This window comes from Hyphomicrobium sp. 2TAF46 (genome assembly GCF_052114865.1).
Classification (GTDB): Bacteria; Pseudomonadota; Alphaproteobacteria; order Rhizobiales; family Hyphomicrobiaceae; genus Hyphomicrobium_B.
Map to the genome: position 1 here is coordinate 1 of NZ_JBFRFO010000012.1, position 56,029 is coordinate 56,029.

53 protein-coding genes and 1 tRNA gene (1 of these 54 cut by a window edge) are annotated in these 56,029 nt (G+C 61.4%); 22 read left to right on the forward strand and 32 right to left on the reverse strand.

All coding sequences use genetic code 11. The features are described from left to right. The coding region (locus AB4Z24_RS20630; protein WP_441711234.1) for an NAD(P)H-dependent oxidoreductase at positions 1 to 384 on the forward strand (384 nt) is incomplete at its 5' end. 664 nt (positions 385 to 1,048) lie between these two features. On the opposite strand, the gene AB4Z24_RS20635 is transcribed toward AB4Z24_RS20630, so the two are convergent. Together AB4Z24_RS20635 and AB4Z24_RS20640 are read right to left on the reverse strand one after the other, a co-directional pair. Further along, positions 1,049 to 1,124: transfer RNA gene (locus AB4Z24_RS20635), tRNA-Glu, on the reverse strand. Between the two features lie 117 nt (positions 1,125 to 1,241). Further along, complete coding sequence (locus tag AB4Z24_RS20640; RefSeq protein WP_441711236.1) at positions 1,242 to 1,772, reverse strand: hypothetical protein; 531 nt, start codon at positions 1,770 to 1,772, stop codon at positions 1,242 to 1,244. Here AB4Z24_RS20640 and AB4Z24_RS20645 point away from each other — a divergent pair. The 3 genes from AB4Z24_RS20645 to AB4Z24_RS20655 all read left to right on the forward strand — a co-directional run bounded on the left by AB4Z24_RS20645 (position 1,752) and on the right by AB4Z24_RS20655 (position 4,848). Continuing rightward, a complete protein-coding gene (locus AB4Z24_RS20645; RefSeq protein WP_441711238.1) occupies positions 1,752 to 2,702 on the forward strand; it encodes an RluA family pseudouridine synthase in 951 nt (316 codons plus the stop codon). The two genes, AB4Z24_RS20640 and AB4Z24_RS20645, sit on opposite strands and share 21 nt — an antisense overlap. 179 nt (positions 2,703 to 2,881) lie before the next feature. Continuing rightward, complete coding sequence (gene rpoH, locus AB4Z24_RS20650; protein WP_441711240.1) at positions 2,882 to 3,787, forward strand: RNA polymerase sigma factor RpoH; 906 nt, start codon at positions 2,882 to 2,884, stop codon at positions 3,785 to 3,787. Between the two features lie 74 nt (positions 3,788 to 3,861). Further along, the gene (locus tag AB4Z24_RS20655; protein WP_441711242.1) at positions 3,862 to 4,848 is read left to right on the forward strand and encodes a diacylglycerol/lipid kinase family protein; all 987 of its coding nucleotides are present in this window, start codon (positions 3,862 to 3,864) and stop codon (positions 4,846 to 4,848) included. A gap of 581 nt (positions 4,849 to 5,429) precedes the next feature. On the opposite strand, the gene AB4Z24_RS20660 is transcribed toward AB4Z24_RS20655, so the two are convergent. The 6 genes from AB4Z24_RS20660 to uvrC form a co-directional block, all read right to left on the reverse strand. Further along, positions 5,430 to 6,719, reverse strand: coding sequence for an N-acetylmuramoyl-L-alanine amidase (locus tag AB4Z24_RS20660; RefSeq protein ID WP_441711244.1), 1,290 nt, complete (start codon positions 6,717 to 6,719; stop codon positions 5,430 to 5,432). A gap of 179 nt (positions 6,720 to 6,898) precedes the next feature. Continuing rightward, a complete protein-coding gene (locus tag AB4Z24_RS20665) occupies positions 6,899 to 7,363 on the reverse strand; it encodes a molybdenum cofactor biosynthesis protein MoaE (RefSeq protein ID WP_441711245.1) in 465 nt (154 codons plus the stop codon). A gap of 1 nt (position 7,364) precedes the next feature. Then, on the reverse strand, positions 7,365 to 7,658 hold the full coding sequence (gene moaD, locus AB4Z24_RS20670; protein WP_441711247.1) for a molybdopterin converting factor subunit 1: 294 nt from the start codon (positions 7,656 to 7,658) through the stop codon (positions 7,365 to 7,367). A 7-nt stretch (positions 7,659 to 7,665) separates the two neighbouring features. Then, the gene (gene pgsA / locus AB4Z24_RS20675; RefSeq protein ID WP_441711467.1) at positions 7,666 to 8,253 is read right to left on the reverse strand and encodes a CDP-diacylglycerol--glycerol-3-phosphate 3-phosphatidyltransferase; all 588 of its coding nucleotides are present in this window, start codon (positions 8,251 to 8,253) and stop codon (positions 7,666 to 7,668) included. Positions 8,254 to 8,351: 98 nt separating this feature from the next. Further along, entirely contained in the window at positions 8,352 to 11,012 is a 2,661-nt protein-coding gene (locus AB4Z24_RS20680; protein WP_441711249.1) for a DUF3772 domain-containing protein, read from the reverse strand. A gap of 127 nt (positions 11,013 to 11,139) precedes the next feature. Beyond that, entirely contained in the window at positions 11,140 to 13,131 is a 1,992-nt protein-coding gene (gene uvrC, locus AB4Z24_RS20685) for an excinuclease ABC subunit UvrC (RefSeq protein ID WP_441711251.1), read from the reverse strand. A gap of 132 nt (positions 13,132 to 13,263) precedes the next feature. On the opposite strand from uvrC, the gene AB4Z24_RS20690 reads away from it, so the two are divergent. Further along, complete coding sequence (locus tag AB4Z24_RS20690) at positions 13,264 to 14,235, forward strand: hypothetical protein (RefSeq protein ID WP_441711253.1); 972 nt, start codon at positions 13,264 to 13,266, stop codon at positions 14,233 to 14,235. Between the two features lie 50 nt (positions 14,236 to 14,285). On the opposite strand, the gene AB4Z24_RS20695 is transcribed toward AB4Z24_RS20690, so the two are convergent. The 3 genes from AB4Z24_RS20695 to AB4Z24_RS20705 all read right to left on the reverse strand — a co-directional run bounded on the left by AB4Z24_RS20695 (position 14,286) and on the right by AB4Z24_RS20705 (position 18,090). Next, positions 14,286 to 15,728 carry a hypothetical protein gene (locus tag AB4Z24_RS20695; protein WP_441711255.1) on the reverse strand — a complete coding sequence of 481 codons (1,443 nt, stop codon included), beginning with the start codon at positions 15,726 to 15,728 and terminating at the stop codon, positions 14,286 to 14,288. A 30-nt stretch (positions 15,729 to 15,758) separates the two neighbouring features. Continuing rightward, positions 15,759 to 17,156: a glucosaminidase domain-containing protein gene (locus AB4Z24_RS20700; protein WP_441711257.1), complete on the reverse strand. Its 1,398-nt coding sequence runs from the start codon at positions 17,154 to 17,156 to the stop codon at positions 15,759 to 15,761. A 193-nt stretch (positions 17,157 to 17,349) separates the two neighbouring features. Beyond that, on the reverse strand, positions 17,350 to 18,090 hold the full coding sequence (locus AB4Z24_RS20705) for an SDR family oxidoreductase (RefSeq protein WP_441711259.1): 741 nt from the start codon (positions 18,088 to 18,090) through the stop codon (positions 17,350 to 17,352). Between the two features lie 386 nt (positions 18,091 to 18,476). Between AB4Z24_RS20705 and AB4Z24_RS20710 the strand changes: the two genes are divergently transcribed. Further along, entirely contained in the window at positions 18,477 to 19,298 is an 822-nt protein-coding gene (locus tag AB4Z24_RS20710) for a TorF family putative porin (protein ID WP_441711261.1), read from the forward strand. Between the two features lie 250 nt (positions 19,299 to 19,548). Further along, a complete protein-coding gene (locus AB4Z24_RS20715) occupies positions 19,549 to 20,304 on the forward strand; it encodes a hypothetical protein (RefSeq protein WP_441711262.1) in 756 nt (251 codons plus the stop codon). Between the two features lie 58 nt (positions 20,305 to 20,362). Here the strand turns inward: AB4Z24_RS20715 and AB4Z24_RS20720 are convergent, their stop codons facing one another. Both AB4Z24_RS20720 and AB4Z24_RS20725 read right to left on the reverse strand, forming a co-directional pair. Beyond that, positions 20,363 to 21,295, reverse strand: a complete 933-nt coding sequence (locus AB4Z24_RS20720; RefSeq protein WP_441711264.1) for a ribonuclease T2 family protein — start codon at positions 21,293 to 21,295, stop codon at positions 20,363 to 20,365. A gap of 58 nt (positions 21,296 to 21,353) precedes the next feature. Next, the gene (locus AB4Z24_RS20725; protein WP_441711266.1) at positions 21,354 to 22,757 is read right to left on the reverse strand and encodes a M20/M25/M40 family metallo-hydrolase; all 1,404 of its coding nucleotides are present in this window, start codon (positions 22,755 to 22,757) and stop codon (positions 21,354 to 21,356) included. A gap of 151 nt (positions 22,758 to 22,908) precedes the next feature. Here AB4Z24_RS20725 and ppdK point away from each other — a divergent pair, with 151 nt between their 5' ends. Continuing rightward, positions 22,909 to 25,620: a pyruvate, phosphate dikinase gene (gene ppdK / locus AB4Z24_RS20730; protein ID WP_441711268.1), complete on the forward strand. Its 2,712-nt coding sequence runs from the start codon at positions 22,909 to 22,911 to the stop codon at positions 25,618 to 25,620. Between the two features lie 97 nt (positions 25,621 to 25,717). On the opposite strand, the gene AB4Z24_RS20735 is transcribed toward ppdK, so the two are convergent. The 8 genes from AB4Z24_RS20735 to ygfZ all read right to left on the reverse strand — a co-directional run bounded on the left by AB4Z24_RS20735 (position 25,718) and on the right by ygfZ (position 33,149). After that, positions 25,718 to 25,975 carry a hypothetical protein gene (locus AB4Z24_RS20735; protein WP_441711270.1) on the reverse strand — a complete coding sequence of 86 codons (258 nt, stop codon included), beginning with the start codon at positions 25,973 to 25,975 and terminating at the stop codon, positions 25,718 to 25,720. 57 nt (positions 25,976 to 26,032) lie between these two features. Beyond that, complete coding sequence (gene nadC, locus AB4Z24_RS20740) at positions 26,033 to 26,926, reverse strand: carboxylating nicotinate-nucleotide diphosphorylase (RefSeq protein WP_441711272.1); 894 nt, start codon at positions 26,924 to 26,926, stop codon at positions 26,033 to 26,035. Next, the gene (locus AB4Z24_RS20745; RefSeq protein WP_441711273.1) at positions 26,923 to 28,584 is read right to left on the reverse strand and encodes an L-aspartate oxidase; all 1,662 of its coding nucleotides are present in this window, start codon (positions 28,582 to 28,584) and stop codon (positions 26,923 to 26,925) included. Before AB4Z24_RS20745 ends, nadC begins: the two co-directional genes overlap by 4 nt. A gap of 40 nt (positions 28,585 to 28,624) precedes the next feature. After that, positions 28,625 to 29,683, reverse strand: coding sequence for a quinolinate synthase NadA (gene nadA, locus AB4Z24_RS20750; protein WP_441711275.1), 1,059 nt, complete (start codon positions 29,681 to 29,683; stop codon positions 28,625 to 28,627). Between the two features lie 185 nt (positions 29,684 to 29,868). Beyond that, positions 29,869 to 30,924, reverse strand: a complete 1,056-nt coding sequence (locus AB4Z24_RS20755; RefSeq protein ID WP_290990527.1) for an NUDIX hydrolase — start codon at positions 30,922 to 30,924, stop codon at positions 29,869 to 29,871. A 109-nt stretch (positions 30,925 to 31,033) separates the two neighbouring features. Continuing rightward, positions 31,034 to 31,642, reverse strand: coding sequence for a hydrolase (locus AB4Z24_RS20760; RefSeq protein WP_441711277.1), 609 nt, complete (start codon positions 31,640 to 31,642; stop codon positions 31,034 to 31,036). Then, positions 31,639 to 32,247: a DNA-3-methyladenine glycosylase I gene (locus tag AB4Z24_RS20765; protein ID WP_441711279.1), complete on the reverse strand. Its 609-nt coding sequence runs from the start codon at positions 32,245 to 32,247 to the stop codon at positions 31,639 to 31,641. The genes AB4Z24_RS20760 and AB4Z24_RS20765 overlap by 4 nt, the downstream gene beginning before the upstream one ends. Beyond that, positions 32,244 to 33,149, reverse strand: coding sequence for a CAF17-like 4Fe-4S cluster assembly/insertion protein YgfZ (gene ygfZ / locus AB4Z24_RS20770; protein ID WP_441711280.1), 906 nt, complete (start codon positions 33,147 to 33,149; stop codon positions 32,244 to 32,246). Before ygfZ ends, AB4Z24_RS20765 begins: the two co-directional genes overlap by 4 nt. A gap of 83 nt (positions 33,150 to 33,232) precedes the next feature. Between ygfZ and AB4Z24_RS20775 the strand changes: the two genes are divergently transcribed. Next, positions 33,233 to 34,567, forward strand: a complete 1,335-nt coding sequence (locus AB4Z24_RS20775) for a dihydroorotase (RefSeq protein ID WP_441711282.1) — start codon at positions 33,233 to 33,235, stop codon at positions 34,565 to 34,567. Positions 34,568 to 34,585: 18 nt separating this feature from the next. On the opposite strand, the gene AB4Z24_RS20780 is transcribed toward AB4Z24_RS20775, so the two are convergent. Both AB4Z24_RS20780 and AB4Z24_RS20785 read right to left on the reverse strand, forming a co-directional pair. Next, positions 34,586 to 35,356, reverse strand: a complete 771-nt coding sequence (locus AB4Z24_RS20780; RefSeq protein ID WP_441711284.1) for a L,D-transpeptidase — start codon at positions 35,354 to 35,356, stop codon at positions 34,586 to 34,588. Between the two features lie 123 nt (positions 35,357 to 35,479). Then, positions 35,480 to 36,016, reverse strand: coding sequence for a hypothetical protein (locus AB4Z24_RS20785; protein ID WP_441711285.1), 537 nt, complete (start codon positions 36,014 to 36,016; stop codon positions 35,480 to 35,482). 181 nt (positions 36,017 to 36,197) lie between these two features. Between AB4Z24_RS20785 and AB4Z24_RS20790 the strand changes: the two genes are divergently transcribed. After that, on the forward strand, positions 36,198 to 36,863 hold the full coding sequence (locus tag AB4Z24_RS20790; protein ID WP_441711287.1) for a LysE family translocator: 666 nt from the start codon (positions 36,198 to 36,200) through the stop codon (positions 36,861 to 36,863). Positions 36,864 to 36,897: 34 nt separating this feature from the next. Here AB4Z24_RS20790 and AB4Z24_RS20795 read toward each other — a convergent pair whose 3' ends face one another. Both AB4Z24_RS20795 and AB4Z24_RS20800 read right to left on the reverse strand, forming a co-directional pair. Continuing rightward, positions 36,898 to 37,143 (reverse strand): hypothetical protein, encoded by a 246-nt coding sequence (locus AB4Z24_RS20795; RefSeq protein WP_013215949.1) that lies wholly within the window; start codon positions 37,141 to 37,143, stop codon positions 36,898 to 36,900. Positions 37,144 to 37,306: 163 nt separating this feature from the next. After that, a complete protein-coding gene (locus tag AB4Z24_RS20800; protein WP_441711290.1) occupies positions 37,307 to 37,726 on the reverse strand; it encodes a TIGR02301 family protein in 420 nt (139 codons plus the stop codon). A 104-nt stretch (positions 37,727 to 37,830) separates the two neighbouring features. On the opposite strand from AB4Z24_RS20800, the gene AB4Z24_RS20805 reads away from it, so the two are divergent. The 3 genes from AB4Z24_RS20805 (at position 37,831) to AB4Z24_RS20815 (ending at position 40,656) form a co-directional block, all read left to right on the forward strand. Next, the gene (locus tag AB4Z24_RS20805; RefSeq protein ID WP_441711469.1) at positions 37,831 to 38,496 is read left to right on the forward strand and encodes an SOS response-associated peptidase; all 666 of its coding nucleotides are present in this window, start codon (positions 37,831 to 37,833) and stop codon (positions 38,494 to 38,496) included. Between the two features lie 173 nt (positions 38,497 to 38,669). Continuing rightward, entirely contained in the window at positions 38,670 to 40,352 is a 1,683-nt protein-coding gene (locus AB4Z24_RS20810; protein WP_441711292.1) for a Clp protease N-terminal domain-containing protein, read from the forward strand. Positions 40,353 to 40,452: 100 nt separating this feature from the next. After that, a complete protein-coding gene (locus AB4Z24_RS20815) occupies positions 40,453 to 40,656 on the forward strand; it encodes a hypothetical protein (protein WP_441711293.1) in 204 nt (67 codons plus the stop codon). Between the two features lie 75 nt (positions 40,657 to 40,731). On the opposite strand, the gene AB4Z24_RS20820 is transcribed toward AB4Z24_RS20815, so the two are convergent. Further along, a complete protein-coding gene (locus AB4Z24_RS20820) occupies positions 40,732 to 41,736 on the reverse strand; it encodes an L-threonylcarbamoyladenylate synthase (protein ID WP_441711295.1) in 1,005 nt (334 codons plus the stop codon). A 42-nt stretch (positions 41,737 to 41,778) separates the two neighbouring features. On the opposite strand from AB4Z24_RS20820, the gene AB4Z24_RS20825 reads away from it, so the two are divergent. The 7 genes from AB4Z24_RS20825 (at position 41,779) to AB4Z24_RS20855 (ending at position 49,130) form a co-directional block, all read left to right on the forward strand. After that, positions 41,779 to 43,548, forward strand: coding sequence for an acyl-CoA dehydrogenase (locus AB4Z24_RS20825; RefSeq protein WP_441711297.1), 1,770 nt, complete (start codon positions 41,779 to 41,781; stop codon positions 43,546 to 43,548). Then, the gene (locus tag AB4Z24_RS20830; protein WP_441711299.1) at positions 43,545 to 44,327 is read left to right on the forward strand and encodes a crotonase/enoyl-CoA hydratase family protein; all 783 of its coding nucleotides are present in this window, start codon (positions 43,545 to 43,547) and stop codon (positions 44,325 to 44,327) included. The genes AB4Z24_RS20825 and AB4Z24_RS20830 overlap by 4 nt, the downstream gene beginning before the upstream one ends. A gap of 102 nt (positions 44,328 to 44,429) precedes the next feature. After that, positions 44,430 to 45,311, forward strand: coding sequence for an SDR family oxidoreductase (locus tag AB4Z24_RS20835; protein ID WP_441711301.1), 882 nt, complete (start codon positions 44,430 to 44,432; stop codon positions 45,309 to 45,311). A 28-nt stretch (positions 45,312 to 45,339) separates the two neighbouring features. Continuing rightward, complete coding sequence (locus AB4Z24_RS20840) at positions 45,340 to 46,284, forward strand: histone deacetylase family protein (protein ID WP_441711303.1); 945 nt, start codon at positions 45,340 to 45,342, stop codon at positions 46,282 to 46,284. A 37-nt stretch (positions 46,285 to 46,321) separates the two neighbouring features. Then, complete coding sequence (locus tag AB4Z24_RS20845; RefSeq protein ID WP_441711304.1) at positions 46,322 to 46,600, forward strand: exodeoxyribonuclease VII small subunit; 279 nt, start codon at positions 46,322 to 46,324, stop codon at positions 46,598 to 46,600. 208 nt (positions 46,601 to 46,808) lie between these two features. Continuing rightward, the gene (gene dxs, locus AB4Z24_RS20850) at positions 46,809 to 48,716 is read left to right on the forward strand and encodes a 1-deoxy-D-xylulose-5-phosphate synthase (RefSeq protein ID WP_441711306.1); all 1,908 of its coding nucleotides are present in this window, start codon (positions 46,809 to 46,811) and stop codon (positions 48,714 to 48,716) included. A gap of 45 nt (positions 48,717 to 48,761) precedes the next feature. Next, complete coding sequence (locus AB4Z24_RS20855) at positions 48,762 to 49,130, forward strand: DoxX family protein (protein WP_441711308.1); 369 nt, start codon at positions 48,762 to 48,764, stop codon at positions 49,128 to 49,130. Between the two features lie 22 nt (positions 49,131 to 49,152). Here the strand turns inward: AB4Z24_RS20855 and AB4Z24_RS20860 are convergent, their stop codons facing one another. After that, complete coding sequence (locus AB4Z24_RS20860) at positions 49,153 to 49,578, reverse strand: DUF4399 domain-containing protein (protein WP_441711310.1); 426 nt, start codon at positions 49,576 to 49,578, stop codon at positions 49,153 to 49,155. A 76-nt stretch (positions 49,579 to 49,654) separates the two neighbouring features. Between AB4Z24_RS20860 and AB4Z24_RS20865 the strand changes: the two genes are divergently transcribed. Next, the gene (locus AB4Z24_RS20865; RefSeq protein WP_441711312.1) at positions 49,655 to 50,386 is read left to right on the forward strand and encodes a TlyA family RNA methyltransferase; all 732 of its coding nucleotides are present in this window, start codon (positions 49,655 to 49,657) and stop codon (positions 50,384 to 50,386) included. Continuing rightward, complete coding sequence (locus tag AB4Z24_RS20870; protein ID WP_441711314.1) at positions 50,379 to 51,611, forward strand: class I SAM-dependent RNA methyltransferase; 1,233 nt, start codon at positions 50,379 to 50,381, stop codon at positions 51,609 to 51,611. The genes AB4Z24_RS20865 and AB4Z24_RS20870 overlap by 8 nt, the downstream gene beginning before the upstream one ends. Here AB4Z24_RS20870 and AB4Z24_RS20875 read toward each other — a convergent pair. The 5 genes from AB4Z24_RS20875 to AB4Z24_RS20895 form a co-directional block, all read right to left on the reverse strand. After that, the gene (locus AB4Z24_RS20875; protein WP_441711471.1) at positions 51,608 to 52,312 is read right to left on the reverse strand and encodes an NAD-dependent deacylase; all 705 of its coding nucleotides are present in this window, start codon (positions 52,310 to 52,312) and stop codon (positions 51,608 to 51,610) included. The genes AB4Z24_RS20870 and AB4Z24_RS20875 overlap by 4 nt on opposite strands. A gap of 14 nt (positions 52,313 to 52,326) precedes the next feature. Then, positions 52,327 to 53,415, reverse strand: coding sequence for a chorismate synthase (gene aroC, locus AB4Z24_RS20880; protein ID WP_441711316.1), 1,089 nt, complete (start codon positions 53,413 to 53,415; stop codon positions 52,327 to 52,329). Between the two features lie 521 nt (positions 53,416 to 53,936). Further along, positions 53,937 to 54,554: a histidine phosphatase family protein gene (locus AB4Z24_RS20885; protein WP_441711318.1), complete on the reverse strand. Its 618-nt coding sequence runs from the start codon at positions 54,552 to 54,554 to the stop codon at positions 53,937 to 53,939. Continuing rightward, entirely contained in the window at positions 54,551 to 55,402 is an 852-nt protein-coding gene (gene fabI, locus AB4Z24_RS20890; protein ID WP_441711320.1) for an enoyl-ACP reductase FabI, read from the reverse strand. The genes AB4Z24_RS20885 and fabI overlap by 4 nt, the downstream gene beginning before the upstream one ends. 169 nt (positions 55,403 to 55,571) lie before the next feature. Next, positions 55,572 to 56,029, reverse strand: the 3' portion of a protein-coding gene (locus AB4Z24_RS20895; RefSeq protein WP_441711322.1) for an ABC transporter ATP-binding protein. It continues 283 nt past the right edge of the window; 458 of the gene's 741 nt are visible here — the last part of the coding sequence; its start codon lies beyond the right edge, outside the window; the stop codon is at positions 55,572 to 55,574.

Here is a 56,029-nt window from a genome sequence, read left to right on the forward strand (position 1 = left end):
ATCGACTGGATACCGTTATCGACGGGCGCAATTCGACCAACGCAAGGCAAGACGCTAGCGGTGATGCAGGTCAGCGGCGGCTCGCAATCCTTCAACGCCGTGAACCAGATGCGCGTACTCGGCCGCTGGATGCGGATGATCACCATCCCGAACCAATCGTCGGTAGCGAAAGCCTTCGACGAATTCGATGAGGACGGCCGCATGAAGCCGTCCGCCTACTACGACCGGGTGGTGGATGTGATGGAGGAACTGGTGAAGTTCACGCTGCTCACCCGTGACCGTGCAGAGTACCTCGTTGACCGGTACAGCGAGCGGAAGGAAAGCGGGGAAGAGCTATCGCGGCGGGTCAATCTTCCGAAAGCGACGGATGGCCGGTCGTATTAGCTGGCTGCACCGAGCCCGCTTTAGGGGCATCGACTACTGTTTGCGCCAGCTCGTGAAAGGCAGCAGTTCACCTGGGAGCGGACGCGACGATCCTTCTTCGGGCAACTCACGCCGATAGCGGCTTCGAAGTCCGTTTTTGGGATAAAGCGTAACATTCTGCATTCAAGCGTGCGAGAAACTCCGCGGCAACGCATGAATGCAATTTTGTTCGTCGCGACTAGGTGCATCGCGGCCGCCGACTTTTCCAATTTTGTCTGCGAAATCGATGGCACATCTCGTCAGCACTGTCGCCCAAGACGTGTTGTGTGCTTCGTTCAGGTGCACGCTCGCGAAATCGTGAAACCCTGCCAAGCCCTGGCAAACCTGGGATGACCCTGGATAACCCGGTCACGTTCGAAATTCGTCAAAACTCCCCTTGCTGACGAAGTCCGATCGGACAATATGCGCCGATAGTCGTAATTCAAAGGAGAAGGAATTGCAGCGAGCGAAACCGAACTCAATTTGATATGGCGCTTGATAGGAATTTAGTTTGACGTGGAATGACGGTCCTTTTGGATCTGCAAATTCCAGAGTCAGGCAAATTGAAAGGCGCGCGCTTCGCGAATTGCGAAGCCTACACTAGTACGTCGATAGCACGACGGAACTAGAGAATGTGGCTGAATTGTGGCGCCCCGTAGGGGACTCGAACCCCTGTTGCCCACGTGAGAGGCGGGTGTCCTAGGCCACTAGACGAACGGGGCAGGCGCAAAGGACGTGTAGTCGAGTATTCCCACGCGATCAAGCCCAGAACAGCGTGGCAATTACAACCCGGATGAGCCATCTGCCCCACCTGGCCGTACCAGGGCAGGCGGGAGCTGCTAATTGTGTGGCAACGCCTCCATAAGCTTCACGTCGGCGATGCGCTTTCCCGTGTCGATATCGATAATTGCAATTCCGGGGCCGCTCGGCCCCTCGTGCTGGACGGCAAGGCGGCTGCCCGACAGCGAGACCGACACGATCCGCGCACCCTTCGGAAGTTCCAGCGAAAGCGTCGAACCGGGAGAAACGCTGACCGTCCGCGATAGCGTGCTTGGAGTACCAACCAGCGCGAGCCCCATAATCTTGACCGCGACCGCACCAAGCCCAAGGAGAATGAGAAGGGCCAGGCCCCCGACGACGATCTTGAGATTGCGCTGAAGGCGTTGTTCGCGCATCAAGTCGGCCGTAGGTGACTGCGGCTGATCGTTGGTCATCACGAAAATTTCTTTCTGATAGTTTCGAGCACCGTGCCCATCGACGAGAAAATAACAAGCCGCATAGAGGTTGTCGCAGGTCCCGAAGATGCGGGTCAGCGCGTCGACCGTTGGCTTGCCACGAAGATCGATGGCATGAGCCGCGCCCGCGTCCAATCTCTCATCCGCGATGGCCACGTTCGCGCCGGCGCGACGATAGGGGAGCCGCGGACACCGGTCAAACCTGGCGTGACTTACACGGTCAGTCTGCCTGAAGCAGAAGCAACCAGCGTCGAGGGCGAAGACCTTCCGCTCGACATCGTCTACGAAGACGATGATCTGATCGTGATCGACAAGCCGGCCGGTCTCGTCGTGCACCCTTCTGCGGGGCACGCGTCCGGTACGCTCGTAAACGCCCTGATCGCCCACTGCGGCGATAGCCTCTCGGGCGTCGGCGGCGTCAAGCGGCCGGGTATAGTCCATCGGTTGGACAAGGACACGTCGGGACTGCTCGTAGTCGCGAAGTCGGACGCGGCGCACCAGGGATTGGCGGAGCAGTTCCAGAGCCACGGTCGTGACGGCCGCCTCCACCGCAGCTATCTCGCTTTCGTTTGGGGAAGGCTGCCACTGCCGGCCGGCGCCATCGATGCGCGCCTCGGACGCAGCCGGACTAACCGGATGAAAATCACGGTCACGCGCGGCGAGGCCGGTCGCAGCGCCAAGACGCACTATGAAGTGATTGACGTGTTCCCAGGAGAAAAGACCGGCGGGGACGTTTCGCTTGTCCGTCTCATCCTCGAAACCGGCCGTACGCACCAAATTCGCGTGCATCTAGCGCATATCGGCCATCCGGTTCTGGGAGACCCTGCATATGGCGCTGGTTTCAAGACGCGGCTCGCCTCTCTTCGAGAGGATGCGAAGGTCGTGGCTTCGAGCCTGACGCGGCAGGCGCTCCACGCCGCCGAACTCGGATTCGAACACCCGATTTCCGGCAAAAAGCTGAAGTTTAGCAGTAAATTGCCTGCCGACCTTGAACAACTTGGAGAGGCTTTGAAGCCTACTCAACATAAGCCGACGGATAAGAGGCGCGGCCGCCGTTTGAAATAGCTAGCACGTACATGTGGGATTTCGTCACGTCCGATCAAGACGAAGTGACGGGAACCCCTAGTGAATTTCTAGATTTGACTACTATGTAACACCGAGCGTTGGGGGAGCGTAGACAGACTCCCGCAATCTGAAGGGAGCACGGGCCGAACCGGAAACGGGTGAAGGTCCGGTAGAGGGCAATGGCATCAAAAGGTCTTCCGACGTTGGCCGGCGGTTCGCTTGGCCTTACGCGATACCTCGAAGAAATTCGCAAATTCCCGATGCTCGCGCCTGACGAGGAGTTCATGCTCGCCAAGCGTTGGCAGGAAAAACAGGATTCCGACGCCGCCGAAAAGCTGGTGACGTCGCATTTGCGTCTCGTCGCCCGCATCGCGATGGGCTATCGCGGCTATGGCTTGCCGATCGGGGAAGTCATATCCGAAGGCAACGTCGGCCTGATGCAAGCCGTCAAACGCTTCGATCCCGATAAAGGCTTTCGCCTTGCCACATATGCGATGTGGTGGATTCGCGCGTCGATTCAAGAGTACATCTTGCGGTCGTGGAGCCTTGTGAAGATGGGCACCACAGCGGCGCAAAAGAAACTCTTCTTCAATCTGCGGCGCGCGAAGAGCCAGCTGCAGGCACTCGACGACGGCGATCTGAAGCCGGAGCACGTGAAGACGATCGCGACGAAACTCGGCGTGCCCGAGGAAGACGTGGTGAATATGAATCGCCGCCTCGGGGGCGACGCGTCCCTCAACGCGCCGATCCGGGCTGAATCGGAATCCGGCGAATGGCAGGACTGGCTGGTCGACGATACGCCGACGCAGGAAGATCGCCTTGTCGAGAACGAAGAGCTGACGCGACGTAAGTCGTATCTGTCGTCGGCGATGTCGGTCTTGAACGATCGTGAGCGCCGGGTGTTCGAAGCTCGCCGGTTGTCCGAGGAGCCCGCAACGCTCGAACAACTGTCTGAAGAGTTCGGCGTCAGCCGCGAACGCATCCGCCAGATCGAGGTCAGGGCGTTCGAAAAGGTTCAGAAGGCGGTCACCTCGACGGCACGGCAGGCCGAAGCCCCCGCCGTGCTGGAGGGAGCCCGGCACTGACCCGGCGCGCGGCCGAACCGCGAGCTTGACGGGATCGTTCAAGGCGCATACCCGCTTATACTCATGAGCTTTCGATGGCGGCACCGGACGGTGTCGCCATTGTCTTATGGGTACCGCTCAAGATGCGCCGCCGGTTCGCACTCGTTTATAATTCGACAGCAGGCTCCGCTATTCCGCGCCTTCTCGACGGCGTGATTGCGCGGCTGCGCCAAAGCGGAGCGGACGTCTACCAGGTCCCGGCGCGTAACGCCGCCGAAGCCGCTGAACGCGTTGCCGATTTGGCAAGCCGGAACGCGTGCGACGCCGTCATTGCAGCGGGCGGGGACGGCACATTCCGGGCTGTCGCGACGGGTGCGGCCGGAACCGCGCTCCCGGTTGGCCTCATTCCGCTTGGTACGGGCAACGTGCTGGCGAACGAGATCGGCCTTGCAAAGAGCGTGAGCGCTGTCACCCATGTTCTGTTGCATGGCGAGCCCATCGACGCGCGAGGCGGCCTCGTCAACGGCGAGCCTTTCTTTCTCATGTTGGGCGCTGGGTTCGACGCGCGCGTCATCTCGAAGCTGAATTACCGCACGAAACGCGCCTTCGGTCGCGGCGCGTTTGTCTATCCGGTCATCCGCGCCCTCGCTGAAACGCCGGCGATTTTCGACGTCGAACTTGACGGGAGAAGGTTCGACGCCAGCTGGGTGATCCTCTCGTTCGCGCGCCGCTACGGCAGTTTGTTCACATTGACGACCGATGCAGGCTTCGGCCGCGATACGCTCATGGCGGTGGTAATGGAAGCCGGCTCGCGGCGTGCGGTCGCCGCCAACCTCGTATCGCTGGCGCTTGGCTGGATGGCTCACCCGGAAACGAGGCCGAAGGGGGTACACGTCCTGCCGGTCAAGACCGCCACGATCGGCCGGAGGAGTACCGTGCCTTTCGAGATCGACGGCGACCATGGCGGGATATCGACGATCGAGGTGCGCGCCGACGGACCACGCGTCCGCCTGCTCGTGCCGTCGCGGTATGTTGCTGATCTCACGAATTGTCATGCGAATCGCTTAGCCTATGAGGCGTGAAGCGTTGTTGGGCGTGTCCTTACAACTTTGTGCGAGCGTCAGAGCGAGAACCAAGGGTCGATGCCCTTTTTCTCTCTGAACCGGATCCGGATGGACCGGCAGATGGCTTCGAACGGCGCGTGGCAGCAATGGATAGGGCTGCCCGAGGGAGCGTCGTTCTGGTTCAGGTTCGGCAACTTCACGTCCCTGTCCAACCCTTTCCGCTTTTCCAATTTCGACACTGAAACGTTAGCGCGCCGCCCAGCGAGCCCGTGTGCTGGGAGTCTGCGTGCGTTGCCTCGGCATTGGATAACCCGCTCTACTGAGCGAGGTGGCGGATACCTGGAAGATGGAGTGCCTCATGCAGAAGCGCTGTCACCAGCCACATTTTCTCCGATCAAGCGAGGCTCGTTCCTCGTACGATTTGTCGAGGAGACGCTGGCTGTTTCTGCTCTGGCGACAACACAACAAGTATCCTCCATGTAGGAGGTGACTGATGCATGCAGGAGTCGGTGCGACGAACTCCTGCCACGCAAAAATTGAGGCCGGCTCAATCGAGCCGGCCTTTTTTACTGCTTACAGTTGTTCGGCGATGCCCGAGGCTACATCGGCAGGCGCGCAATATCGTGAGAGAAGTAATTGTCGATCGCCGTCACGATCGATTGCGCCACCTTCTCGCGCCAGCCGCCGGACTTGAGATTGCTGGCGTCTTCCTTGTTCGTCACGTACGCAAGCTCGATCAGAACCGACGGAAACTGCGCCGTCTTCAAGACGCGGAACGCGGCCTGCTGTTCGGGCTCCTCGCGAAGCGGCGTGCTTTCGCCCATGTTTTCGATGACCGTCTTCGCGAACATGCCGGAGCGCTCGCGCGTCATTTCCACGTCGCGGTTGGCGAGATCGGCAAGAATGTCTTTGATCATATCGACATCGCCATTGGCACTTTTGACGGTGTCGATTTCGTCCTTCGTCAGAACCTTTTGCGCCAGGCTGCCTTTGGCTGAGCGCTCGAGCGACTTGGCGACGCCGTCGCGCAGCGAATAGATCGTTGCGCCGCGGGCACGCGAGCCATTGTCCGAGTAATCGGCATGAATGGCGATGAAGAGGTTTGCCTTGTTGCGCTCGGCATACGCCGTCCGCTCATCGAGCGGGATGAACGTATCGTCGCTGCGCGTCATCATCACGCGGTAGCGCCCGGTCTTCTCCAGGATGTCGCGCAATACGAGACCGAAGGCGAGAACGACGTCCTTCTCGACGGTGCCAAATTTTTCCGCGCCCGAGTCGTGACCGCCGTGGCCGGGGTCGAGAACGATGATCGGCTTGAACGCCTTCGCTGCGCGTTCCCTCGGATTTTCGGCGAGACGCGGCACGGGCGGCTGCAAGGCCGCCGTCGCACCAAGACCGGAAGGCTGCGCGAAGTTTTTCGGAGGCGAGGTGAAGGCCGCGTCCGCCGGAACGATGGCGAGCGAGAGCCGGAACTGGCCGTCCTTGTCTTTGCTGATATCCGAGCTTTCGACGACAACGGGCTGCGTGACGTCGATCACGATGCGGGTCTTGCCGCGCGCCGCGAGACCGGCGCGAAAGCTTTTGACGAGACCCATTGGCCCTTTGCCTTCGAGCGTCGGCAGCCGCACATTGATATCGGGCAGCTCGACGACGACCCTGTTCGGGTTCGAAAGCGAAAAGACTTCGTAGTCGACTTGGCTCCCGAGGCCGATGACGAAGCGGGTCCCCGTGGCGCGGCTTGCTGCCGGAGCGGTGACTGGCGATGTCGCCGCCATCTTCACGTCGGTTGGCTGACTGGTGGTCGCGTCGTTGGCATAAGCCGGGCACACTGCCCCGGCGGCGAAAACCGCGGCGAGGACGCTGCATGATGCGCGTCGAGCCAAGCTCATAAGTGCAATCCCCCTAGGCGCGCTCATCCAACCGAGTGCGCCGTAGACGCACTTATGTGCCGAGGGATGATGGCGTTTTAGCGGTCGGTGTAATCGGTCGGTAAGGTTATCGGGCAACAGCGGTAAATCTCTCGTTAAGGGCTTTTTGGCGAATTTTCGAGAGACAGCGTGAGCGGTGTTTATTCGCTGTATGCAGCCCAGGCAGCGGCCGCCTCATCATCGCTTTCACGTGCAGCCACCCATCGAGTAGCGCCGCTGGCGAATGTCTCTTTTTTCCAGAATGGCGCATACATCTTGAGATAGTCCATTAGGAACTCTGCCGCAGCGAAGGCGTGCTTCCGATGCGGCGCACACGTAATAACGAGCACGATGTTGTCGCCGGGCTTTAACTCTCCGACGCGGTGAATGATTAACGAAGCCGAGAGCTCGAAACGACGTTGCGCTTCGCCTTCGATTCGTTCGAGTTCGGCCTCCGTCATGCCCGGATAATGTTCGAGCGTCATCGAGGCGAGTGCTTCGCCGTTGACGTCGCCACGCACCTTGCCGGCGAAAAGTGCGACGCCACCGATTTCGGTGTTGCCGGACGTTAACCGATCCATCTCTTCCGAAATGTCGAAATCGGCCGTCGAAACGCGAACAGACATCTCAGCCTCCGGTTACGGGAGGAAAGAACGCAATTTCGCGCGCGGATGCGATCGATGCAGCGGGCTTCGCATGCGCATGGTCGATCGCAACGCGAATGGCTTCAGGCTTCGCGAACGCCTGGTCGAACGGATGCCCGCGCTGCGATTGCCAGAGCAGCAGGTCGCCGACGGTCAGAATGCCGGGCGGCAATGTTAGGCGTTCTTCGCTGAGGCCAGTGCGCTCGCGCAGCCACGCGAAATAACGCAGAACGATCTCGCCGGCGTCCGGCTTCTCGGTATTGAGCTTTTCGGTCATGGCGCCCTCAGCGATCGATCGCGTGGCGGATACCAGCTTTCAGATAGTCGTAGCCGGTAACGAGCGTAAGGAGGGCCGCAATCCATAACAGTAGAACGCCGGCTTTTGTCGTTCCGGGCACGATGCCTTCTGCTGCCGGTCCGGCCAGCAGCATGGCCAGCGCGACGAACTGAACGGCCGTTTTCCATTTCGCGAGCTGCGTAACGTGAATTTTGACGTTGAGCTCGGCAAGAAACTCCCGAAGCCCCGAAACCAGAATTTCGCGCGATAGAATGATGAGCGCCGCCCAGATCGCCCATCCGCCGATCGTGTCCGTGTAGACAAGCATGAGCAAGGTGGCGCCGACGAGCAGCTTGTCCGCGATCGGATCGAGCATGCGGCCGAGGTTCGACTGCTGCTCCCAGATCCGCGCCAGATAGCCGTCGAGCCAATCGGTCACGCATGCCGCGACGAAAATCGCGAACGCCAGCCAGCGCGCAAATTCCCCGCTTCCGAAAAACAAGACGCCCGCGAGCACGGGGACCGCCACCATCCGGCCATAAGTCAGGATATTTGGCAGGCTCGTCGAAAGCGAGCGGTGCGCGACGTGATCCATCATTTTGGGTTAGCCGCAGGGGTGAGGGGCCGTCAATCCCCCGGCGCCAAACGCCGGCCCCTAATGGTGAATCTCCGGGCAGAAAGCCGCATCGGCCGTCAGGATGCCGCCTCCGGCAACGCAGTAGCGAAGGCGATACCTGAACGCCGCAATGCTTCGTAGACTGCAACCCTAAGATCCGACTGTACCCTGAGACCATGCGTGATGTCGGGCAGCAGAACGCGAAGCGTGTAGTCGGTCGTCGTCGCCGTATAGCCTTCGAAGACCGCAATCGGCGCCGGTTCGCGCAGAATGGTCGGATGCCGGTTAGCGCACTCGGTCAGCACCGCCAGAACCCGCCTCGGATCGACGTCCGGACCCGCCGAGAACTTCAGCACCACACGGCCGAGCGCGCTGCGGTGCGTCCAGTTCAGAACGCGACCCGTGATCAACTCGGAATTAGGCACGATGAGGCTCGCCCGGTCGAATGTCTCAATCTCGGTCGATCGGACGGAAATGCTGCGAACCGTGCCTTGCTCGTTGCCGACGACGACCCAGTCGCCGACCTTGATCGGCCTCTCGATGAGCAGAATGAGGCCGGAAACGAAATTGTTGACGATCGACTGCAGGCCAAAACCGATACCGACCGAAAGCGCACCGGCCACGATGGCGAGATTGGTGATGTTGAAACCGGCATACGAGATCGCGATGACGGCGGCGAGACCCGTGCCGGCGTAGCCGACGGCCGTATCGATCGAGTTCGCGATACCGGCGTCCATCTTCGGAGCGATCAGAATGTTTTCGCGGAGCCGGCGCTGGATCAAGCGCGTGACGAACACGAGCGCGACGAAGATCGCGACACCGAGAAGAATTTTGACGATAGAGATGCGGATCTGCCCGATCTCGAAACCGAACAGTAGCCGTTGCAGCCAGTCCCGGATGTCCGGCGCGGCGAAGCCCCATTGCAGCAGCAGGATCGGGATTGTGACGAACGCGACGCCGAACGTCAGGATGACTTCGGTCAGCCAGCCGAGCTGCTTGCGCCGAAGCTCGTCGAAGCCCATCCGCTCTTCGAGAATGACGCTGATATGCCCACGCGACGTCGTGCTCCCGCGTGTGAACGCGCGAATGGCAAGAAACAGTAGCACCGCGATAAGACCCACGACGCCGGTCATGACCAGCTGCTGCGCCAGGAAGCGGCCCATGGCGATGTAGCCGAGCAAGCAGCAGCCGATGATCGACGCGGCTGCGATCCAAAGCGGAAGCTTGAGCCAAATAGGCTCGCTGCGCCCGACGGGCCTTGCGAGCGTCGTCTCGTTCGGCTCGAACGGCGTCAGCAGCAGCCCGATCAGGACGAACGCGAATGCGAGGCTCGTAAACAGCGATTGCGCCACGCTCATCGACAGCGGGAAGTAAAGGATCTGTCCGAACTTCGAAAGAAAGAGATCGATCGAATTGATCAGCGCCAGGAGGATAAGGAGCACCGTGATACGCCGGGCACTGCGGTCCGACAGCGCCATGAGCCGCCGTTCCGGCCGGTTCGGTGCGAACACGGAAATGATTAGTGCGGAGACGGCGGTGAAGACGAGCGCGTAGCGGAAAAACGCTGTGCCCGCGGGTGCCGCGGTCGGATAGTAGAGCAATCCGAGGTATTCGAGCCCGCCATAGAGCAGCAAGACCGCTGCAACACCCGGGATGGCGCGGACGGGTGCTATCCATGATGCCGATGCCGCACGCTCGAAAAAGCTCGGTGGCGTAGCGTTGGGTCCCGGCCGGTATCGCGTTACGGCCAGTGCCACCGCCTTCAGCAGCAGGTAGAGGCCGATCGCCGCCGCCAGGAGGACGAGGACGCTACCTTTCTGCCTGTTGATCGAACCCCACCAATCCTCTGCATTGTACTTGAGGCGCCATTGAACGCTCGACTTTTGCCGCGCGATGTCGCTCCAGAACTCCGGCATCAGTGGGCTCGACATCTGCTCCGTCAAGCTGCGCACGAACATCTGCAGCCTGAGATCGGTGATTTTGTCGATGGCCTGACGCGCGCGCCACCACGTCACTTCGAGCGTTTTGATCGCGCCCGATACCTCGGCTGCCTGCACATCGAGCCGCGCGCGCTCGGACGCAACGGCTGCTGCCTCCGGCGGCGCATCCTTGGCGGGCGGTTCGCCGAGACGCCTGATCTGAACCTGCAGATCGGAAAGACGCGGGCGGAGCCCGTCCGCAGTCTGCGTCGTCTTCGAGATCACACCGTCAATATCGTCGCGCAACCGGCCGAGATCGCTATTGAGGCCCGAAATCGTCGATAGCGTTTTCTCCGCGCCGTCCATATCGCCGACAATGCTGCTGATCGTCGAGCTGACTTCCGGGGAAAGTACGGGCGGAGGCGGAGGTGCGGGCGGCGCGGCGGCGGCGGGGGCTTCCGGTGCGGGAGCCGCTGCGGGTTCTTGCGCGGGAGCAGCAGGAGCGGGGCTGGCAGCGGCTGCAGGAGCATTCGCTGCGGCGGGCTGTGCCGGTGCGGCCTGTGCTGGGGCCGCCTGTGCCGGCGCGGGCTGAGCAGCTGCCGGGTGTGCGGCGGGAGCGTTTGCCGGGGCGGCAGGCGCCGTAGCTGCCGCCGGAGCTGGAGCAGCGGCCGGTGCGGGATGCGGCGCTTGCGCTGGCGTTGCCGGCTTCGCATCGGCGACGGGCGTGACGGCCGGAGTCCACGATTGCTCCGCGGCGACGGCGCCCGGAACGGCAAAAAGAGCGGCTATCGCCAGGGTCGCAAGTGCGCGTCTCAGCATCGGCAGAACAGAGCCTTTGAATGACAACAGGGGAATGACAGTCGGGAAGAAGGCCCTTCGCCTCCAAGTGCCGCAAAAATAGGGCAGGGGGCAGGCTTCTGGCTAGCCTCTAATGCTTTCCCCGCGACTATCCCGCGCGCTCGTGGAAGAAGTCATAGATTTTCTTGGCCATATCGGCCGAAATGCCCTCCACGGCCTTCAAATCCTCGACGCCCGCCCGGGATACGGCCTTTGCCGAGCCAAAGTGCGTGAGCAGCGCCCGTTTGCGGGTCGGCCCAATGCCTTCGATCTCGTCGAGCGGGTTGGCGCCGAGCGATTTTGCGCGCTTCGCCCGGTGCGTGCCGATAGCGAAACGGTGCGCTTCGTCACGCAGACGCTGGATGAAATACAGAACCGGATCCTTCGCCTCGAGCATGATCGGCCGTTCGCGATTGGGCAGATGGAAATGCTCGCGCCCGGCATCACGATCGGGCCCTTTGGCGACGCCGATCAGCGCGATGTCGTGGAGACCGAATCCGGCGAGAACTTCGCGCGCGACCGAAAGCTGCCCGAGGCCGCCGTCGATCAGCACGAGATCGGGCCGGTCCGGAAATGCCTGTTCTTCGGCGGCATCGTCTTCGGCGACAACGACCGGCGATAGTGGCCCCCCGGTTGCGTCCGCGGCAATCTCAGCGGCCTCGGATTGGATTTCGTCGATGACCTCGGCTTCCGCGATCCGCTTGAAGCGCCGCGTCAACACCTCGCGCATCATCGCATAATCGTCTCCAGGCGTCGTATCCGGGGACTTGATGTTGAATTTCCGGTACTGCCCTTTGACGAAACCCTCAGGCCCCGCGACGATCATCGCGCCGACGGCGTTCGTCCCGGCGGTATGACTGTTGTCGAACACTTCGATCCGGCGCGGCACCGAAGAGAGGCCGAACCGCTCCGCAATGCCTTCGAGAAGCCGCGCTTGCGACGAACTCTCCGCGAGCTTCCGGCCGAGGGCTTCACGCGCGTTCGCCAGCGCGTGCTCGACGATCGTCGACTTGGTTCCCCGCGACGGCACGCGGATTTCGACTTTTCGCTCTGCCTTCGTCGATAAGGCTTCGGCCAGCAGGTCTCGGTTCGGAATGTCGTGCGATAACAGGACAAGCCGCGGCACGGGCTTATCATCGTAGAACTGCGCGATGAAACTATCAAGAACGTCCTCGACGTTGAGCGAGCGATCGGCCTTCGGATAATAAGCGCGATTGCCCCAGTTCTGGCCCGTTCGGAAGAAGAAAACCTGAATGCAGGTTTGTCCGCCGTCCTGATAGGCCGCGAACACGTCCGCTTCCTCGACGCCTTCCGGATTGATCGACTGATCCGCCGTGACGTGCGCGAGCGCCCAGAGCCGGTTCCGGTAACTGGCAGCCGTCTCGAACTCGAGTTTGTCGGCCGCCTCCTGCATCAGCTCCTGGTACATGCGGCGCACCGACTGGCTGCCGCCGCTCAGGAAGCGCTCAGCCTCATTGACGAGGACATTGTAGTCATCGAGTCCTATCTCGCCCGTGCAAGGCGCCGAGCAGCGTTTGATTTGATGGAGCAGACACGGTCGCGTACGGCTCTCGTAGACGCTGTCCGAGCACGAGCGCAGAAGAAACGCCCGCTGCAGCATGTTGACCGTGCGGTCGACGGCTCCTGCGGAAGCGAATGGACCGAAGTAGTCGCCTTTGCGATTTCTTGCGCCTCGATGTTTCATCACGGCCGGCGCCGGATGGTCGCGGCAGATGAGAATGTACGGAAACGACTTGTCGTCCCGCATCAGCACGTTGAAGCGCGGACGAAAGCGCTTGATGAGGTTGGCTTCGAGCAGAAGCGCTTCGGCTTCGGTCCCAACCGTGACGAACTCCATCGACGCCGTCGCAAGCACCATGCGCGCTATGCGGTTCGTATGCCCCTGGAGGCGCGCATAGTTCGAGACACGCGCGCGCAGCGAGCGCGCCTTGCCGACGTAGATGACTTCGCCTGCGACATCGAGCATCCGGTAGACGCCCGGGCTCTGCGGCAGATGCTTCAAGTACGCGGCAATCACTTCCGGCCCCGTCTTTGCGGGCGTTTCCGGCGGCGATGTGGATGTGGTCGGCTCTTCGGTCATGGCGCAACTAAAGTTGGGCTGCCGCCGAGGTCAAGCAAGGCGTCGATCTTGCGCCACAAAATCAACACGCCGGGGGCGTCGTGTGCAAGCTCTTTAGGACAATGGGGAATAAGGCAGCGCCGAGGGGGAGTTATGCGTCGCGTCATCGCCGTTCTCGGCATGGTTTTGATGGTTGTCCTGCCGGCTTTTGCGCTCGCAAAGCCGATGAAGGAAAAGCCGCCGAAGCCATTTCAGAATACCCAAGAGCTGCTCAAATGGATCAACGACTACCGCAAAAAGCCTGAGCCCCAACGCGCGCCGGAAGCCGTGAAGGCGATGTCGGCGCTGGGCGCGATCAGGGAAATCGATCAGGCGGGCGTCTATATCGGCTTTACCGCCGGTGTGCTTGGTGCCAATCCCGATATTGCCGACGAACTCATCGCGAAGATGTTCCCGCTGCCGCCGGAGGATCAGGTGCTCGTCGTCAAGGCGATCGCCTATTCGGGTCTTCCGCGCTGGCGCGACACCATGGCGAAATTCGTCGAACGCATGCCGGCGCGAAAGGTTCTGATCGACAAGTACATGTTTGGCAACAAGCCGACCCTGACTGCGCTTTCGATCAAGGACGATGCCGGCGTCATCGATTTAAACTGGGGCTATTACTTCGCAACGGGCTGGGAAGCACCCGTCCGCCGCATCGTCGCAGCGCTCGAACTCTCGCTCGATAAGGACAAGGTGGATTTGTTGACGACCGGCGCGATGGCGAAATGGACGCTCGCGCAGAATGCCTCGCGCAATGAGGATCTGCTGCTGCTTCTGAAGAAGATTTCGAACGACAGTGATCCGAAGCTCAAAAAGCCGCTGGGCGAAGTCATCGACGCCGCCGAAACGTTGGAGCTGTCGAAGCTGCGCAAGGACGCGCTCGCATCGATCGACGAACTAAAGGCCAAAGGGCCGGAAAGCCTTCGTAACTACAACTGGTGGGGACAGGCTGGACAGACGGTGTTCGCACTCGGCTGCGTCGCGGCGGGCGTGATGGGGCAGGTCGAAGCCGGCATTCCCTGCGTGCTCGGCGGCGCAGCTTCGACGGCCGCTCTCAAATATCTCGCGCCGTCTTCTGAATAGGGCTTAAGGAAAAAAAATCGGCAGCGCCCGGAGGATTGCCGCCAGCGTGTTCAGTCGTTCGGGCAGTTGAACTTGGCATCCGACAAAGCCGCGTCTTGCGTCGGATATTCACCGATAACCTCAGCGCCAACGGCTTCGGTGCGCGCATAGGCGTCGAACATCGATTTTTCGAAGCCGTCGACGATCGTCAGTGCCGTGTACTGTGTTTCGGCGCCGGAATGCGAGCGGATGAGCAATGTTTTTGTGCCGCCGTAGCTCGCGGTAAGCACTTTGCACGGGCCAGCAGGCGCCGACTGTGCAGCCTTCGCGGCAGCGCCGAGTTCGGCTGGCAGCGGGCCGCCAAGCCGCGAAGGTTCTTCGCGACTTGGAGCAATCTTGAATGTCGGAAGCCAGGGCAGCGAAAAAAAGCCGGACGATGCCGCTGCCGTTTGTTGAACGGCGGGCGCGGCCGCCGGGGCCTCGCTCGTGCCATTGTTTTCAGCAGGCAATTGCCGCTCCACAATGGTCGTGCTTGCCCATGAGGCGTCGGCAAGCTTTGGTTCCGCACGAGCGGCAGCGCTCTTCTTGCTCGCCTCGTGCTTCGCCCGAGCGGTTTTCGCGTTCGGAGATTTAGCAGCGACAGACGGCTTCGGTTTCGATTTCGACGCCGGCTTGCCGCCTTTCGCAGCGGCTTTGCCGGGAACGCCGGTCATCCCGGTAGCCGGAGCCTGAGGCGCGGCCGGATTATTGAGCCCCGCTTCCGGCAGATCTTCCGGTTTCGGACCACCAAGGCCTGACGGCGGCCGGAACGGAGCGCGCCATTCGCTGCGCATTGGCAGCGGAGCGGGAACGGCTGCGTCTTCGGTGGAAGGCGCTGCAGGATCGCAATAGCGCTTCTGATAAAGGCCAGCGACGAAGTCGATCGATTTGCCGTAAGCGCGATCGGCTGCCCAGCGTCGCGCGAGGTCGCCGAACGTCACGGGGCGTCCGAGACGCCGCGACTGCGCAGCAATGTCGTCCTGGTTTTCGCGCGTGCGCTTCGCCACCGGTGCCGCGAGGCGATCACCCGAATAGGCGACAAGGTGCTGGATTTGCGCGTGCACGCCGGTCTTTATGTCGGGAAAGAACTCGCCGCGGACACCGCCGCCGGTCGCGCCGATACCGGCGAAGTTGTTTTGTGTTTCCCAAACGTCGCCGCGCTTCCCGTCTTCGCGACGGAACTTCAGGTAGTTCGTCTCGATCGCCATTTGGAAAAATGCGTAGTCCCAACGCACGCGCCAGCCTTCGCCGTAGTACTTGTACCAGTGGGCGATTTCGCGGTAGCGCGGATCGACGTTGGGATTGCGTTCGCCGAGAAACGCCATGAGCCGTTCAGGCGTGACGCAGGCGGGGACTTGGTTGGTTTCGCTCGTTCGAATGGGCGGAGCGGCGTGAGCGCCATCGATTGCTAACGCAAACGATGCAGACGCTAAAGTGCAGGCAAAAATACGCAACACAAGCGACTTAGTCGCCATTCAGTTGTCCTTTAAAATCACGTGTTGGAATCAGCCGTCGGGGCAGAGCTCGAAAGCTTTGTCGAGGGCCTGCGAGGGATTGGAGAATTCGCCGACAGTCTCGCCGCCTTTTGCGTAGGCTGCGATGTAGGCGTCGGCTTCCCGCTTTTCCGATCCTTCATTGACATCGAGGACGGTGTAATTGTCTTGGTGATCGGCGCGCGCGCGGATGATCACCGAATGACCGCCGCCATAGCTTGCCGTCCAGACTTTGCAGTTCGGCTTGACTCCGGCGGGCGGCACCATGATTGCGGCCTTCGTCGTGGCACCGGACGTGACGGAGGCTTTCGTTCCAGCGCCCAAAGCGGCGGTCTGGATCTTCTTGGTCGAAGTCTTCTTCGCGGGTGCCTCGGAAGGAGCTTGATCAGCTGGCCCGCGCGTGTCGGCCGTTGCTGCGGCTGCACCCGAATTGGCGTTTGCCGCAGTCGACGCATCGTCAGTCGGCGCGACAGCGTTGATGATCTTGAAGGACGTCGGCGCCTGGTCGGCGACCGCGGGCTCACCGACGGCCGGTGTCGTATCCGTTGTGGGGATCAGCGATTCAGCGCCGAGACCCGAACGGACGAAGGACCCTGATTTGCGAGCTTCTTCGACGGCGCGGCGGGCGAGATCGGCGCCGGAAAGCTGGGCACCCGGCTTGGCCGGGTCTTCGGCCATAGCCGTTTCGACCGGTGCACTCTGATTGTCGGAGTCTGCCTTCGCAGGTGCATTACCCGCCTTGGCTGCCGCCATGAGCTCGGGCTTCGGATCGGAACCCTTGCACGGGCTGCCGTAGAACGCTTCCGCGAGACCCGCGATATCCCGGGCGTAATGACGGGAGGTCGGCGCCCACTGCTTGGCGAGCTGCGTATAGTCGATCGGACCGTTGAGCGATTTCTGCCAGTCCGTCAGCACGCCCCATTCCTGGACCTTGCGCGTGCGCTCGGCGACCGGATTGTCGAGATGTTCGCCGGCATAGAGCAGGAGGTGCTGAAGATGAGCTTTGACGCCTGTGCTGACGTCAGCAAAGCTTTCGCCGGGAACATGCTTGCCCGTGGCGCCCATGCCGGCAAAGTTGTTCTGCTTGGCGGAGACGTCGCCTTTGAAGGTCAGATTGCCCGTCTCGAGCATCATCTGAAAGAAGGCAATGTCCCAGCGAATCTGGAGTTCGTTGCCGACACGCATGTAATCCGCGGCAATTTTTTCGAATTTTGGATCAATGCCGGGGTTGCGGCTTTGCAAAAAGCCCATGAGCCGTCCCGGCGTGGCACACGCAGGAACCTTGTTTTTGGCGCTGAGTTTAACCTGAGGAAGATCCGCTGCCTGAGCCGGCAGAGACATAGCAACGGCAGCCAAAGGCGCGGTTGCTGCGATGACGAACGCCAACGGCGCTCGAACACGGCCAATCATGGATACACCCTTGAACACGCGGCACCCCCGTAAAGGCGCCCAACAAACCATTAAGGTTCGTAAGCGCTTAACGTTAATAAAAAGTTGATAAACCCCCATCGGGTCGCGAATCCGAGAGTCGCGGACCAATTAGGCCGTATTGAGAACGATGCGCGGTCAGATTGCGGCAGGGGCGAGCGGTCGCGGCGTTTGGTTACGTCAAATGCTGCCCTCCATCGAGGGCGATCATCTGTCCGGTAAGTGACGGCGTGGCGAGAATAAACCGCACTGTCGCCGCGATTTCTTGGGGCGATGCGCCCCGTTCGAGCAGCGTCGACTGGCTCTCGCGAATGAAGTCGTCGTCGCTCTGATGGATGCTCCGCATCACGGGGCCAGGTCCAATGGCGTTGACGCGGATGCGGGGCGCGAGTGCCTGGGCGAGCGTTCGCGTCGCCGTCCAGAGACCGGCCTTGGAAATCGTATAGGAGAAGAATTCGGGCGTCAGGTTCCAGACGCGCTGATCGATGATGTTGATGATGTTGCCCTCGCAACCTGATGGCAGACTCGCGGCCATCGCTTGCGCGAGAAACATCGGCGCTTTGAGATTGATGGCGAGATGAAGATCCCAGGTGCCGTCCTCGAGGCTCTGGATCGTGTCGGGCAGGAACTCCGAAGCGTTGTTGATGAGCACCGTCGGCGGGGCAAGGTCGCGGACGACGTCCGCCAACAGCTGGCGCGGAGCATTGGACCCGGCGAGATCGGCGCGGAAAGATTTTGCGCGTCCGCCACTATTCTCGATTTCGCGGACGAGGCTCTCGGCTTCGTCGTCCGATTTCCGGTAGTGGATGGCGACGGTCCAGCCGTCACGCGCAAGGTCCAGCGCGAGCGCCCGGCCGATTCGCCGTGCGGCCCCGGTAATGAGAGCGGTCGGTGTTTCGTTCTGATGTTGGTTCATGATCACTGTTTTTCGCGAATGGGGAGTCGGACTTTGTGCTCCATTGAGCATACTTGGCTTCGGAGGGCGACAAGTCTGGCGCACCCGCATCAGGGGGGCTGAAAATACGATGGGCTGACTGGCGACATTTTCAGCATTTTGGTGATGCCAGGACGAGGCCGAGATCGCTTATCTGATTAAAATCAAGGCAAAAATTCAAGTGTCGGCATCGAATCGCAGCACCGTTGCCATGAGGTGACATCGTCAGCGTAAGTCACAAAGTATGACGCATAGGGACTTGTGTGATTTGCGGGAAAAAGTTTTTCTAACTTGGAGCGGCAGAGAGAGTCGCTGCGTCCGCATAGAGCGGGGCAGCGAGCCGTAGATCTGGGACGGGGGTTTGTCTTATGAAGAATCTAAAGGGTTTCTTGGGGGCTGCCGGTTTCGCCGCGATTGCTGCGATCGGTATGTCTTCGGCTGCACTCGCTGACGACGATGGAGAGCGGAAGTTCGGCTACTCGATCACCATTACGGGCACGAGCGACTATATCTTCCGTGGTATTTCGCTCAATAATAACGATCCGGCCTTCCAGCCGTTCATCGAGTTTACCTACGGCACGCCGAATCTCACTTGGTATCTCGATTTCTGGGGATCGAACGTCCACGATGGTCTCGGCGATCCATGGGAATTGGACATATATGCTGGCGTCAGGCCTGTAACGGGACCAATCAGCTGGGATTTGGGCGTGTTGTACTATTCAAACCCAAGCCACGGAGTCTCGCAAATCAATCCGACGAACGCCGGCACGGACTATGTCGAATTCAAAATTGCGGCGACGATCACACCCATTACAAACCTGAGCCTGACCGCCGTTGGATACGCAACGCCAGACGTCGGCTTCGCCTCGCCGGTAACGGAAACGGGAGAGTTCGACGCGGCTTACACGCTTCCTGCTTGGGGCATATTTACGCCGACGCTCAGCGGCGCGGTCGGTTATACCCATGCCGAAAGAGACAATACCTTCGATGCCTTGTGCACGGATAGGTTTGGCGGCACATGCAATCCCGGCACTGACTCCTACGTCTACTGGAACGCGGGCGTGAAGTTGACCGTAGACAAGTACTTCATGGACTTCCGGTACTGGGATACCAGCATCAGCAAACAGGACGACCCGAATGGTTTCGCCGACGCCCGTTTCGTATTCCAGGCTGGTGTAAACCTCCCGTAATCGAGACGACCTATCCCGTCGCCGTTATAAACCGGGGCCTATTCAAGGCCTCGGTTTTTCGCGTTAGGCGCGTTTGCAATTCGAAGACCCAGGCAGGGCTGCTAGGCGGCCCTGCTGGCGGAACGGTGATTCGCTGGTGCGCCCAACACTCCAGAGTTTTCACCAGCGGCCTTAAGACCGTTACTTGAGAAATCGCGCAACTCAGGCCAGAGATTGAAGCGATGGGTTCTGGTCATCTGCGGCTCACTCCGTGCTCATATTCGTCTTCGCGCTCGTAATCCTGACCACCGTGATCGCCGGCAAGGTCTTGGTGCCGCGTTTCCTGACGCACCACGTCCGGCTGGCGAACGCGCCCGACCAGCCGCGCGCGTTTGGCCGGGACATGGCTTGGCTCGCCATTCAAACCGAAAACAGTGACGCCGTGGCTGCAGCGCTCGGATTGACGGGCTTGCGCCCCGCGAACTGGGATTCGGGCATCGGTGCGATTTACGATCCCGAAGTCTCGGACGGACTGCTTTTCATTTCGCCGCCCATTCGAGGCTGGACGATCATCGCCGGAGAATCGCTGCCGCTGCCCGCCGGTTCCCCGTTTATCGACAAGATGACGCCGCTGCTCAGGCATCTGGGTAAGCAGTTTCGGGGCGTGCAGTACTTTGCGTCCTTCCCGATCATAGACTTCTACGCCTGGGCGCGCGTCGATAAGGGGCGCCCCAAAAGATCGTTCGCGATAGGCGAGGGAGGCGTCGTCTGGGATTCCGGCAAGCCGACGTCTGAGGAAAGGCGGCTGGGACTATCCTACGTCGAGATCAGGGGCATCGCCGAGCGTCACGGTGATCTCGGCGGCCAGCTGTTGCTGCATCCGACCGAAGAGAACGTCTTCGCCGTCGCTGCCGGTTGGAGCCTCAATCCGATGGCGCTCGAGGGCTTTACGCAGCGCCGCAGCGTTGGCTGGATTGCCGACGCGCCGCGTTCATGGCGCCCCGAACGCGCCCGTAGGGTGGCCTAGCAGCCCGCGATCCAGCGCAGCGTTCGCAATCCGCCCCGGCCGACTTGAAAGCTCGCGATTATTGGGCGCGACGGCCGTAATCGTAATCCATGCGTGGCCCTGGAAGCGGCGACGATCGATCGATTGGCGCCGGGTCGCGGTTCGTCGAACCCGACTGCCCGCTCTGCCAGTTATTGTCCTTCGTCGAACGCGCCGGCGGAATGAAAACCTGGTTGGCCGTGCAGAGCCTGCGCCGCGTTTCGTTCTGGCCGCATGAGCGTGGCTTGCCGTCTTTCGAGAGGCAGAACCGAACTTCCCTGAGGCTTCCGCCCGCGCCGCCGCAAACGACCGCGAGCATGTCCGGCCGGAACTGCGGATTGGCGCGCAGGAACTCCCGCTCGACGTCCGCGGCCGACACGATCTGCGATTCGAAGGGATTACGAAACCGGTCGGGTATGGAGATGCTGTCGAACAGCCGGTGGGCCGTCGCGAAATATTGCACCGGGTCCATGCCCGAGCACGTTCCATGTGTGCGGTACTCGTGAATCACGAGTCCACGGCTCGGCATGATGTCGAGCATGTTGGAGATGACGGGCTCAGGCACGAAGGGGCGTCGCGACAGCCGGCAATTCGAAGGGTAACCGCTTTCATACTGCGGCCATAACCCGTGCAGAACGAAGGAGTACCGGCGTCCGTCGCGGCGATTGCATTGCGTGTCGTCGTCACGCCCCTGATCGGCGCAGTAAGTCGGGCTCCACGAAAGGACGAGCGCGTAGTAGTCGAACTTGCCGGGCTCGTCTCCGCCGTAGCCGTCGCGGTCCGATCGCGAGCCGTAATCGTCGTTGTCCGCCCGTCGGTTCGAGCCGCCCGAGCCGGAGCTCGCGCCTGTACTGCTACCGCTCGAGTTCGTGCTCGGCGAAAGCGCCGTCCGCTGCTCGGCGACGAAATGCGCTATGTAGAATCCGAGGAGCGCAAAGACCAGGATCGTGAGCAGGAGATGCGGTCTCAGCATTTCATTGTCTCGGTGTTTTGAGTTCCAGATACTGTGTCAGGCCGAATGACGCTGCAGCCTATGCCGATTGCTTCGCCAGCGCCGCAAGAATGCGCACCCAGCTGCGCGCGCCCTTCTCGAAACTTCGGACGTTGTACTTTTCATTCGGTGAATGAATGCGGTCGTCGTCGAGGCCGAAACCGATCAGCAGGCTGTCCATGCCGAGCGCATCGCGGAACGACGAGACGATGGGGATGGACGCTCCGCTTCCCATCAGGACGGCCGGTTTGCCCCATTCCTCTTCGAGTGCCTTCGCGGCCGCGCGCATCGACGGATCGCCCGTGTCGAACATGATCGCGCCGGAACCGTGATGGCCGAGCCAGGTCGCCTTGCAATCCGCAGGAATGAGCGTCGCGACGTAATCGCGGATGGATTTCATGACGTGTTCGGGATCCTGTCCCGAAACCAAGCGGCACGTAATCTTCACGGAAGCTTTCGCCGGGATCACCGTCTTCGAACCGACGCCCTGATAGCCGCTCGTAACGCCGTTGAATTCGAGCGTCGGCCGCGACCAGAGCTGTTCGATGACAGACCGGCCCTTCTCGCCTGCTGGCGCCGACAAGCCGACGGACCCGAGAAACGATGTTGCTCTAACGCCGAGGGATTCCCATTGCGCTAGCTGATCCGCAGTCGGTTCTTTGACGCCGTCATAAAAGCCCGGAACGGCCACCTTGCCGGTGTTGTCATGAAGCGCGGCCATAACCTTCGCGAGAACGCGAATGGGGTTCGCGACCGGGCCTCCATAGATACCCGAATGAAGGTCGCGCGACGGCCCCGCGATGATGAGTTCGTCGCCCACGAGGCCGCGCAGCATCGTCGTGATAGCGGGCGTATCCTTGTCCCATTGCCCCGTGTCGCAAACGAGCACGAGATCGGCCTTGAGTTCGTCTCCGTGCGCGGCGAGGAAAGCCGGCAGTGACGGCGACCCGCACTCTTCTTCGCCCTCGATCAGCACCGAAACGGCAATCGGCAGCTCGCCCGCAGCTTTCTTCCAGGCTCTCGCCGCCTCGAAAAAGGTCATGAGCTGACCCTTGTTGTCTTCGGCCCCGCGAGCGACGATCACGTCGCCGTTCCCGTCCTCTTTGGCAATGCGTGGCTCGAACGGCGGCGTCTTCCACAAATCCAGCGGATCGGGCGGCTGCACGTCGTAATGCCCGTAGAACAGCACGTGCGGCATTTTCGGATCGCGACTAAGTCGGTCATGGGCGACTACCATCGGATGACCGCTTGTTGGCACAACCTTGGACTCGGCAAATCCGATGTCCTTGAGCGTCGCCGCGCACCATTCGGCGGCTTTGACGCAGCTCGCCTTGTAAGCTGGGTCCGTCGAGACGCTGTCGATCCGCAAAAGCTCGAATAAGCGATCGAGACCGGCCGATTTCGATTTGCCGAGGGTGTCGAGGACGGTTTCGAGCGTGCTCATCGTGCTAGACTTTCTGGCTTGTTGGGCGGCTGGCAGGGGAACTGGATACGAAAGCTAGGAATACCGGGTCTCATTTGCTATGGCACCTCTCCCTGCGCCGATCACTCCTGACGAGAGTGGTAGGCAGCATGAAGACCGCATTGGAGGTCTGATGGCACAGCCAAACGCCGGCGGCAAAAAGAAATGGGTTTACGCGTTCGTGCCCGGCAATGCCGAGGGCAGCGCCCGCATGGCAGAACTCCTGGGCGGAAAGGGGGCCAATCTTGCCGAGATGGCGTCGCTCGCCCTTCCGATACCGCCGGGATTCACGATCACGACCGAGGTCTGCAAAGCCTTCTTTGCCGCAGGATCTACCCTGCCCGAAGCCCTGAAGGGCGAGGTGATGCAAGCGCTCGAAGCCATCGGCAATACGGTTTCGGCGAAATTCGGCGACGAAAAATGTCCGCTGCTCGTTTCCGTTCGATCCGGCTCGCGCGCGTCGATGCCCGGCATGATGGATACGATCCTGAATCTCGGTCTCAACGACAAGACGGTCGAGGGCCTGGCGGAGCTGACGCACGATGCGCGCTTCGCGTTCGACAGCTATCGCCGCTTCATACAAATGTATGGCGACGTCGTGCTCGGCGTCGATCACGGGGCATTCGAGGACATCCTCGAGAATTTCAAAAACCTTAACGGCTTCGCCGCCGATACCGACCTCGACGCCGACGCGTGGCGCGAAATCATCGCCGATTACAAGGCCGCCATCGAACGCGAGCATGGCGCGCCGTTCCCGCAAGATACGAGCGAGCAGCTGTGGGGCGCGATCGCGGCGGTTTTCGACTCCTGGCACAACCCGCGCGCCGAGACTTATCGCCGGCTGCACGACATTCCCGATGACTGGGGAACCGCCGTAACCGTTCAGGCCATGGTGTTCGGCAACCTTGGCGACAATTCCGCGACTGGCGTTGCATTCACGCGCAATCCATCGAACGGCGAGAAGGAAATCTTCGGCGAATATCTTCCGAACGCGCAGGGCGAGGATGTCGTGGCCGGTATCCGGACGCCGCATCCGCTGACGAAGAAAAGCACGATCGGCACGCCGGAGACGTCGCTCGAAATCGCGATGCCTGAAGTCTTTTCAGAGCTTCGCAGAATTTTCGATCGCCTCGAGCAGCACTATCGCGACATGCAGGACGTCGAGTTCACTATTCAGCTTGGAAAGCTGTGGATTCTGCAAACGCGCGCGGGCAAGCGAACCACGGAAGCAGCGCTGAGGATCGCCGTCGATCTCGCAGCCGAAGGCCTCATCACTCAGGATGAAGCAATCCTGAGAATAGAGCCCGCGCAGCTCGACCAGCTCTTGCATCCGGCGATTGACCCGGTAGCCGAGCACGACCTCATCGCCAAAGGGCTTCCGGCGTCGCCCGGAGCCGCTTCAGGTGAGATCGTTTTTCATTCGGAGATGGCTGAGGCGCTGAAGGCCAAGGGGCGAGATGTCATTCTCGTCCGTTCGGAGACAAGCCCCGAGGACGTCCATGGCATGCACGCGGCGGTCGGTATTCTGACGGCGCGGGGTGGAATGACCAGCCACGCCGCCGTCGTCGCACGCGGCATGGGGCGCCCGTGCGTATCGGGCGCTGGTACGCTCAGGATCGATGCCAACGCCGGCATCATGCGGGCCGGCGCTCGCACGTTCAAATCCGGCGACGTCATCTCGATCGATGGCAGCTCGGGCCGCGTTTATGCCGGCAAGGCAAAGATGCTGCCGCCTCAGCTTTCCGGCACGTTCGGCACGATCATGGAATGGGCTGACAGTACGCGCCGCATGAAGGTGCGCACGAATGCCGATACGCCGCGCGATGCCCGTCAGGCGCGCTCGTTCGGCGCGGAAGGCATCGGCCTCTGCCGCACCGAGCATATGTTCTTCGAAGAAAAGCGCATTCTCGCCGTTCGCGAAATGATTTGCGCGGAAGACGAGGAGGGCCGCCAGCAGGCGCTCGATAAACTGCTTCCTGTCCAACGCGCTGATTTCGAAGAGCTGTTCGAGATCATGGCCGGACTCCCCGTGACGATCCGGCTGCTCGATCCGCCGCTTCATGAATTCCTGCCTCACGAGGATCGCGAGGCGGCGCAAGTCGCGGCGGCCCTTGGCATGGACCTTATGCGCCTCAAGGCACGGGTCGCCGAGCTCGAGGAGTTCAATCCGATGCTCGGCTTTCGTGGCTGCCGCCTCGGCATCAAGTTCCCCGAGATCACGCGTATGCAGACGCGTGCGATCTTTGAGGCAGCCGTCCACGCTCACAAGAAGACAGGTGAGGCAGTCCGGCCCGAGATCATGATCCCGTTCATCGCCTATCGGCGCGAGTTCGACATCTTGCGCGAGGTGATTGCCGAAACGGCGAAAGCCGTCGAGACGGAAACAGGCGTTTCCATCTCCTATGACATCGGCGCGATGATCGAGCTGCCGCGTGCTGCGCTCCGCGCGGCCGACATTGCAGCGGAGCCGTCAGGTGCCGACTTCTTCTCGTTCGGAACCAACGATTTGACGCAAACGGTGCTCGGCCTGTCGCGCGACGATGCCGCGCCCATACTGTCGAACTATCTCGAGCACGAGGTGATTGCGACCGATCCGTTCGTGTCGATCGATCAGTCGGGCGTCGGCGAACTCGTCAAGATCGGCGTCGAGCGGGGCCGTTCCGCCAAACCTGATCTGAAGACAGGCATCTGCGGCGAGCACGGCGGCGATCCGAAATCGATCAGCTTCTTCGAGACAGCCGATCTCGACTACGTGTCCTGCTCGCCATATCGCGTGCCGATCGCGCGTCTCTCCGCCGCGCAAGCCACGATCCGCCGGAGACGCCGCGAGCAGGAGGGTTCCTAGAGCAATTCCAGCAAAAGTGTGCAGCGGTTTTGCGTCCGGAATTGCGTCAAACAAAACGTAGAGCGTCGGTCCTGATTCTATCAGGACCGGAAACGCTCTAGAGGGGGCCGTTCTCGCGCCGGTCGATATCGTCGAGGCGAGGCTGGCGCGGACGCGGGCCCTTGTATTTGGGAAGCAGCAGCAACCAAAGCACGGCCGGCGGCACGAGGAAGCTCCACCCGATCCAGTAGGAAAGATCGCGGTTTTTGATGCCGGCCAGAATGCCCGCGAGAATTGAAGCCGCGATCGCGGTCCCGCCCCACAGCACGATCCACTGCAGCGCCATGGAATTACCCTCCATGTCCAAACCGGACATTCCTATTCTAGTCCCTGCCGGACACAAACTGCCAGATGCGCAGTGACTGTGGCAAATTCAAGCTCCGGCGCCGGACGTATTCGCAGATAGGACAAAGTCGAGACCGAGATCGAGAACCGGCGCCGAATGCGTCAGCGCTCCGACCGAGATCATGTTGACGCCGGTCGCGGCAATTTCCCTGACGGTGTCGAGGTTAACGCCGCCCGAGGCTTCCGTAAGGCAGCGCCCGGCGACGATGCCGACGGCCTTCCGCAAATCGGCAGGCCCCATGTTGTCGAGCAGCACGCAATCGGCGCCTTCGCGGACGACAATTTCGAGCTGTTCGAGCGTATCGACCTCAACCTCGATTTTTGTCATGTGCCCTGCGGTGGCCTTCGCGGCTCTGATCGCGGCTTCGATGCCGCCCGCCGCGACGATATGGTTGTCCTTGATGAGAATAGCGTCGAACAGGCCGAAGCGGTGATTATGGCCGCCGCCGCATCTGACCGCATACTTCTCGAATGCTCTGAGCCCGGGCGTCGTCTTTCGCGTATCGACGATCTGCGCGCCGGTGCCCGCAACCGCATCGGCGTAACGGCGTGTCAGGGTCGCGATCCCGCACATTCGGCCCATGAAGTTCAGGGCGACGCGCTCAGCAGAGAGGATGGCGCGAGACTTCCCGGAAATGCGCGCGATCGTGTCGCCAGCGAATGCCGCGCATCCGTCCGCGATCTGGACCGTGAAATCGCACGCGGGATCGAGCTCCCGGAATGCCGCTTCCGCCAACGCAAGGCCTGACACGATGCCGGGCTTTCGCGCCGCGAGCAAAGCGACGGAGCGTGCGTTCGGAGAGACTGTCGCGTCGGTGGTGATGTCGCCTGAGAGCCCGAGATCTTCGTCGAGCGCGCTACGAACCGCGACCAGAACGAGATTTTGTGGGAGTGTGGCGAACGAGGAGGGAGCAGCCGTCATGTCCCGCATGGTGCCAGCATCGGCGGTTCGCAGTGACTTTTTTTGGGCTTCTCGTTAATCGCCTCGAGATCGGCGAGCGTGATGAATGTGCGCTTCTGCAGCGCCGGGTTCGCCTTCGGGTAATCCGTGCGGTAATGGCCGCCCCGGCTTTCCTTGCGAAGCAGCGCCCCAGCCGTGATCAGCTGAGCGGCAAGGAGCATGTTTGAGAGAACCCGGTCGTTCACGACGGCTGCACTCAGCGCTTTGAGTTCGGAAAGGGCAGTCTTCAGCCCCTTTCCGGAGCGCTGAACCCCGGCATACCGCGTCATGATCGCCCGCAGTCTGTCGATCGCCTCACGCCGCGAAGCGGTATCGGCCGCACGGCCGCTGCCGGGAATGCGATGCGGCACGACGAAATGCCCGACGCGATCATGCGGAAGAAGGCCGCGAACGTCGTTCGCAACGCGCGCACCGAAGACGACGGCCTCGAGCAGCGAATTCGATGCGAGCCGGTTGGCGCCGTGAAGGCCGGTCGAAGCAACTTCGCCGACAGCCCAAAGGCCCGTAAGACTCGTCCGCCCGTTCGCATCGGCCGCGATGCCGCCCATGTGATAATGCTCGGCGGGTGCAACGGGTATCAGATCCTTGGAGGGGTCGATGCCTGCGCGCTGGCAATGCCCCCAGACGGTCGGGTATTGCTTTTCGAAGTCGGCGATCGCCGTGCGGCAATCGAGAAAAACGCCGCGTCCCGCATTGAGCTCATTGTAAACGGCGCGCGCGACGACGTCACGTGGCGCGAGCTCGCCGCGAGGATCGATCGCCAGCATGAAGCGTTCGCCGTTTGAGTTGACGAGCGTCGCGCCTTCGCCGCGCAGCGCTTCCGTCGCGAGCGGTGCGGGATCGATTCCGGCATCGATGGCGGTCGGATGAAATTGCACGAACTCCGGATCCGCGATCACCGCGCCGGCGCGCGCGGCCATGGCGAGCGCCTCGCCCTTCGCATAGGAGGGGTTGGTCGTCAGCGCGAACAACGCTCCGACGCCGCCCGTCGCCAGCACGACTGCCGCCGCCGGAACGAATGCGTAACGGCCATTGCCGAGAGCCGTCGGCCGGATCAGCCGGACGCCTTCGACACGATTGTCAGTAACGATGAGGTCGTCGGCTTCATATCCTTCGAGCACCCGTATCGACGGCGTCGCGCGCACGGCGGCGATAAGCGCCTGCATGATCGCCGCGCCGGCCGTATCGCCCGACACGCGGACAACGCGCTTTTCGGAATGAGCGGCTTCCTTTGAAAGAATGTAGTGACCTTCGAGATCCCGATCGAACGGCACGCCATAGGCGAGAAGATCGCGGATCCGATCCGGGCCTTCCTCGGCAACCAGCCGCGCAATGTCCGGATCGACGATGCCCGCACCCGCTTCGATGGTGTCGGCGGCATGCTTTGCTGTGCTGTCGCCTTCGCCGACCGCAGCGGCGATGCCGCCCTGCGCCCACATGCTGGACGCGCCTTCACCGAGAGGCGCGGCCGCAATGACCGTCACCGGCAGCGGCGCCAGCTTCAGCGCCGTGAAAAGCCCCGCAAGTCCGGCGCCGATGATCACGACGTCGCCTGGGCCGGGCTCACCTGTAAAGCCGCTGAACTCTGTAGCGGCGCGACGCTTCGTCGATGCAGCCATAAGTTTTTGCCCTCCCGGGGCGGTGGTCCCCAAGAGTTCGCTAGTTGGTCAGGTTGACCATGCGTTCGACAGCCCGGCGGGCGCGTTCGGCGACATCCGGATCGACGGTAACCTCATGCTGCATGTGCACGAGGCTCTCGTAGATATTTTCGAGGCTGATGCGTTTCATGTGCGGGCAAAGATTGCACGGCCGGATGAACTCGACATCCGGGACCTCGACCGCGACATTCGACGCCATCGAGCACTCGGTGACGAGCATGACCTTGGCCGGGCGCTTCTCTTTCACCCAATGAATCATGCCGGACGTCGAGCCCGTGAAGTCAGCGGCCTCGATAACGTCAGGCGGGCATTCGGGATGCGCGATGATCTTGAGACCGGGTTCGTCGTTCCGCATGGCGCGAAGCTCTTCGCCGGTGAAACGCTCGTGCACCTCGCACGCGCCCTTCCACGCGATGACCTGGACTTTCGTTTGCGATTGGACCCACTTCGCCAAATACTGATCGGGTATGCAGAGAACCCTCGGCACGCCGAGGCTCTCGACGACCTGGACGGCATTCGAGGATGTGCAGGTGATATCGCATTCGGCTTTCACCGCCGCCGAGGTATTCACATAGGTGACGATCGGCACGCCGGGATAGGCCTCGCGCAGCATGCGAACATCCTCGGGCGTTATCGACGATGCCAGCGAACAGCCCGCCCGCATGTCCGGGATGAGAACGGTTTTTTCCGGCGAGAGCAGTTTCGACGTCTCAGCCATGAAGTGGACGCCGGCCTGCACGATGACCTTGGCGTTCGTCCGGGCGGCTTCCTTCGCGAGCTGCAGTGAATCGCCACGGAAATCTGCCACGCAATGGAAGATCTCAGGCGTCATGTAGTTGTGCGCCAGGATGACCGCGTTCCGCTGCACCTTGAGCGCGTTGATCGACTTGATGAGCGGCGCGTAGTGCGGCCATTCCATCGGCGTGATGATATGCTTCACGCGGGCATAAAGGGGGGCCATCTCCGCCTCGAGAGCGGGTGACCACGCGAAAGCTTGGGGCGTCTTCGCGGCAGGCCGGGGTTTAGCCGGTGTCACAAGACTTGAAACCAAAGCAGACATAGTCTTCGCCCTCCATATATGCTCGTTTCGAGCATATTCGGGGTGTGAGTTCCGTCGGCAAACATGCCGTTCACACCGCACCCTGAAATGCTCGACGCGAGCATTCCTGAACATATTTAAAATAATAGATGTGCGAACAAATTTCCAGGGCGGTGGTTCCCGCCCTGGAATTTAGACGATGCCGATTAGCTTCGGCTCGGAGGCGCTGATACCCTGACGCCAGGTGCCGGGCGCTCGAGGAGGACTTCGCGGCGGAAACGGAAAAGTTTCGCCGGACGTCCGCCGGTTCGCGTTTTGACTTCTCCGGTCGGCTCGACAAGGCCCGCACCTTCGACGAGTCGACGGAAGTTTTGTTTGTGTAGATGCGGACCAAGAATGGCTTCGACGGTCTTCTGAAGCTCGTAGAGTGTAAACTCGTCGGGCATCAATTCGAAGACCACGGGCCGGTACTTGATCTTGGCACGCGTACGGCTGATGGCCGTCGCCAATATCCGCCGGTGATCGGACTGCATCGGCAAACCGAGTTTGGGCCTGTCGGTCCATTCTGCGGCGCCGGGCCTTCCGTCCCGGACGGCTTCGTCGGCAAGACCCGCTTCGTAGAGAAGCTCGAACCGTTCGAGAACCTTCTCTTCGTCCCAGGCGGTGCCATCGAGGCCAAAGCAGATACGTGCGCGATCGCCACGAGCGATCGATGGTTGAGTGCTCGTCGCGAGCGCAGGCTTCTCTGCCCACGCTTTGAGACGCGGTTCAATGTCCCGGGCGATGATTTCGGGGCGCCCGCGACGCCAGTCTTCCCAAGGAAAATATTGGTACCAACTCCGCCAGAGACCATTGGTTAATCCATGGTGTCCGACAGCCTGCGTCAATGCAAGGTAACCGATGGAAACAATATTGGGAGTGGCAACGCCTGCGTCAGCGTGGCGGCCACGATCAGCAAATGTATAAAGTTGCTCGGCATAGCCGAGGTCAAGGCCGGTCTGGCTCTGAACCCAGGCTCGTAAGCCGCTCTCCAATGTTCTGTGCTCGCGCGGATTAAAAGGCCCGAACGGCAAAACGTCTGTTGCACCGATGGCGTCCGGATCGCCCCGGACCACAAGTGCGACTGGTTCGTTATCGGATACGGCGACGATCGCCGCATTTAGTCCGATGCCGAGAGAAGGCTCTAGCTCGTGGTCGTCTTCCGGTGCGAGCTGAGACTTTTCAGGCGTCGGTTTTCTCCTGCCAGAAAGTTCCATGTTCATGTTTGTCTTCCCCGTGCTCCCCATGAGGCGAGCTAGTGGGCGATCATGGCGAATTTCAGATAGACCCTGTAAATGAAAAACGCGAATTAGCCCCACAATTGCCTAATTGTCAGTGCGGTGACAAATTTCCGAACCGCAAAAGAAACTGCCTTTGGGCATCCTTTGCCGTTACGGGTTTCAAAACTGACAGCACGCTGTGAAGTTCCGCCGGCACCTTCGGAATTCCGAAAAAAATTTCAGCCTCGCTCGTATCGAACCCCGCGAGCTGCGTCGCTTCGTAGTACGCCGCGATCGTATCGGCCTCCTTAATTGCTGCCACAGCAGCGACACTGAGTTGCCCAACACCGAACCGCTTATGGATCGCTTCGAGCAAGTTCAGTTCGAACGATTTGTAGTCGAGCCCGATCGCTGTTTTGAAAGGGCTGATCAGATCGCCGATGACGTATTCCGGCGCATCGTGCAGTAATGCCGCGAGACGTTCGTTGGCTGTCGAGTTTGGCCATAGCGCCGTGACGATGTCGGTGACGACGACGGAATGCTGAGCGACGGAAAAAGCGTAGTCGCCTTTCGTCTGTCCGTTCCATCGTGCAACGCGCGCGAGCCCATGTGCGATATCCTCGATCTCGATGTCGCGAGGCTCCGGTGCGAGTAGATCGAGCCGGCGTCCCGACAGCATGCGCTGCCAGGCTCTCGGCGTCTTTGCGTACGAAGGATTCATAGCTCTGCGATCTTCAGCTTCTTTTGAAGTTTCGCGCATGCCGCGTGCCTGAAGCACGAGACGAGGTGATCATTGACCATGCCGGTCGATTGCATGAATGCGTATAAGGTCGTCGATCCGACAAAACGGAAACCGTCAGCCTTGAGAGCTTTGCTCATTCTCTTAGAAACATCAGTCTCGGGCTTGATGTCTTTCGTCGATGCGAGAGCGTTGACGATCGGCCGGCCATCAACAAAACCCCATATATATTGGGAAAATCGCATTCGATCGCGAATTTCAAGATAGACCTTTGCATTGGAGATCGTCGCCTCGATCTTGGCGCGGTTCCGGATGATGCCCTCGTTCTTGAGAAGCCGGTCGATATCGCGCGCCGAGTATTGCGCGATGCTCTCGGCATCGAAATTATGGAACGCCTTCCGAAAATTTTCGCGCTTGCGAAGGATTGTGATCCACGAGAGGCCCGCTTGGAATCCTTCGAGCATCAACTTCTCGAACAGTGCGCGATCGTCCGTCATCGGCACGCCCCACTCTTCATCGTGGTAGCGGATGTAAGTGGCGTCCGCGCCGGCCCACGGGCACCGTTCGATCTCTCTTGATGTGATCATGACGACGGTAGAGACGTTGAGGAGCGCGCGGCTGCAGATGCGGCGTAACTCTCGAGGACAATATCGTCGACAGTGACAGCGGCATCGCCTGCTGCGAGCTTCTGGTTTTTCTGCTTTGCCTCGAGTGCGCGGTCGAGGCGAAGCATCGCAATGGCAGCGGTGCCATCAACGGTCCCGACGCGTCCGATCGAAACGTCTCCGACAAGCACATCGTCATTCGGGGAGAGGGGAGCCGAGCCCAAAATTTTTACGGCGCGCTTCCGAACGACAGTCTTGTTTTGCATGCGCGCGACGATCTCTTGTCCGACGTAGCAGCCCTTCGAGAACGATACGCCGTTGAAGAGATCGAAGTCGGCTTCGTGCGGATACGCGTCGCCGAATTTATAATCGCGACCACCCTCGGGCACGCCGAGTAAAACGCGAAGAGCATCGTACTGGCGAAGCGCGATTTCGTTATCCGCATCGCTAAAAGAATCGCTCGCCAGTTGGCCTTCGGCTATCAGTCGTACTCCAAGTGAGGTATGTCTGGGGTCCGAAAAACGCATGGCCTCATCCACAGGAAATGCGTCAGCGCCATCGTCCCAGGCGGCATAGATTCGAAATGACTCCGAAACATCGGCGATGATGACATCGGCGCGAAGCTTATAGATGGCCAGCCGCTTCGCGAGATCGCCGGCGCTCGCACGGAGAACATCGAGCAGGTAGCCGTCGCCGTGACGAACAATAAAAAAGTCGAAGAGGATTTTGCCTTGCGGCGAAAGCAGCGCCGCGTGACGGGCCTCGCCGTTGCGAAGGCCTTCGATGTCATTGGTCACCAGCCCCTGCAGCAGCTTTTCACTGTCCCAGCCGTTAACGCTGACGACTCCGCGATCAGCAAGTCGCGCTATCTTTGCGGCAGACATGAAATTCACGCCTCGGTTGCAAATGAGGGAAGAGTTACGTATGCGGGGCTTTTCTCGTATGCAAGCCTATGGAGCGCCGCAAGATGGTTGAGACTTTCGACGTCGTTATTCGAGGCGCGACGGTCGTCAATCATGATGGTGAGGGCGTCCGCGATATTGCGATCCGGGGTGGCAGGATCGCGGCAATCGGCCAACTCGGCTCGGTCAAGGCTGCCGAAATCATTGAAGCGGCAGGGCTCCACATTCTACCGGGCGTCATCGATACGCAGGTACATTTCCGGGAACCCGGCCTTGAGCACAAGGAAGACTTGGAGACAGGCAGCCGCGCGGCGGTCGCGGGAGGCGTGACGGCGGTCTTCGAGATGCCGAACACCAAGCCCCTCACGACGAGCGCCGAAACCCTCGCGGATAAGGTTCGCCGCGCCCGGCACCGGATGTTTAGTGATTTCGCCTTCTTCGTCGGCGGCACCCGAGAGAATGTTGCCGATATTCCGGCTCTCGAGAAGCTCGAAGGCTCGGCGGGCATCAAGGTGTTCATGGGGTCATCGACCGGCGATCTACTGGTCGACGATGGCACGACGCTCGACCGGATCATCGCGAAGATATCCCGCCGGGCATCCTTCCACGCCGAAGACGAAGCGCGGCTGAAATCGCGGATGCATCTGCGGCGGAAGGGCGATCCCTCGTCGCATCCCGAATGGCGCGACCCGGAAGCGGCCCTCATCGCGACCAAGCGGCTTGTCGCCATGGCCGAAGAGCACGGCAAGCGCGTCCACGTGCTCCATGTTTCGACGGCCGAAGAGATGGAGTTCCTGCGCGAGCATAAAGCGTATGCCTCGGTCGAGGTGACGCCGCACCATCTGACCCTTGAAGGACCTGAAGCTTATGAACGCCTCGGTTCCTACGTTCAGATGAACCCGCCGGTGCGCGATGCCCGCCACCGCGCCGCGATTTGGGCCGCGCTCCAATCGGGCGTCGTCGATATTCTGGGGTCCGATCACGCGCCCCATACGCGCGAGGAAAAGGATCACGTCTATCCCGACACGCATTCCGGCATGACCGGCGTCCAAACCCTCGTTCCGATCATGCTCGATCACGTCAACGCGGGACGGCTGTCCCTGCAGCGCCTCGTCGATCTGACGAGCCACGGCCCTCAGCGGCTTTTCGGCATTCGCTCGAAGGGGCGCATCGCGGTTGGCTATGACGCCGACCTCACCATCGTCGATCTAGACCGGACAGCAACGATCACCAACGGTTGGATCGAAAGCCGCGCCGCCTGGACGCCTTACGATGGCGTGAAGGTTAAGGGCTGGCCGGTCGGGACGTACGTCCGCGGCCGGAAAGTCATGTGGGAAGGCGAGATCATCGGCCCGGCCCGCGGCGAGCCCGTCGATTTTCTCGAGGGCTTCGCGGGCTGAGCCTGTTCGTGACGCCGGTCAGCCTTCGCTGCCGGTTTTCGCGACGCGCGACATTTCCGGCGGCAGCCGCTTCAGTACGTGAACCGTCGTGCCGACATCGGCAAGGGTCGACAGATGCATGACGTTGCCGTTCGTCATCCGGATGCAGCCCGACGATGACGCCGTTCCGATCGAGGAAGCCTCGTTCGTGCCGTGGATGCGATAGAGCGTGTTGCCGAGATAAAGCGCCATGGCGCCGAGCGGATTGCGGACACCGCCGGACATCCGAACCGGGAGTTCAGGACGCCGGGCGCGCATTTCGGCCGGCGGGATCCAGTCGGGCCATGCCGCCTTTCTCGTGATCTTCTCGGTGCCGCTCCACGCGAACCCCTGCTTTCCGACGGCGATCGGGTAGCTATAGGCGCTCGAGGACGTGAGGACGTAATAGAGACGGCGCCCCGCCGTATCGATCACGATCGAGCCGGGCTCGAAACTGCTGTGAAATGAAACCTTGGGAGGGGCGATTGCCGCGATGCGGGGCTGTCCGCCGCCGGTGAGGGAGGCGGGCCCGCGCCCGGCCGGCCCGTTGCGAGCATCTTCATCCGCCGAGCGATCGGACTGGGGCTGATCCCAATCCCAGCCCATGCCGAAAAGCTGCTGACCCATTTTTTGGGCGCTTTCGCGCTGCTTGCGGTCGAGCTTTTTGGGGGTGACGTAACCGTAGGTCTCTTCAGACGGATGAAAGGCATAAGCCGGTGCAGCAATGGCGCAGCTCAAAACCGCTGCTGCCAAAAGCGATATACTCTTCATCAACAAAACTCCGCATTTTCCTCTAATTTGTGAAAAGCGGAATACCCCCTTTAATCCGTCGCTGGATACCCCACTGCGGCAATTGGCAATGCAAGTCGAACGCGGCAGCCGCTGGATTGGAGTTCAATTGGCCCGTTTGAACGAGGTCCAGGACCCGTCTGCGGCGATCACCAGACGCCACCAGAGCCACTGCTTCTTTTCGCGCATCTCCTGAGCCTTCGCGGGTGTGACGAGACGGTAGAGATCGACCTCTTCGGCAGGCGTCAGCTTGTCGAGCGGACGTTCGGCGAGATAGGGCCAGACGTAGATCAGATTGTTCTCGATATCATTGCCGAGAGGGAGGGCGACGGGCGGCATGTTCAGCGTCTCGACAAGGGCTGCGAGAATTTCCCGGCCTTGATGATCTTCCGAGCGCTCCTTCAGCGCCTTGATCGGATCGCTTCCCGGTTCGATGCCGAGGTCTGGAACAATGCCGCTGACTTCGAATGCGGTTTTCAGTTCATCGATGTTTCCGGACCGCGCGGCGGTCAGAATGACGTCGCGAAGGTCTTCGACATGCGGCGGCAATTTCACGGGCTCGCCGCGGCTCTCGTTGGCGCCTGCTCTGGCGACATGGACAAGAGCGCTCGCCGCTACTACGAGTACTAAGAGCAGATTCACCAGGCTTGCTTTTTGAAAGAGGGCCCGCCGGAAACGCTGTTCGCATGTCGCTCGAGGAATTCCCCACATTGCAGTTGCGCCCTCCCTCGATCCCAGTAGCTGTGGTGCCCGAAGCCGTGTTGGATGTGAGAATGCAGCCTAGCACCTGTCGCTTCCAACTCAGAGATCGAGCACGTACCCCTTGCTGAGTTATATCCCGAACCCTCTCATCATCCCTGTCGGTCTGATCGTCGGAATGCTCATTGCCGCCCCGGTCGGGCCTGTCAATGTGCTGTGCATCCAACGGGCCATCGAACGGGGATTCTGGGGCGGAATCGCCGCTGGCATAGGCTCGGTGATGGGTGATGGTCTCATCGCTCTGTGCGCTGGCCTGGGCGTTGGCACGGTTTCCGGCGTCGTCCAAACCCATCGCGCATTCATTCAGGCGATCGGCGGCCTGGCCCTGATCGCTTTCGGGCTTCGTCTTTATTTCAGCGCGCCGCGGCTGAAGATGGCATCCGAGTCCGATGCATCGACCGCTCGCCTCAAGGACTTTGCCTGGGACATCCCGCAGACATTCTTTCTGACGATCACCAATCCGGGTGCGGTCCTCGGACTGTTCGCCGTTTTCGGGGGCGTCACCACGTTCGTCGAGGTCCATTCGACCATTGACGTTCTGCTGATGGTTTCATCCATCGTTGGCGGCAGCATGCTGTGGTGGATTGCACTGTCGAATTTCATCAGCCGCCATCGCCACCGGATCGATCTTCACGTTCTGCAGATCGTAAATCGGGTCGCAGGCGCACTGCTTGCGCTCTTCGGCGGCGTGCTCATCGCCGAAGTCGTCCTGAAGGCTGGCCACTTCTGAGCCGCCAGCCGGTCCGCGTAAGGGGCGTTTCTGATTATTGGTCGCGGCGCGTCAGCGTGAATTCGCCTTCGACGACACGCTTCTCCAGTCCGCGCGTCAGATGGATAACCGCATCTTCACCGTAGATCGCGACCAGATCGGTGAGCGCCGTGAAGAGCGCTGCGTATGCCATCTGCTGCGGCTCGACCCCCGTATCGACACCCTCGTCCCACGCGGCGAGAATAAGATCCAGCGCCTTCAGCGTCGGATTCTTGGTATCGATGTCCTCAAAACACTGCATGTCGCTCCCAATCTTCCCTCTACCCTGGCCGTCGCATATGCAGACGGATACATCCCACCGTTTGTCACCTAGCACGACCTTTTGCGATAGGTCGAAGCTGCCACTATTCACAGTAAACCTTGTGAAAAGGCCTGACCTGCGCGTTAAGCGTGACGCCATGCGCTCAGTTGGGAAATGCTTTGAGAAGCCCGTCGGAAAGTTCCGATCCCTCCGAGAGAAAACGGTTGATGGCCGTCTGGGCTGAAGGGCTGCACGTATTATAGGTGCGACTGTAGCTGCGATACCCCTGATTGAAAGCACGCGTCAGCTTGGCGCGGCGAAGCGCCGTCGATCCTTCGGCGTCCATCAAATCGCGCATGCGGTCGCGCCAGTACTGGCCCTCGTTCGCCCCGCAAAGCTCGCGAAGATAGTGAACCGCTCCGAGGATTTCCGACAGCCGCAGCAGCCGGTCGTCGTAAGGCTTGGTGTCGGAAGCCGCCAAGGCGGATGGACCGCCAGCCCCCGAAAGGAGCACGCTGAGCGCCAGAACAGGGGCCACAAGGTATCGGCTGCGACGTTTCACTTTCCGGTCCGGCTTTCTCATGCGGATCGCTTAAAGCAGATTCTGGGCCTTCGATCAGCGAACGCTTATATTCAACTTTCATTCGGCATCAAAAGGACCGTCCGGCCTTGCCCGCACGCTACAGTTTGACCACACCCGGCGAGGCCGTGAGGGCTTTTTTCAAGGCGCCGAGCGTCGAAGATTTTCCCCCGCGCTACAATATCGCGCCTTCTCAGCCCGTTCTGATCGCGCGGAACGACGTGCATAATCGCCCCGAGCTGCAATTGGTGCGCTGGGGCCTCATCCCGTCCTGGTTGAAAGATCCGAAATCGCTCGGCTCGCCGCTGATCAACGCGCGGGCCGAAACCGCAAGCGAAAAACCGGCCTTCCGGGGCGCGATGCGCCATCGCCGGTGCCTCGTGCCGGTGACGGGGTTCTATGAATGGACGGGCAACCGGAAGGCGCGCCAGCCGCACCTCATCCGCATGAAAGACCAGGAGCTTTTCGCACTCGCCGGGATTTGGGAAGATTGGCTTGGCGCCGACGGCAGCCAGATCGAAACCATGGCCATTCTGACGACGGCCGCCAACGACGAGATTTCCCGGCTGCACGACCGAATGCCGGTCATCATAGAGAGCGCGCATTTCGATCGCTGGCTCGACTGCCGGCCCGGAACCGCCGAGGTCGTGCTCGACCTTTTGACGCCGTTGCGCGCGGGACGCCTCACCACGACGCCGGTCAACCGGAAGCTCAACGATGCGCGAGCGGAAGGTCCCGAGTTGCAAGAGCCGGAATTTTCGACCCTTCTTTAGGTTGAGCTGTCTGTGCGGCTCGCGCATAGCCGAAATCGGCGCTAACCTAAACATAACCCTTAAACTGAAGACCTATTTGTCATCCAAGTGTAGATAGCTACCAAGAGATCGGCCGATCCTGGCCGGGTGGCTTAGGCAGCAGCGGGCGCCAAGGGGCACATGGAGAGAGCGCGATGGCGTATCACGGCGAGGATCTCGACCTCAGAACTCAGCAGACCTGGACTCCGCCCGATGGGACGATCCAGGGCGACGCGTCGTTGACCAACGGCAAGCGCGCCACCTTGCACGCGGGGCCGGTCCTCGTCGACGACACGGTGCTCGCCTGTTTCAACCAGGCTTACGACATCGCGTCCGCTCATCGCTCCGGTGAGGTCCGCATCGAGCACTTGCTCAACGCGATGACCCGCGTCGATCCCGCAGCGGCCGCGCTCGAAGCGCATGGGCTTCGTGTCGTCGCGTTGAAACGCGAGACGGCAACCATTATCGCGGGTGAGCTCCCAGCTGTTTCGGGCACCGGCGCCGTATCGCCGCGCCGTTCCGACGAATTGGCCGAGCTCCTGCGCCTCTCCTCGTCATTCGCCGCGCGCAGGAATGCCGCCGTGAGCATCGACGACCTCCTGCATGTGCTGTTTGATCAGAGGTCGGACTTCGCACAGTCCGAATTGCTGTTCCGCTTCTCGTCGCGCTTCACGCCGATGCCTGAACCTTTGCCGCCGTTGACGCGTGCCGAAGGCCGCTATACCCCGAGCAACCTCCGTTACGCTGCGGAATACGCTCGCCCAGCCTATCGCAACGACTATTTGGCGACCTCGGCCGACACGCTGCAGAATTCCCGCCTCGATGCGCTCGAGCAAATGGTGCGCACCTTAAGTCACGATTTCTCCAACGAGCGGCACATCATAGCCGGGCTCATCCGAGATCTGAGCCGCGATACGCTCGCCCACCAGGATGACCAGGGGCGCGGCCAAGCCGTGTTGATCGACCGGGTGGGTGCGCTGGAAGCGGCGCTCCGCGAAGGCGGCACAGGCTCGGCCGAAACGCTCCCGCTCGTCTCGAAGCTCGAGAACGTCGAAGCGGCACTGGAGCTTCGCCTGCAGGAGATGTCGCAATCCTGGGCGGTACTCTCGACCCGCCTTCAGGAACTCGAAGCAACGATGCGCGCCCGACCGGCTGCCGACTCCACGGTGGACCTGAAGCCAATTGCCGATCGCCTCGACGTCATCGAGGAGGCGGTGCTCGGCCACGATCATCGCGGGCTGGGGGACCTCGCAGACCGGCTCTCGAAGCTCGACGACGACATCGGCCGTGTGCTCGCGGCATCGCCCGATGCTGGAAGAACCGAAGCCTTGCTCGGAGGCCTCGACAAGATCGATGGCGTATCGAACAAGCTCGACGCCCAGAATGGATCGCTTGCAGAACTTGGGATCGCTCTCGTCGAGCGCATGAACTCGGTCGAGCGCGCTGTCGCAGCCGAGATCGAAACGGCGGCCGCTAAGCATCAGGCCTACGCGCAGGATCTCACCGAGGTCCATGAAGCTCTGCTGAAGGTCAACGAGAACCAGCACACCCTCGCCGGTTCCATGGATCAATGGCGAACGGAATCGGCAACCGACGTCGCCAATATTTTGAACCGTCTCGAAACCATCGATCGGGATACAGCGCTACCCGCGGAAACGATCGCCGCGCTGAACCATCATATGGAAGCGACGAACCGCTTCATCATCGAGCGGTACCATCGCCGGCATCGCTTCCTGTATTGGCTGTTTGGGACGGACGATTGGATGGGCGCCAGTTGGCCGTCCAGCAAAGCGACGATCGAAGCGGAAGAGCGCCGCCTCAAGGAGGCTGGCGCTTGATCTCAGTTCTGCTGCCCGCGGTCCGATCGGCCGTTTACTAAAGCCTGCCGAAATGCCTTGAGTTCACCACCGCGCCCGTGCTTTCCTTAAGAAAGTGTGAATGGCGTCGGGGTCAGACATGTTGCGGCGGTACTTGATCGTCAACGGCGTAACGACGGCACTTCTCTACGCCACGATTTATGCGCTCACGCCCTCGATGAAGTCGCTCGAGTCTCTGCGCGACAGTTTCGAAGGCTTCGTCATGCAAAGCCCGGTGCTGGGCCCGCTCGTCAACAAGGTCATCCTCGTAACGAGCGCCCTGTAGGCGACGCCGGCTAGAGCAATTCCAGCAAAAGTGTGCAACGGTTTTGCGTCCGGAATTGCGTCAAAACAAAACGCTCTAGTCGCGCGGCGCCGCAGCCCGCTTCAGCCTGTCGTTGATCGCTTCACCCAATCCGTGCTTCGGGATCGGCGTTGCGGCAATCGTCGGAGCGCCAGAGGCGTCGAGCATCCGGAGCGCCGCGAAGAGGTTTGCAGCGGCTTCCACGAGATCGCCCGACGGGCTGAGATTGATGAAGACCCGCGCTGGTTTCTCGGCAACGCCGCCGAATGCCAGAACGGCTTCATTCGGTCCCCATTCGTAGGCGTTGAGCCTTAAGGCCGCCCGCGGCGCGTAATGGCTCAGAAGCTGACCGGGAGAGGCGGGTCTGGTGCTGCTCGCCTCGGTTTCGCGCGCGAGACGCTCGCCTAAAGCCACTTCGATCGCCTCAACCGTCACGGCGCCCGGCCGCAGTAGAACGGGCGTTTCACCTACAAGGCTGACAACGGCAGATTCCAATCCGTGGGACGTCGGCCCTGCATCCAGGATCAACGCCGCCTTGTCGCCGAGGTCCGCCGCGACGTGCTCGGCATGGGTCGCGCTGACATGGCCGGACCGGTTGGCGGAGGGCGCTGCGAGCGGGCGCTGGGCCGCGGCCAGCAAGGCGCGCGCCACGGGATGATCGGGAGAACGAAGGGCAACCGTCGGTAGCCCGGCCGAAACCAGATCGCTGACATCCGACTTGGCGGTGCGTGGTACGACGATCGTTAGCGGTCCCGGCCAGAAGGCTTCCGTCAGTCGCCGCGCCAAGGGCGAGAACTCGCCGATGATAAGCGCCTGCTCCAACCCGAGGACATGCACGATGAGGGGATTGAACGCCGGCCGGCCCTTGGCCTCGAACACGCGCGCGACGGCTTCGCCGTTTGTCGCGTCCGCGCCAAGCCCGTAGACTGTCTCCGTCGGAAATGCGACGAGCGCACCCGACCTGATCATTTGTCCCGCTTCGGCGATCCACTCGGCGTTGGCGGGAGCAATTCTGCCTTGCTTCAATTTTTCACCCGGTTTGCGCGCACCTTCGTTCGGCATAGTCTTCGGAAGCAGAACCCGAGCGGCATTGAGAGACGATCCATGACTTACCAGGCTCCAGTAGACGACATCGTCTTTTCACTTAAGACCGTTGCTGCTCTCGACGACATGGACACGAGCGGGCTCTATCCTGGGCTCGACGCCGACACGGTCGTGGCCGTCATTGAAGAAGCCGGAAAGTTCGGCGCCGAGGTCCTAGCACCTTTGAACGCGGTGGGCGACCGAATCGGCTCGAAATTGTCTGACGGAAAAGTGATGACCCCGCCCGGCTTCGGCGCGGCCTACCGGCAGTTCGTGGACGGCGGATGGAGCGCGCTTCCCTGCTCGGAGGCGTATGGCGGGCAAGGCCTTCCCGAAATTGTGGCGACGCCCGTGGGCGAAATCTGGAATGCTGCGAACGTGTCGTTCGGGCTTTGTCCGCTGCTGACGCAAGGCGCAATTCACGCCATCGAGGCGGGCGGCAGCGAGGAGCTCAAGGCGAAATTCCTGCCGAAGATGATAGCCGGTGCGTGGACCGGCACGATGAATTTGACGGAGCCTCACGCCGGCTCCGATCTCGGCCCCCTATCGACGCGCGCCGAACCGCAGGGAGATGGAACGTATCGCATCACGGGTACGAAGATCTTCATCACCTACGGCGAACACGACATGGCGGAGAACATCATTCACCTCGTTCTCGCGCGGTTGCCCGATGCCCCGCCCGGAACGCGCGGAATCTCGCTTTTCCTGGTGCCGAAATATCTGGTGAACGGCGACGGCTCGCTCGGCGATCGGAACGACGTCATTTGCGCCGGTGTTGAGCATAAGCTCGGCATCATGGCGAGCCCGACGTGCGTGATGAAGTTCGGCGAGAATGGCGGCGCGACGGGCTATCTCGTCGGCGAGGAAAATCGCGGCCTCGCGACGATGTTCGTGATGATGAATGCAGCACGCCTCGGCGTCGGCGCTCAGGGCGTCGGCATCGCCGAGCGCGCGAGCCAGCACGCAATCGCTTACGCAAAGGAGCGCCGCCAAGGCAAAAGCTTCTCAGCCAATGGCTCGGGCGGCATGAGCCCCATCATCGAACATGCCGACATCCGTCGCATGCTCTTGACGATGAAGTCGCTCACACAGGCCGCCCGTATGATCTGCTATGCGACGGCAAAAGAACTCGACATCGGCCATCGCGGCAAAGACGAGAAGGAACGCAAGGACGCATTGAATCGCGCCGCGCTTCTCACGCCGCTCGCCAAGGCTTTTTCCACCGACATCGCCAACGAGGTCGCCTCGCTCGGCGTGCAAGTACACGGCGGCATGGGCTTCGTCGAGGAGACGGGCGCCGCGCAGTACCTCCGGGACGCACGCATTTTGCCGATCTACGAAGGCACGAACGGCATCCAGGCGATAGACCTCGTAACGCGCAAGCTCACGCTGGATGGCGGCGCGACGGTGACGACGTTTCTGTCCGGCCTTGCCGGCATCATCGCTAGCGTGCGGGCGGCGAACCGCAGCGATTTTGGCCACATGGCAGCGCGTCTTGGCGAAGCGCTCGTCAGTCTGCAATCGGCGACGCTATGGATGGCGCAGATGCTGCCGGGAGATACCGAAAAAGCCCTCGCTTCGGCGGCTCCTTATCTCCGGGTGATGAGCCTGACGGCTGGAGGCGCCTACCTCGCGAAAGGTGCGCTGACGGAGCCTGCCGGATCGCCGCGCGTTGCGATCGCGCGGTTCTTCGCGGAAAATCTTCTGACGGAAACGAAAAGCCTTGCGGAGGCGGTGCAACACGGCGCCGACTCCGTACTTGTCGATGCCCACGGCGCGGTGTTCGCATGACATCCGAAATCGCAGAAATCGCGGTCTGGCGCGGTGACGGTGTTCAGGTTCTTCGCCTCGCGCGGCCGGAGAAGAAGAACGCTCTGACCGGTGCAATGTATCGCGCGCTCGCGGACGCCATCGAAGCCGGCGATACAGACGACTCCATCGCCGTACACATCATCACCGGCTCCGGCGGCGTCTTCACGGCCGGCAACGACATCGGCGATTTCCTCGCCACCTCCCGAGGCACGGGCGATCTCAGCACGGACGTAGTGCGCTTCATCCGGCTCCTGCCTGTCGTCAAGAAGCCCCTGATCGCGGCCGTAGACGGCGCCGCGATTGGCATCGGCACGACGCTGCTCTTCCATTGCGATCTCGTTTATGCGACGCCGGACGCGACCTTCGCCACCCCTTTCCTGGATCTCGGCGTTACGCCGGAGGCCGCCTCGAGCCTCCTGATGCCGCAACGCATGGGCTACGCGCGCGCCTTCGCTATGCTCGTGCTCGGCGATCCCATGTCGGCGGACGACGCGGTCGCGTCGGGGTTTGTGAACGCGATCGTTCCGGCTGGCGATCTCGAAAAGACGGCGCTCGACGCGGCGCGCCGCCTCGCTAAGAAGCCGCCCGAAGCATTGACTGTTGCCCGCCGCCTGCTGCGAGGCGATACGAGCGAGATCTTGCAGCGAACCGATCAGGAGGTGTTGGCCTTCCGCGAGCGGCTTCGCTCGCCGGAAGCGATCGAGGCGTTTACGGCCTTTTTCGAAAAGCGGCCTCCGAGATTTGATAAATCGGTTTAGGCCCTGGGTAAGACTCGGTTGGCACGCTCTTCGCCTCTTACGCAACCGAAGCTGTCATATTAAGTTGACCCCCCGTATTCGGCAGCAAGCGAGAGCAGCGGAATGGCGTCTCTGAAGGGCAAGATCCTATTCATCACCGGCGCGAGCCGCGGCATCGGGTTAGCGATCGCGAAGAGAGCGGCAAGGGACGGTGCGAACATCGCCATCGCTGCCAAGACGGCCGAACCGAACCCCAAGCTCGACGGCACCATACATTCCGCAGCGAAGGAGATCGAAGACGCAGGCGGCGCCGCGCTCGCGCTCGAATGCGATATCCGCAACGAGGACGAAGTTCAGGACGCCGTCGCGAAAACCGTCGAACGCTTCGGCGGCATCGACATTTGCGTCAACAACGCCAGCGCGCTTTCGCTAACGTCCATCGAGAAGACCGAGCTGAAACGCTTCGACCTGATGTTTGCAGTCAATACGCGCGGCACGTTCCTGACGTCGAAAACGTGTCTGCCGCATCTGAAGCGAGCCGAGAACCCGCACATTCTGACATTGTCGCCGCCGCTCGACATGCACTCCAAATGGTTTTCCGGACACGTCGCCTATTCGATCGCGAAGTACGGCATGAGCCTCTGTGTCCTAGGCCTTTCGGACGAGTTGAAGAAGGACGGCATTGCTGTCAACGCGCTCTGGCCGAGGACGACGATCGCGACGGCGGCCGTGCAGAATATTCTCGGTGGCGACAAGCTCATGCGCATGAGCCGGACACCCGAAATCGTCGCCGACGCGGCTTATCTCGTCTTCGCCCAGCGAGCGAAAACGTTCTCCGGCCATTTCCTCATCGACGATACTTTTCTTGCCGAAGTCGGCGGCGTGAGGGATTTTGAAGGCTACCGGGTCGACAAGTCGATGCCCTTAGCACCTGATTTCTTCGTCCCTGCAGAGAACAAGCCCCCGCCAGGGGTTCAAATCGCGCGGCTGTCGGAACTGGCGTGATGGACAAGTCGGAGCGCGACAGCAGCAGATGACGACCGCATTGATCACGCATCCGGCGTTTCTCGACCACGACACTGGAGAGCTTCATCCCGAACGGCCGGACCGCATGCGGGCCATCAATGAAGCATTGTCGGAAGAGAGCTTCGTCCTTCTCGATCGCCGCGAAGCGCCTCTTCGCGAAGACGATAAAACATATATCGCCATGGCGCACACCCCCGCGCACGTCGCGGCTCTCACCGCGACGGTGGCGCATATCGATGAAGGCCGCAAATATATCGACGGCGACACGGTTGCGTCACCCGGCACATGGGAAGCCGCCCGCCGGGCCGTCGGCGCCGCACTCGACGCAGTCGATATCGTGATGACCGGCGAAGCGGCGAACGTCTTTTGCCAGGTTCGCCCGCCGGGACATCACGCGGAAAGCCAGCAAGCGATGGGCTTCTGCTTTTTCAACAATGTGGCGATAGCTGCCCACTACGCGCGAAAAAAATATGGCGCTGAGCGGGTCGCCGTCGTCGATTTCGACGTGCACCACGGCAACGGTACGCAAGAAATTTTCTGGTCCGATAAGGACCTTTTTTACGGCTCGACGCATCAGATGCCGCTATTTCCGGGCACAGGCGCGTTGCGGGAAACCGGCGTGGGCAATATATTCAACGCGCCTTTGCGTGCGGGCGACGGGCGTGAACAGTTCGAAGAGGCCTTCAGAAGCCGGATACTCGGGCCGTTGCACAATTTTGCCCCTGACGTGCTATTGATTTCGGCGGGCTTCGACGCTCACCAGAGAGATCCGCTCGCCTCGCTCAATCTTGTCGCAAAGGACTTTCATTGGGCGACCGAATCCCTTTCTGAAGTGGCGCGGCGTCACAGCAACGGCCGGATCGTCTCCGTCCTCGAAGGCGGTTATGATCTCACGGGGCTTGCCCAATCCGTTGCGGCCCACGTAAAGGCGTTGATCGAAGCGGGCCACTGAGCGGCATGCCGGTCCCAACGCTCGGAAGCAGGACAATATGAATACGAAAACGCCGGAAAAAAACTTTGCCGATATCAAGGAGATGACATTCGAACGCGCGTTGAAGGAGCTTGAGGCCATTGTCGGCAAGCTCGAGCGCGGCGATGTCGAACTTGAGGAAAGCATAACGATATACGAGCGCGGCGAAGCGCTTCGCGATCACTGCGACCGCCTGTTGAAAGCTGCTGAGGCCAAGGTCGAAAAATTGACACTCGGCGCCGATGGCTCTCCGGCTGGCACCACACCACTGGACAAGGACGGCAATGCGCCGTTCTGAAGGGGCCCAGCGGTGAACCGTACCGGCACCCCCGTTTCCGCCAAACATTAACTTCTCTGCGGCACGCAAGCGCATTATGCCATCTACGAGCCTCCGCAGTTGGGAGGATTGCCGATAGGCGTTATGAATGCCCCGTACTTTCGGGGATGTTTGTTTACCGCCTACTTCCACAACGGTACTTTAGTGACCACCGCATCAAGGTTTTACCGTGAGCCAGACACCGTTACTTGATCGTATTAAGACCCCGCATGACCTGCGTCAGTTGCAGGAAGATCAGTTGCCACAGCTCGCAGCGGAACTCCGCGACGAGACGATCAATGCCGTTTCTGAAACAGGTGGTCATTTGGGCGCGGGGCTCGGCGTCATCGAGCTGACGGTCGCGCTGCATTGGGTGTTCAATACGCCGGACGACCGGCTGATCTGGGACGTAGGCCATCAGGCCTATCCGCACAAAATTCTGACGGGACGCCGCGACCGCATCCGCACCTTGCGCCAGCCGGGCGGCCTTGCAGGCTTCACGAACCGTGACGAAAGTCTCTACGATCCGTTCGGCGCCGGACACTCCTCGACCTCGATTTCCGCAGCGCTCGGCATGGCCGTCGCGCGCGATCTCAGCAACAAATCGAACAATGTCATTGCCGTCATTGGCGACGGTGCGATGAGCGCCGGCATGGCCTACGAGGCGATGAACAATGCCGGCGCGCGCGATGAGCGGCTGATCGTCGTTCTCAATGACAACGACATGTCGATCGCCCCGCCGACGGGCGCGCTCTCGGCGTATCTCGCGCGCGTCACGTCGAGCGGCACCTACCTGCACTTGCGCGATTATGCGAAGCAGCTCGCGAAGCTTCTGCCAAAGGCTTGGGAACGCCGGGCGGCCCGCGTCGAGGAATACACGCGTCACCTCTGGCAGGGCGGTGCCTGGTTCGAGGAACTGGGCTTCTATTACGTCGGCCCGCTCGACGGCCATGACCTCAATCAGCTTCTTCCCGTCTTGAAAAACGTGCGCGATCTCCAACAGGGTCCTATCCTGCTGCACGTCGTGACGAAGAAGGGCAAGGGCTACGCCCCGGCGGAAGCCGCGGACGACAAGTATCACGGCGTCAACAAGTTCAACGTCATCACAGGCGCTCAGGTCAAGCCGAAACCCAACGCGCCGAGCTACACGAAGGTTTTCGCCGATGCATTGATCGCGGAAGCCCGGAAAGACAAACGCGTTGTCGCGATCACGGCGGCAATGCCGTCCGGCACCGGCCTTGATCACTTCGGCAAGGAATTCCCCGATCGCACCTTCGACGTCGGTATCGCCGAGCAGCACGCCGTGACGTTCGCCGCGGGTCTCGCAACCGAGGGCTATAAGCCCTTCGCGACGATCTACTCGACGTTCCTGCAGCGCGCCTACGATCAGGTCGTTCACGACGTCGCGATTCAAAGCCTGCCGGTTCGGTTCGCAATCGATCGGGCAGGTCTTGTCGGCGCCGACGGCGCAACGCACGCAGGATCGTTCGACGTAACCTACCTCGCGTGCCTCCCGAACTTTGTCGTGATGGCCGCGGCCGATGAGGCCGACCTCGTCCACATGGTCGCGACGCAAGCGCAAATCGACGACCGGCCGAGCGCGCTCCGCTATCCACGCGGCGAGGGCGTCGGCGTCGAACTGCCCGAAGTCGGCATACCGCTCGAGATCGGTAAGGGGCGCATCGTCCGCCAGGGATCGAAGGTCGCTCTTCTTTCGCTTGGAACGCGCCTTGCCGAATGTCTGAAGGCTGCAGATCAACTCGCCGCCGCGGGGCTATCGACGACGGTCGCCGACGCGCGCTTCGCAAAGCCTCTCGATACGGCGATGATCCGCGATCTGGCCGCCAATCACGAGGTCCTTGTCACCGTCGAAGAAGGATCCATCGGCGGTTTCGGCAGTCACGTGTTGCAGTTCTTGGCCGACGAAGGCTTGCTCGACGGCGGCCTGCGGGTGCGTTCCAAAGTTCTGCCGGACGTTTTCATCGATCACGGCAAGCCGGAAGTCATGTACGAAGAAGCTCGCCTCAATGCGTCGGGGATCGTCGAGACGGTTTTCGCCGCGCTCGGCCGCGCCGCTGCGGTGGGGGAACGCGCCTAGAAGTGGAAGCGAGCCGCAAAGGCTCTGGGACTCGGAGGGAATGAAATGCATCCGATCGTAAGCCTTGTCGCGCGAATACTTCTCTCGGCAATCTTCGTTACCGCGGGCATCAGCAAGATTTCGGGTTACGAGGGCACCCAGGCCTACATGGCGTCTCACGGGCTGCCCGGCGGCCTTCTCCCTCTCGTCATCGCCCTTGAGGTGATCGGAGGCATCGCCGTGCTCTTGGGTGTCTTCTCGCGTTGGGCGGGCCTCGCGCTAGCAGCCTTCTGCATCGCGGCGGCCTTCATCTTTCACTTCAACTTTGCCGATCAGGCCCAGGCGACGAACTTCATGAAGAACATCTGCATGGCCGGCGGCTTCCTGCTTCTCTTCGCCAACGGCTCCGGCCGTTACGCGCTAAGGCCCGACTGAAAGCCGGGCCCCGCGGCGGACCTTATTGTACAGTGATCGTCACGACGTCCGATTTCACCGGCGGATCGTGCGGAATGTGGTTCTTGTCGCCGAGCAAGAGCTGCAGCGTATGTTTCCCGGGCTTCAGTTCGACGGACGCTTCCGTCTGGCCCTTGCCGTAGTGAATGTGGTGTTCGTCCTTGGGGATCGCCTCGCCAAGATTGGGGAGGGTGGCATCGATCAAGAGATGATGATGACCGGAGTGGGGCGCATCGCTTCCCGCCGGAGCGACGTCCATGCCCTCGATGCCGAATTTTATGGTAACCGGGCTCGAAACGGTCGCGCCGTCCTTCGGCTCGATGATAAAGACTTTCGCACCCGCGGGAGACGGTGTCCGCCCGCTGTCGGCTAGGGCAGCGACCGGCAGCGTCAGCGCGATGAGCGCCGCGGCGAATATGGCAGGTTTCATTTTTGTTCTCTCCATCTAGACCCGTCAGACAGATGGGGCGGATGCCGGGCAACGTCAATCAGGTCGGCTAAGGATCATGCGTTTGGATCAGATGCTCGTTACGCGTGGATTGGCGCCCTCGCGTGCCCGCGCGCAGGATCTAATCCGGCGCGGCTTCGTGCGCGTCGGCGGCCGGGTTTGCGATAAGCCTGCGCAGGACGTGAGCGATACGCTGATGATCGAGATGTCGGACGTCGCACCCGCCTATGTTTCGCGCGGTGCCGAAAAACTTGCGGCGGCACTCGTGCACTTCGGCTTCGATCCTTCGAACAAAGTTTGCCTCGATGTTGGCGCCTCGACCGGCGGGTTCACCGAGGTTTTGCTGGAAAAAGGGGCCGCCCGTGTTTACGCGGTCGATGTCGGCACCGCGCAGCTTCATCCGCGCATGAAAGACGATCCGCGCGTGGTCTCGCTCGAAAACTTCGACGCGCGACGCCTGTCGCGTGCCGAGGTTCCCGATCCCGTCGCGGCCATCACCGTCGATGTCAGTTTTATATCCGTCACCAAGCTGCTGGCCCCGGCACTACAACTCTCGAGCCCTGGCGCGTGGATGGTCGTGCTCGTGAAGCCGCAATTCGAGGTCGGACGCGACAACGTCGGCAGCGGCGGCATCGTGCGTGACGAGGCAGCGCGTCAAGGCGCGTTGGAAAACGTTCGCGCTTGGATCGAAAGCCAGCCCGGGTGGAGCGTCGTCGGCGCAATCCCGTCGCCCATTCTCGGCGGCTCCGGCAATTCTGAATTTCTACTTGGAGCCCGACGCAATGGCTGACGCGCGCGAACTCTTGATCCGCCGCATTGGCGCGCAAGGCGACGGCGTGGCCGACCTCGATGGCGAGCCCATCTTTGTGCCGTTCACGCTTCCGGGAGAACGGATCGAAGCCGAAGTCGAGGGCGAACGTGCGCGGCTGCAACGGGTGCTTTCGCCGAGCGCCGAGCGTGCCGCTCCGGTCTGCAAGCACTTCGGCAAGTGCGGCGGCTGCAGTGTTCAGCATATGGCGTCCGATACCTACGCCGAATGGAAGCGGAACCTCGTGGTCGATGCGTTCCGTTCCCGCGGCCTCGAACCTGTCATCGATGCCCTGCAAAGAACTGCAGGAAAACGCCGCCGCGCGGTGATGAAGGCGGAACGCACACCCGAAGGCGTGGCTCTCGGCTTCTACGAGGCATCGTCGCACGACCTCGTCGCCATCGAGGAATGCCCCGTTCTCGAACCGAAGATCGTCGCCGCGCTTCCCGTCATCGGCAATCTGATTGCGCCGCTGCTCTCGAAGCACGGCGAAGCACGCGTCGCCATAACGCTGACCAAGTCCGGTCTCGACGTCGAGATATCGGGCATCGAGCGTCAATTGACGCCGGAAGTCAGAACCGCGCTTGCGGCAAAAGCCAGCGATATGAAACTCGTGCGTCTCGTCGTCAGGAATGAAGTCGTCGTCGAGACGCTGCATCCGTTCCTGAGCTTCGGCACGACGGACGTGATCCTGCCGCCCGGCGTCTTTGTGCAAGCGGTGGAAGAAGCGGAAACGGAGATCGCGCGCCGCGTGGTCGCTGCTGTCGGCAAAGCCAAAGCTGTGGCGGACCTTTTCTGCGGCATGGGCGCATTCACGTTTCCTTTGGCCGCGCGCTCCCGGGTTGCTGCGTTCGACGGAGATAAGGCAGCCGTCGTCGCGCTAACATCGGCCGCGAAAAAAACGTCTGGTCTAAAGCCGATTACGGCAACCGTTCGCGATCTTTTTCGCGAGCCGCTATCGCCGCTGGAACTCAATGAGCACGATGCCGTCGTGTTCGACCCGCCGCGCGCCGGAGCTGAAGCGCAGTCGCAAAGACTGACGAAATCGAAGGTGAAAACCGTAGTCGCCGTGTCCTGCAATCCGGCAACGCTAGCACGCGATACTCGCCACCTCGTCGACGGCGGATACAAAATCGAGTCGGTGACCCCGATAGACCAGTTCCTTTATTCCGCACACGTCGAGGTCGTTGCCGTCTTGCGCCGCTAGCGGTCGCCTAGAATTCGGCCGACGAATGCGGGCACGATTTCCGTCGCCCTCCCATAGTGTGCCTCATTGAAAAGGCTCGCGCCCTCGGAAGGTTCGAGATTGAGCTCGACTGTGTGCGCTCCGTTCGCCGCCGCCTCGGCGACGAAGCCTGCCGCGGGATAGACGTTTCCGCTCGTGCCGATCGAGACAAGCAAATCAGCCGCGGCAAGCAGGGCGCTGATGCGTCCCATTTCGTAAGGCATCTCGCCGAACCAGACGACGTCGGGCCGCATGCCGCCGGGCAAGCCGCAAAAGGGACAGGCCGTGTCGACGCGGAGATCGTCGCGCCACACCATGCGATGAGAGCAGAACGTGCAAAGTACTTTGAGCAGCTCGCCATGCATGTGGATCAGCGACCGCGAACCGGCCGCCTCATGCAAGGCATCGATGTTCTGGGTGACGATCATCACGCCGCCGTGCTCAGCCTCGAGGCGAGCGAGCGCGACGTGCGCGGCGTTGGGCCTGAGCCCGCGATGCGCGCGCCGTCTGGCATTGTAGAAATCGTGGACGAGAAGCGGATTGCGCCGAAAGCCCTCCGCCGTCGCGACATCCTGATAATCGTATTTCGACCAGATGCCGTCCGGATCGCGAAATGTCGAAAGACCGCTTTCCGCCGAAAGCCCGGCGCCGGTGAGAACGACGATGTTCCGAAAACGCGCGATTGTGTCGCCTCCGGCTAGCCGCCGATCTGCCCGCGGTGCCGCAGGAAATGGTCGGCAAGCACGATTGCCATCATCGCCTCTCCGACAGGCACGGCGCGGATGCCGACGCACGGGTCGTGCCGGCCCTTGGTGATGATCTCGGTCTCATGTCCCTGTCGGTCGATCGTCCGGCGCGGCGCCAGGATCGACGACGTGGGCTTCACGGCAAATCGGCAAACGACGGGCTGCCCAGTCGAGATGCCGCCGAGAACGCCGCCCGCATTGTTCGAAAGAAAATCCGGCGCGCCGTCATTGCCGATGCGGATTTCATCGGCGTTCTGCTCTCCGGTCAGCTCTGCGGCGGCCATGCCGGCGCCGATCTCGACACCTTTGACGGCGTTGATAGACATCATCGCGCTCGCCAGATCCTGGTCGAGCTTCCCGTAAAGCGGCGCACCCCAGCCGGCTGGCACACCCTCGGCCACCACCTCGATGATCGCGCCGACGGAGGAGCCGGATTTGCGGACTTTGTCGAGATAATCCACCCAGTGCTCGGCAGCCGTCGCGTCCGGCGAGAAAAACGGGTTGTTGTGAACCTCGTCCCAATTCCAGTTCTGCCGATCGATTTTGATCTGACCAATCTGAATGAGCGCGCCGCGGATTTTGACGCCGGGAATGATCTTCCGCGCCACGGCACCGGCAGCAACGCGCGATGCCGTCTCGCGCGCCGACGAACGCCCGCCGCCGCGATAATCGCGGATGCCGTACTTCGCGTCATACGTGAAATCGGCGTGACCGGGCCGGTATGTCTCTTTGATGTCGCCGTAGTCCTTGGAGCGCTGATCGGTGTTTTCGATTTCGAGCGCGATCGGCGTCCCCGTCGTCACCTGCTTGCCCGATGCATCCGGAAAAACACCCGACAGGATTTTGACTGCGTCCGCTTCCTGGCGCTGCGTGGTGAAGCGCGATTGCCCGGGCCTCCGCTTGTCGAGGTAAGTCTGGATGTCGGCGGCTTCGAGCGCGATGCCGGGCGGACATCCGTCGACGACGGCGCCGATGGCAGGGCCGTGGCTCTCGCCCCAGGTCGTCACGCGAAAAAGATGGCCGAAGGTGTTGTGAGACATTGCCTGAATATTCGGAGTGGTGCCCGATGAGCAAATTCGGTGGCTCTGCAACGATTGTTGCCGGGCTGCGTCACCGTTCTTCTTAGGAGCCGTAGCGAAAGGCGGCAAGACCGCATCGCCCGCAAAGCCGCGTGACAAGCTTCAGCGACGCAGATTAACTCAGACACAGTAACGCGTTCGCCGGTCGGTCCTTCACCTGACGATGGGCACGGCGAGACCCACGTATCCGTATTTGATCGACAACTCGGCCGAGCCCGCGTCCGCTGCCCGACCGCAGCCCGCGGCGCATCGAAAGATCGCAGGTGGCGGCAATGCGGATCAACCGTTCGTTCGAACGGCGGGCCTCGATCCGCGTCGCATCGTTTCGTGAAAAGCCCGCTGCCGGCTCATAAAAGACCGTTCTGCCCGGATTGAGCGTCCGTGGTCGAGGGGTCTTTCAGCATGCACTCTTGATGGAGTGCGAAAGAGCCGGAGAGCCGCATCTCCGGCTCTTTTTTGCCGGGTTCAATGCGGAAGAAAATTCAAATCCACTGCATTCTGCCATCCGCGAGCTTCAGGATCCTGTCCTGAGGAACTTCGAGGAATGGCACGAAATCGCGGTCAATTCCGAGAAGCGCTCCCCGCGCGACGCGACTGACGCCGCCGTGGCTGACGGCGACGGTGTCGGTAGAAAGGCTCGCCAGCCAGGCCGAGACGCGCTGCTCGAGGTCGCGATAGCTTTCGCCGCCTTCGGGCCGCCAGCCGTAAGGGTCGGCGGACTTCCCCGCGACACCCCTAGGATCCCTGGCGGGAAGCTCCGCCGCGAGTTCGCCCTCCCAATGGCCGTAGCTCAACTCGACGATCTCTGGCGCGGTGCGAAAGGCATCGGGATCGAGACCGAGCGCCAACCGGGTCAGCCGCATCGTCTCGACGGCACGCAGAAGCGGGCTCGACACGAAATCGAAGTTTGCGACGGAGGGCACGATACCCTTCAAGATCTCGCCGTGGCGGCGCGCCTGCGCAATTCCCGTTTGATTCAAGGGAATATCGCGTTGCCCCTGGTAGCGAGACTCCCGATTCCAATCGGTCTCGCCGTGACGGATGAGATAAAGCGTGATTCCCGGCTTCAAAGAGACAGGGGCTGACGTGTCGCCGCTCAAGCCTCGTCGCTCTTGACGACAGAAATATCCGGAGCGTCTTCGTTCTTCATGCCCTGGATGTGGTAGCCGCTGTCCACGTGATGGATTTCGCCGGTGACGCCGCGCGAGAGATCGGAAAGCAGGTAGAGACCCGCGTTACCGACGTCGTCGATCGTAACGTTCCGGCGAAGCGCCGAATTGTACTCATTCCACTTCAGAATATAGCGGAAGTCCGCGATCCCTGAGGCCGCGAGCGTTTTGATGGGACCCGCCGAAATGGCGTTGACGCGAATACCCGTCCGGCCGAGGTCGGCCGCCAGATAACGCACGCTCGCCTCAAGAGCCGCCTTGGCGACGCCCATGACGTTGTAGTGCGGCATAACCTTTTCTGCGCCGTAATAGGTAAGCGTCACCAGCGATCCGCCGTTCGGCATCAGCTTTTCGGCGCGCTGGGCAAGCGCGGTAAACGAAAAGCATGAGATCAGCAGGCTCTGCGTGAAATTCTTTTCCGTGGTGTCGACGTAGCGGCCATCGAGCTCGTTCTTGTCGGAAAAGGCGATGGCGTGGACCAGGAAGTCCAGGCTGCCCCAGGTCTTGGCGATGTGGTTGAACAGATTATCGATGGATGCGGCGTCGCTCACGTCGCAGTGCAGGACGTTTTTCGCGCCGAGTTCGGCCGCTAGGGGCTCGACGCGCTTCTTGAGTGCATCACCTTGATAAGTCAGGGCGATTTCCGCGCCTTGTGCCGCGCAGGCCTTGGCGATGCCCCAGGCGATCGATCGGTTGTTCGCGACACCCATGATGAGGCCGCGCTTGCCCGCCATGAGGTTGCCGGAAGAGGTGGACGTGTTCGCTTGAGGCCCCGCCATGGGCGCAATTTCCTTAATTATTCCAATTTGGGATTGGTAAGTTTGGCCGCATCCTACACAAATGCCCCTCCCGGTCCAGATACCCGGATGGGGGGAATGCGCGGCCATTGGCCCGGGGGCAGCCATCCCGCCCCGGCGCCGTAGCTGTTCCGTAATGGGATCGAGTGGCTTAATGCGCCGCCATCTCGACCGGCTTCCCGGAAACCTTCGGCCGCTCCGAGCCCGCAATGCGCCCGTCGTCGATGGTTATGATCCGGTCCGCATATTGAAGCGTACGGTGGTCGTGGGTGACCGCCAGAACGGCTCGCCGCGTGTCCTGGGCGACCTGGGCCAGCAACTCCATGACCGCCATGCCGTTTTTGGCGTCGAGCGCCGCTGTCGGCTCGTCGGCAAGGATGACCGAGGGCGATCCTGCCAGGGCCCTGGCAATCGAAACGCGCTGCTTCTCGCCGCCCGACATCTTCGACGGCATGGCGCTGATGCGGTGGCCGAGCCCCACGGCCTCCAGCGCCTCGGCGGCCTGGTCGTAAGCGCCCGCCCCATTGATATCGCGGAGATCGAGCGCCAGCATGACGTTCTCGACCGCCGATAAGGTCGGCACGAGATTATAGGACTGGAACACGAACC

What these genes read in the sequence shown, in the direction of transcription:
- AB4Z24_RS20645 (WP_441711238.1), top strand. Translation starts at nt 1,752, where the DNA reads ATGAGCCGCGCCCGCGTCCAATCTCTCATCCGCGATGGCCACGTTCGC.
- rpoH (WP_441711240.1), top strand. Translation starts at nt 2,882, where the DNA reads ATGGCATCAAAAGGTCTTCCGACGTTGGCCGGCGGTTCGCTTGGCCTT.
- AB4Z24_RS20655 (WP_441711242.1), top strand. Translation starts at nt 3,862, where the DNA reads ATGGCGGCACCGGACGGTGTCGCCATTGTCTTATGGGTACCGCTCAAG.
- AB4Z24_RS20660 (WP_441711244.1), bottom strand. Translation starts at nt 6,719, where the DNA reads ATGAGCTTGGCTCGACGCGCATCATGCAGCGTCCTCGCCGCGGTTTTC.
- AB4Z24_RS20665 (WP_441711245.1), bottom strand. Translation starts at nt 7,363, where the DNA reads ATGTCTGTTCGCGTTTCGACGGCCGATTTCGACATTTCGGAAGAGATG.
- moaD (WP_441711247.1), bottom strand. Translation starts at nt 7,658, where the DNA reads ATGACCGAAAAGCTCAATACCGAGAAGCCGGACGCCGGCGAGATCGTT.
- pgsA (WP_441711467.1), bottom strand. Translation starts at nt 8,253, where the DNA reads ATGGATCACGTCGCGCACCGCTCGCTTTCGACGAGCCTGCCAAATATC.
- AB4Z24_RS20680 (WP_441711249.1), bottom strand. Translation starts at nt 11,012, where the DNA reads ATGCTGAGACGCGCACTTGCGACCCTGGCGATAGCCGCTCTTTTTGCC.
- uvrC (WP_441711251.1), bottom strand. Translation starts at nt 13,131, where the DNA reads ATGACCGAAGAGCCGACCACATCCACATCGCCGCCGGAAACGCCCGCA.
- AB4Z24_RS20690 (WP_441711253.1), top strand. Translation starts at nt 13,264, where the DNA reads ATGCGTCGCGTCATCGCCGTTCTCGGCATGGTTTTGATGGTTGTCCTG.
- AB4Z24_RS20695 (WP_441711255.1), bottom strand. Translation starts at nt 15,728, where the DNA reads ATGGCGACTAAGTCGCTTGTGTTGCGTATTTTTGCCTGCACTTTAGCG.
- AB4Z24_RS20700 (WP_441711257.1), bottom strand. Translation starts at nt 17,156, where the DNA reads ATGATTGGCCGTGTTCGAGCGCCGTTGGCGTTCGTCATCGCAGCAACC.
- AB4Z24_RS20705 (WP_441711259.1), bottom strand. Translation starts at nt 18,090, where the DNA reads ATGAACCAACATCAGAACGAAACACCGACCGCTCTCATTACCGGGGCC.
- AB4Z24_RS20710 (WP_441711261.1), top strand. Translation starts at nt 18,477, where the DNA reads ATGAAGAATCTAAAGGGTTTCTTGGGGGCTGCCGGTTTCGCCGCGATT.
- AB4Z24_RS20720 (WP_441711264.1), bottom strand. Translation starts at nt 21,295, where the DNA reads ATGCTGAGACCGCATCTCCTGCTCACGATCCTGGTCTTTGCGCTCCTC.
- AB4Z24_RS20725 (WP_441711266.1), bottom strand. Translation starts at nt 22,757, where the DNA reads ATGAGCACGCTCGAAACCGTCCTCGACACCCTCGGCAAATCGAAATCG.
- ppdK (WP_441711268.1), top strand. Translation starts at nt 22,909, where the DNA reads ATGGCACAGCCAAACGCCGGCGGCAAAAAGAAATGGGTTTACGCGTTC.
- AB4Z24_RS20735 (WP_441711270.1), bottom strand. Translation starts at nt 25,975, where the DNA reads ATGTCCGGTTTGGACATGGAGGGTAATTCCATGGCGCTGCAGTGGATC.
- nadC (WP_441711272.1), bottom strand. Translation starts at nt 26,926, where the DNA reads ATGACGGCTGCTCCCTCCTCGTTCGCCACACTCCCACAAAATCTCGTT.
- AB4Z24_RS20745 (WP_441711273.1), bottom strand. Translation starts at nt 28,584, where the DNA reads ATGGCTGCATCGACGAAGCGTCGCGCCGCTACAGAGTTCAGCGGCTTT.
- nadA (WP_441711275.1), bottom strand. Translation starts at nt 29,683, where the DNA reads ATGTCTGCTTTGGTTTCAAGTCTTGTGACACCGGCTAAACCCCGGCCT.
- AB4Z24_RS20755 (WP_290990527.1), bottom strand. Translation starts at nt 30,924, where the DNA reads ATGAACATGGAACTTTCTGGCAGGAGAAAACCGACGCCTGAAAAGTCT.
- AB4Z24_RS20760 (WP_441711277.1), bottom strand. Translation starts at nt 31,642, where the DNA reads ATGAATCCTTCGTACGCAAAGACGCCGAGAGCCTGGCAGCGCATGCTG.
- AB4Z24_RS20765 (WP_441711279.1), bottom strand. Translation starts at nt 32,247, where the DNA reads ATGATCACATCAAGAGAGATCGAACGGTGCCCGTGGGCCGGCGCGGAC.
- ygfZ (WP_441711280.1), bottom strand. Translation starts at nt 33,149, where the DNA reads ATGTCTGCCGCAAAGATAGCGCGACTTGCTGATCGCGGAGTCGTCAGC.
- AB4Z24_RS20775 (WP_441711282.1), top strand. Translation starts at nt 33,233, where the DNA reads ATGGTTGAGACTTTCGACGTCGTTATTCGAGGCGCGACGGTCGTCAAT.
- AB4Z24_RS20780 (WP_441711284.1), bottom strand. Translation starts at nt 35,356, where the DNA reads ATGAAGAGTATATCGCTTTTGGCAGCAGCGGTTTTGAGCTGCGCCATT.
- AB4Z24_RS20795 (WP_013215949.1), bottom strand. Translation starts at nt 37,143, where the DNA reads ATGCAGTGTTTTGAGGACATCGATACCAAGAATCCGACGCTGAAGGCG.
- AB4Z24_RS20800 (WP_441711290.1), bottom strand. Translation starts at nt 37,726, where the DNA reads ATGAGAAAGCCGGACCGGAAAGTGAAACGTCGCAGCCGATACCTTGTG.
- AB4Z24_RS20810 (WP_441711292.1), top strand. Translation starts at nt 38,670, where the DNA reads ATGGCGTATCACGGCGAGGATCTCGACCTCAGAACTCAGCAGACCTGG.
- AB4Z24_RS20815 (WP_441711293.1), top strand. Translation starts at nt 40,453, where the DNA reads ATGGCGTCGGGGTCAGACATGTTGCGGCGGTACTTGATCGTCAACGGC.
- AB4Z24_RS20820 (WP_441711295.1), bottom strand. Translation starts at nt 41,736, where the DNA reads ATGCCGAACGAAGGTGCGCGCAAACCGGGTGAAAAATTGAAGCAAGGC.
- AB4Z24_RS20825 (WP_441711297.1), top strand. Translation starts at nt 41,779, where the DNA reads ATGACTTACCAGGCTCCAGTAGACGACATCGTCTTTTCACTTAAGACC.
- AB4Z24_RS20830 (WP_441711299.1), top strand. Translation starts at nt 43,545, where the DNA reads ATGACATCCGAAATCGCAGAAATCGCGGTCTGGCGCGGTGACGGTGTT.
- AB4Z24_RS20835 (WP_441711301.1), top strand. Translation starts at nt 44,430, where the DNA reads ATGGCGTCTCTGAAGGGCAAGATCCTATTCATCACCGGCGCGAGCCGC.
- AB4Z24_RS20840 (WP_441711303.1), top strand. Translation starts at nt 45,340, where the DNA reads ATGACGACCGCATTGATCACGCATCCGGCGTTTCTCGACCACGACACT.
- AB4Z24_RS20845 (WP_441711304.1), top strand. Translation starts at nt 46,322, where the DNA reads ATGAATACGAAAACGCCGGAAAAAAACTTTGCCGATATCAAGGAGATG.
- AB4Z24_RS20855 (WP_441711308.1), top strand. Translation starts at nt 48,762, where the DNA reads ATGCATCCGATCGTAAGCCTTGTCGCGCGAATACTTCTCTCGGCAATC.
- AB4Z24_RS20860 (WP_441711310.1), bottom strand. Translation starts at nt 49,578, where the DNA reads ATGAAACCTGCCATATTCGCCGCGGCGCTCATCGCGCTGACGCTGCCG.
- AB4Z24_RS20865 (WP_441711312.1), top strand. Translation starts at nt 49,655, where the DNA reads ATGCGTTTGGATCAGATGCTCGTTACGCGTGGATTGGCGCCCTCGCGT.
- AB4Z24_RS20870 (WP_441711314.1), top strand. Translation starts at nt 50,379, where the DNA reads ATGGCTGACGCGCGCGAACTCTTGATCCGCCGCATTGGCGCGCAAGGC.
- aroC (WP_441711316.1), bottom strand. Translation starts at nt 53,415, where the DNA reads ATGTCTCACAACACCTTCGGCCATCTTTTTCGCGTGACGACCTGGGGC.
- fabI (WP_441711320.1), bottom strand. Translation starts at nt 55,402, where the DNA reads ATGGCGGGGCCTCAAGCGAACACGTCCACCTCTTCCGGCAACCTCATG.